Source organism: Rouxiella chamberiensis (genome assembly GCF_026967475.1).
Classification (GTDB): Bacteria; Pseudomonadota; Gammaproteobacteria; order Enterobacterales; family Enterobacteriaceae; genus Rouxiella; species Rouxiella chamberiensis.
This window is the reverse complement of sequence record NZ_CP114058.1, coordinates 2,880,140-2,937,150: the sequence shown is the minus strand read 5'-3', so window position 1 is coordinate 2,937,150 and position 57,011 is coordinate 2,880,140. Positions and strand designations below refer to the sequence as shown.

Sequence of the window (57,011 nt, the reverse complement as noted above, 5' to 3'; positions counted from 1 at the left end):
CCCTGAACTATCGCCAGTATCCGACGTGGTCTGAACAGGTTCGGGAGCTGACGGCGGGCGAGGGCGTGGCGCGCGTAGTGGAAGTCGGCGGGCCGGGCACTCTGACCCAGTCGATGTTGTCCTGCGCTCCGGGCGGCGAGATTGCGATGCTCGGCTTTGTGGCGCAGGGCAGTTCGGCGATTGATTTCATGACCCTGTTCAAAAGTGGCGCGACCGTCAGGCCCTTCAGCGTCGGCAGTCGAGCGGATTTTATCGCCATGAATCGCGCGCTGGCGTTAAGCCGTTTGCAACCGGTGGTAGACAAGGTCTTTCCGTTCGAGCAGGCGATTGAAGCCTGGCGCTATATGGATGAGGGGCGACACGTCGGAAAAGTGGTGATTTCAATTCACTGACGGCAATAAAAAAACGGACGCCGATGCGTCCGTTCTGTTTTTATGGATGACTACACGATAGGCCCTAGTGCGCGCCACCGCCGTCGCCGCCCGCCGTGAACGGTGCACGGGCAAACCATACCAGCACCAGCAGCAGGATAAACACGCCGCCCGCCGCCCAGAACACTTCGTTGGCGGAAAGGATAAGCCCCTGATTGGTAATTTCCCGCGCTATCCAGCCCGAGGCCTGCTGGTGGCTCATTCCCATGCCCTCCAGCTGGGAATAAGTCTGCTGCGTGGCAGGATTGAACGGTGTAATGCTCTCGCTCAGATGCGCGTGATGCAGCGATTCACGGTTACTCCACATGGTGGTGGTAATCGAGGTGCCAATCGAGCCTGCCAGCGTTCGGGTAAAGTTCGACAGGCTGGACGCGGCCGCCATCCTTGAAGGCGGAAGCCCCGAGAGGATGATGGTGATAAGCGGCATAAAGAAGCAGCCAACCGCAAAACCCTGCACAAACTGCGGCCACGCGGAGGCGCCAAAGTTCATTCCCGGCTCAAATGTATAGGCGCGCCAATAGAAGCACACGGCATACATAATGAAGCTGAATGTCACCAGCCAGCGCATGTCCAGACGATGCGCAAAGCGGCCGATAATCGGCGACATCAATACCGGCAGGATCCCGACCGGTGCCGAAGCCAGACCCGCCCAGGTGGCGGTATAGCCGAATACCTCCTGCAACAGCTGCGGCAGGAGCACTATCGAGCCGAAGTAGAGCATGTACGCAAGGCTGATGCACAGCGTACCGATGGTGAAGTTTCGCGATTTAAACAGCGAGAGATCGACAATGGGATTGTCATCCGTCAATTCCCAGACAATCAGGAACGCCAGCGCCACCACCGCGATAATGGTCAGAGTGATGATTTCCGGCGAGTTGAACCAGTCCAGCTCTTTTCCACGGTCGAGCATCACCTGCAAACAGCCAATGCCGAGCACCAGCAGCACCAGTCCCACCGTGTCGATGGGCCGGATTTGCGTCTCGGTTTCCCGTCCTTTCAGTGTTTTCAACGTCAGCAGCACGACCGCAATCCCGATCGGAATGTTGATGAAGAAGATCCAGCCCCAGTGATAGTTGTCGCTGATGTAGCCGCCGAGGATAGGCCCGCAGATAGGTGCGACGATTACGGTCATCGACCACAGCGCCAGCGCGGTACTTCGCTTGGCGGGCGGATAGTTATTCAACAGCAGACTCTGCGACAGCGGAATCAGCGGACCGGCCACCAGACCCTGAATCACGCGGAAGAAGATAAGCATTTCCAGACTGTTGGAGACGCCGCACAGCCACGAGGCGAGGGCAAACAGCCCCGTCGCCCACAGGAAAAGCCGCACTTCGCCGATGCGTTTTGCAAGCCAGCCGGTTATCGGAATCGAAATGGCGTTGGCAACCCCGAACGAGGTAATGACCCAGGTGCCCTGCGAGTTCGAGGCACCCAGATTACCGGCGATGGTCGGAATGGCGACGTTGGCGATAGTCGAGTCCAGCACCTGCATAAAGGTCGCCATTGCCAGCGCCACCGTCATCCAGGCGAGGGGCGCTCCCGTCAGCGGTTTTCTATCAGCCACGATGACCTCCGAAGCACTTAGCCCGCATTGGCGTGAATCACGTCATTGATGATGGCATCGACCGGCGCCAGATTCAGCGTCAGGGCCGACGACTGGTACAGCGGCTCGGAACGCACCTTGTCGGCCAGAATCAGGCCGTCGAGGTTCTGGGTATCGACTTTGACAAGCGTGGACAGGCCGATACGCAGCGGATGCTGTTTCACTTCGTTGCTGTCCAGCTCGATACGCACCGGCAGGCGCTGCACGACCTTGATCCAGTTACCCGTGGCATTCTGCGCAGGCAGTAGCGAGAAAGCGCCGCCGGTGCCCATGTCCATGCCGACCACTTTGCCGTGATAGACAATGTCATCGCCGTAGATATCACTGACTACGGTCGCCGGTTGGCCGATACGCATGTTGGCGAGCTGCGTCTCCTTGAAGTTGGCATCGACCCAGATGCGATCTGCCGGAACCGACGGCCATCAGCGCCACGGCCGGGTTTATCTGCTGACCGACCTGCACGCTGCGGCGCGATACATAGCCATCGATAGGGCTGACGATTTTCGTCCGTTGCAGCGAAAGCCAGGCATCACGAACCTGTGCGGCGGCCTGAAGCACCTGCGGCTGCCGGGCTACCGGCGTATTCAGCACCATGGCCTGATTGGCGTTGAGCTGCTGTACGGCGACGTCGAGCTGGGCCTTGGCGCTGTCGACCGCATCATGCGCGTGTTGCAGATCTTCACGTCCGATGGCATCGACCTTGCCGAGGATCACGCGGCGTTTGAGATCGGCCTGCACCTGATTCAGCTGGGTCTGACGCAGCGCCACGTTGGCCTGATACTGTTTGCTGTTAATCACCATCTGATGTGTTTGACGCACGCTGTTCGCCAGCGCCGTTTTGGCGCGCTCGAACGCCTGTTCGGCATCGGTAGGATCGAGAACCACCAGCGTATCGCCTTTCTTGACGAAATCCGTGCTGTCGAAATTGACGGCGGTCACGCTGCCCGACACCTGCGCCATCACCTGCACCTGATTGCCCGCCACATAGGCGTCATCGGTTTCCTGGAAGTGACGCAGCACCAGAAACCAGTAGATCAGATAGGCAATGCCAATAATGATAAAAATGCCGGTCAGAACCAGCAACGCCACTTTCCGCGAGCGTTTTTTGCTGCTGGCCGGTGGCGGGGTAGGTTGTTGTACTTCCGCGTTTGCGCTCATGATTTTCTCCACGCTGAGTCTTGTTATTATGCTTTGCCGTTCGCCGTCGGGGCTTGATAACCGCCGCCCAACGCCCGAATCAAACCGATTTTTGCCTGCAGAACATTGCTGGCTGCTGTCAGTGCCGCCTGCTGCTGCTGTAACAGCGCCGCCTGGCTTGTGAGCAACTGATCACGTCCGATAGTGCCTGCGGAGTAGCGCGCATTGGCGACGCGATAGACTTCCTGCAAGGATTTTTCGGCAGATTGAGACTGCTGCAACTGCTGGGCAGAGCTTTTCTGGAGCGTAATGGCATCGGCCGTTTGTTGAATCGCATTGAGCAGCGTCTGGTTGTAGGACTCGACGGACTGATCATACAGCGCCGACTCTTCCCCCAGCTTGCTGCGCAACGCGCCCGCGTGGAAAATAGGCAATGAGATGGCGGGGGCAATGTTCCAGGCCTGACTGGCCGCTTCGAGCAGATTCGGGCTGGTATTGCCGTAATTGATGGTGCTCAGACCCGCAAACGCGCTGATCGACAGACTCGGGTAGAACTCTTTTTCGCGGCGGCAATGCGCTGGGAATAGGATTCGACCAGTTCACGCTGCGCCACGATATCCGGACGTTTACCCAGTAAATCTAGCGTCAGTGCGCCTTTGGGCGCCAACAGGTCGTCGCCGGGCAACGCGACCGGATGCAGGCCGTTCATGGCATCGGGACCCTGACCCGCCAACGCGGCAAGCTGATGTTTCTGCTGCTCAATCTGCGCCTGCAATTCGATTATCTGCTGCTTGGCGCTGTCTGCCTGCGCCTGGGTTTGCTGCGGAATATCCACCCCGTACACACCCGCCTGATACTGCGCCTTGCGCAAATCGGCCAAACGCTGGTTGTTGTCGACTTCCTGCTGCAACACTTTCTGCACGGCATAACTGGACTGCAACTGGTAATAGGTTGCGACCACCGAACTGGAAAGCGACAGCGCCGCCTGAGCCTGTTCGGCGCGCGCGGAATCGACCTGCGCATTGGCCGCATTCACCTGATTACGGTATTTACCCCACCAGTCAAACTCGTAGCTGAGGTTCAGGCCAAGATTGTTGGTAGTTTCATAAAGCGGATTCGCAGGATAACCGCCGAGAAACGGCTGGTAGGTATTCTGGGAAAGCTTCTGCCGATTACTCGATGCATTGAGATCAAGATACGGGCCGTTGGCGGCATTGGCTTCACCGGCCACACTTTGAGCCTCACGCACTCGCGCCGCCGCCTGTCGCAAGGAGGGCGAATTTTGCAAGGTACGGGTCATGAGGCTGTCGAGTTGCGGATCCTGCAAGCTGCGCCACCACTGGGGGCTTATCTCGAGCGAGCTGACTTTCTGCGCGGTCATACCAAGCTGCCGGGTGTTCAGCAGCGTGGACTGGGGCGCGATATTGTTGCTGGAGGCGCAACCTGCCAGCAACAACACGACGAACCAGCGGCGTACATCTCCAGCTGACGGGAAGGGACATGGATAATTACCTGAACAAGTACTCGGTTATGAAGTCGAGCCTGCATCCATCTGATCAAGGCGGGTCAACAACTTGCGCGTCAAGGCTTCCAATTGCTGTTGCTCTTCGACGTCAAGGGTAGACCAGAGGAAATGCAAACTTTTGTGTTGAGGTGGCAACAGCTTCTGGATAAAGGCCTCGCCGTCTGCGGTCAAATGCAAATGCAGGCAGCGGCGGTCATTATCGCTCTCACGTCGTTCAATCCATCCGCGCTTTTCCAACTCATCGGCAATGCGGGTCGCGTTGGTACGTGACGACCCGAGCGCAGCACTCAATTCCGAAGGTTGAATGCTGTGCGATTCCCGTGCATCCAGCGTGATCAGCGCCATGAACAGCGTTTCGTTGATCCCCTGCGCTTTCAGCATCTTGTTTCTATTTTCCAGCAACTTGCCGTGCATGTGCATGCACAGGCGAGTCAGCAGGATTTCCTGATAAGGAAAATCTTTCTGCTTTTTAGCGCGAAAATTCAACATGTGTTCAATAGGAGCGAATGAACTTTCCATCGTAAGAAACCTCATTAGTTACGTTTGAGATAGTAACTATTGTAATTAATAATATCAATGTTATAAGCCCGTAAATAGTTAGCTATTCGTGTGGTCTTAAAACGGCTGGGTAGGATGAATTTTATAGCTTTTACAAAGAGGTAATTACCCGCTTTGGATAAAAAGAGAGGCAGGACAATCGATTGCGCTGGAAAGCGGCATCGGGCAGCCCGAGGGTAAGAACAACGCACGTTTCACCGCGCCTGACCCGCAGGCCAACGCATCGGGCAGAACGCCGAACGCGTTCGACCGGCCGTCAGAAACACGCGCTGCAAAGTAGAAAGCAACGGGCGTCGAAGCATTTTCAGGGGCTGTGTCACTGTGCATAGGGAATTTATTGCTAAATAAAATCAAGATGTTTCGTTAGCGTATAATTTATTAAAAAAATAATATCAGACTGTTAGTAGTCTTTATACCCTTTGGTTCAAAAAAATTTCACCATTAACTATACGCAGGCTAATCAGAGGCGTGATGATCACGCCTCTCGCTAAATAACGTTAGCTTATCTTATGCTTATGGCCCAGCGACCAGACCAGCAGGTTGATGACGCAGAACAGCGCGCCCGCGCCGCACACGCCATACCAGCCTGCCAGCTGAAACGCCGAGGCGGAAACCAGCGACCCTACCGCGCCACCGATGAAATAGCTGGTCATGTAACCCGCAGTGAGGCGATTACGCGCTTCGGGCATCGATTTATAAATCACGCTCTGATTGGTGATATGCACGCCCTGCACGCAGAGGTCGAGCACGATAATGCCGACAATCAGCGAAAGAATGGCATGTGCGCCGTAGGCGACCGCAATCCAGGACAGCAGCAGTAAAATCAGTCCCCAGGTCGTGGTCAGCTTGGCTTTGCCTTTATCCGCCAGATGGCCGGCACGGGTTGCCGCCAGCGCACCGGCCGCGCCGACCAGACCAAACAGCCCGATCACGCCCTCGGAATAGCCATAGTTCGGGCCTGCCAGCAGGAAGGCCATGGATGTCCACAGCGCCGAAAAGTTGGCAAAAATAAACATGCCGATCAATGCGCGGGTGCGCAAAACGGGCGTGAAGAAGAACAGGGTAAATATCGATTTCATCAGCTGGAGGTAGTTAAGGTGCGTCTCCTGCTTGTGGCGCGGCAGCTTGCGCCACAGGACCAGCGCCATTATTACCATCAGCACGCTCGCGACCCAGTAAACGGTGCGCCAGCCGCCGAGCGAGGCCAGCAGTCCGGCTACGGTGCGGGCAAGCAGGATCCCAAGCAGCAGCCCCGACATGATCATGCCGACGATTTTCCCGCGTCGTGCCGGTTCGGCGAGCGTGGCGGCCAACGGCACCAGCACCTGCGCGACCACGGAGAACAATCCGGTCAGCGCCGTACCGACCAGCATCAGGGTTATCGAGGTGGCATTGGCGGTGATAAGCAATCCGGCGGCGGCAAGCAGGGTCATCACTACAATCATGGCGCGGCGTTCAAACATATCGCCGAGCGGCACCAGGAACAGTAATCCGAAGGCGTAGCCAAGCTGGGCGGTAGTGACGATAAAACCGGCCTGATTGACGGAAAGATGAAAGGCGCGGGCGATGGTTTCCAGCAGGGGTTGAGCATAATAGTTGCTGGCCGCCGCCAAACCGGTGGCTACGGCCATCAGCAGGATAAGGCCCGGGCTCAATACCGTCTGGTTTTTCGAAGCAGGGGAGTGGAATGAGGTTGTCATAGGATTCATTTTGTTTAATTAAAAGAGTAGGGCGGAGGTTACTGCCCCACAGTATCCTTCAGTTAAAACTAATAAACCAATTGATAATTACCCCGAAAAGCATGGGTCTGGTTATAAGGCGTGGAAAACGGGCAGAAAAAAGGCACGGCGTTTATTCCGTGCCCTGCGTATTTATCTTCTGCCTTGCCGAGTTTATTTCGCGGCGGCGGCGGCCTCTTTGATCCAGCCATCGAAGGTCGCCTGATGTGCCTTGATCCAGCCGTTGGTCTGCGCTTCGATATCCGCTTCGGAACTTTGACCGGCATGCATCGCGGCGTTCTGCGCATTGATGTCCGCCAGCGGCAGTTTCATGATGGCAAACAGCCTGGCCGCGGCCGGATTGGCCTGCGCCCACTTGGCGTTCGCCACAATGTGCATGGTATTCACCGGGAATCCGTAGTTTTTGCCGTTAGGCAGTTTGGTGTCGCCCTTTTCATTGCCCGGCACTACCGAGAATGGCACCTGCAACCACACGGTATCCTTACCCGGCACCAGCACGTTGCTGACCCAGTAAGGCGTCCAGGTGTAATACAGAATCGGTTTGCCTTCTTTATAGCGGGTCATGGTGTCGGCGATCATCGCCGAATAGTTGCCCTGATTGTGCTGCACGGTGTCGGTCAATCCGTATGCCTTGACCTGCGCATTGATCACAGTTTCACATCCCCAGCCCGGCGCACAGCCTGTCAGGTCGGCCTTGCCGTCGCTGTTGGTGTCGAACAGCCTGGCGATTTTGGGATCCTTCAACTGCTCGATATTGGTGATGTGGTACTGCTGGGCGGTTTTCTTGTCGATGAGATAACCCTGTGCCGCACCGGTGACATAGGTGCCCTGACGGTAAAAGGTCTTGCTGCCCCCGGCGGCATTGTACATGTCGTCGTGCAGCGGCGCCCAGTTGGCGGCCATAAAGGTGCCATCGCCTTCGGCAATGGTGGTATAGCCGACGTTGTAATCGACTTCGCGAATCGGCTGAACGGTGTAACCGAGTTTCTCGAGCGCCTTGTCGACGAGGATGGTCTGGAACGCCTCTTCGCTGATGGTGCTCTGAATCGGCGTGACCGTGACGCCTTTACCCGGCAGGTCGGCGGCGTAAACGGAACTCAGGCCAAAGGTAGAAAGGGCAGCGAGTGCCAGAATCGAATGTTTCATCATTATTATCCTTAATTATTATTTTTAGCGGCGGCAGTGGCGGTGGCAATCCAGCCATCGAAGGTCGCCTGATGCGCCTTGATCCAGCCATCGACCTGCGCCTGAATATCTTCTGCCGAAGATTTACCGTTGTGCATGCTCAGGTTCTGGGCATTGACGTCGGCGAGCGGCAATTTCATGATAGCGAACAGCCTGGCGGCGGCTGGATTGGCCGCGGCCCACTGCTTGTTGGCAACGATGTGTTCGTTATTGACCGGGAAGCCGTAGTTTTTGCCGTTTTTCAGCGTGGTATCGAGGCCTTTCTGCGAACCGGCGTTGGCCGAGAAAGGAACCGTCAGCCAGACCACATCTTTACCCGGTTTCATTACATTGCTGACCCAGTAAGGCGTCCAGGTGTAATACAGCACCGGTTTACCCTGCTGATAGCGGGAAAGCGTGTCGGCCATGATCGCCGCATAGTTGCCGGAGTTTTGCTGCACCGTGTTGCTGAGGCCATAGGCGCTGATTTGCGCGTCGATGACCTGCGCGCAGCCCCAACCCGGCTCACAGCCGACCATATCGGCCTTGCCGTCGCCGTTGGCGTCGAACAGTCTGGCGAGCTTGGGATCTTTCAACTGCGACAAGTCATGGATGTGATACTTGTCGGCGGTTTTCTTGTCGATCACATAACCTTGCGCCGCGCCGCTGATAAAGGTGCCCTGACGATAAAACTTGTCGTTACCCCCGGCCGCGTTGAACATGTCGGTCTGCAAGGGATCCCAGTTCACTGCCAGATAGGTTCCATCGCCGCTGGCAATGGTGGTGTACGCGACGTTGTAGTCGACTTCGCTGGTCTGCTGCACGTCGTAGCCGAGCTTTTGCAGGGCGCGGTTGACCAGTTCGGTCTGGAAGGACTCTTCCGCCAGCGTACTTTGCAGCGGTTTGACGACAACGCCTTTGCCCGGAAGGGTGGCCGCTGTAGCCTGTGTGCCCGCCAATGCGCCCAACGACAGCGCAAGCAGGCCAAGGTGACGAAATGTTTTCTGGTGAGTCATCGCGGTTATCCTCAAGCTTTTTTGACAAAAGGTTTGGTTAACAGGCCGATAGGGCCGTGGGCATACCAGCGGTGAACGCCTTTGCTGCGGCGATCGCGGCCCAGCGCCTGCGTCAGGCGGTCGAGGATAATCGCCAGAATCACGATCCCGACCCCGCCGATGGACGCCAGACCCATGTCCAGACGACCAATCCCGCGCAGCACCATCTGACCCAGACCGCCGACGGCTATCATCGAGGCGATAACCACCATCGACAGCGCCAGCATCAGCGTCTGGTTGATCCCGGCCATGATGGTCGGCATCGCGAGCGGCAACTGCACCTTGAACAGCATCTGACGCGGGCTGGAACCAAAGGATTCCGCCGCTTCAATCAAGTCTTCCGGCACCTGATTGATGCCGAGAATGGTCAGACGCACGATAGGCGGCAGGGCAAAGATGATGGTCACCACCACGCCCGGCACGTTACCGATACCAAACAGCATGACGATAGGCACCAGATAGACAAACGCCGGGGTGGTCTGCATGGCATCGAGCAGCGGACGGATTATCTTCGCCGCTCCTTTGCTGCGCGCCAGCCAAATGCCGAGCGGGAGTCCTATCAGCACGCAGAAGAACAGCGACGTCAGCACCAGCGCCAGGGTCACCATCGCCTGGGACCAGGCACCAATCGCGCCGATAATGACCAGCGACACCAGCGTGGTGACGCCCATGCCGACACCGGCCATCTGCCAGGCGAGCAGCGCAAAGATAAGAATGGCGATAGGCGCAGGCAGGGCTTCGAGACCATGCTGAAAACCGCTGAGCACGAAATCTACCGGTACACGAATGCCCTGGAACAGCGGACGGAAATGCGCGACGAGCCAGTCGATCCCGTCCGTCACCCAGCGGTCAAGCGGGATCAGCGTATTATGGAAAGGATCGAGGATGTTGAAATGCTGATGCTGCTCGGGGGCCACGTTGAGCCAGCTGTCGTTGCTGGAAGCGGCCGCATGGTGTGCGGCATCGGGTGTGCTGGTGGCCGCGTCTTGCGTGGTCGCCCCGCTGTTGTCGGCACTCCACGGATCGCTTGCGGCATCCGTCGGCGTAGTCTCTGTCGGTGCCTGGCTGGCATCGGCACTGCCCGCGCCCCACGGATCGCTGGCGGCGTCTGCGGTCTGGGCCGCCTGTGCATGCTGGATAACCGGCGAATGGTTTAAGGTCGTGCTTACGGATTGAGTCATTCTGTTGCCCCCTCTTTATCCAGTGCCTGCAACAGCATGGCCTTGGAAATAATACCGATATAGTTGTTCTCTTCGCAGACGACGGGCACCGCGCAAGGTGCGGCGGCGACCAGAGAAATCAGTTCGCTGAGCGGCATGTCTGCCGGTACCGGTGCCGGTAATTCCAGCAGGGCACTGTCCAGCGGAAGGTTTTCTCGCAGCGCACGTTTCAGGGAATCTGCCGACACCACGCCGATAAATTTCTGACCACGTTCGAGGACATAACCATATTCGCGATCTTCGTCTTCCAGCAGCTTCAGGGCTGCGCGAGGACCAAAACCGGGGGTCTTGCGGATAAGCGTCACCGGACGACGACGGGCAATATCCCTGGCACTGAATACCTGACTGATATCCACGCCACGGAAGAAGGTGCGTACATAGTCGTTGGCCGGATTATTCAGAATCTCTTCCGGCGTGCCGACCTGCACCACTTCGCCGCCCTGCATAATGGCGATGCGATCGCCGATACGCATGGCTTCGTCGAGGTCATGGGAGATAAACACGATGGTACGCTGATGTTTCGACTGCAATTTCACCAGCTCATCCTGCATTTCGGTACGGATAAGCGGGTCGAGTGCGGAGAAGGCTTCGTCCATCAGGAGAATGTCGGGGTTGTTGGCCATCGCGCGGGCAAGACCTACGCGTTGGCGCATACCGCCGGACAGTTCATCGGGATAGGAATGGGCATAGTTTTCAAGACTGACCTGGCGCAGTGCCTCGAGCGCCTTGGCAGTGCGTTCCGCAAGCGGCACACCGGCAAGCTCCATGCCAAACGCCGTGTTGTTCAGTACCGTAAGGTGCGGCATCAGGGCAAAAGACTGGAACACCATGCTGATTTTGCTTCTGCGCACCTGGCGCAGCTTGGCGTCGGAGATCTTGGCGATGTCTTCGCCGTCAATCAGCACTTCGCCACGGGTTGGTTCTATCAGACGATTGAGAAGGCGTACCATGGTGGATTTTCCGGAACCGGAAAGCCCCATGATGACAAAAATCTCGCCTTCTTCAATGGCCAGACTGGCATTCTTCACGCCAAGTGACAGACCCGTTTTCTCGAATATTTCCTCTTTTCCCTTACCTGCATCAATTAGCTTGAAAGCCCGCTGGGGCTGCTCGCCAAAGACTTTATATAAGTTCTTCACTTCGATTTTAATTGCCATGCAATTCTTCGTTTCCCTGGTCGTATTTTACATACTGTTATCTGGATGAATGATATAGAAATTTCCTGTTAACGGAATATCGAACGGCCTATACCCTACCACAGCTGAAATCTGAGACAAGTCTCAAGGATTCAGGCGAAAATTTAGGAGGGGTCCGATTATTAAGTCAAATTTCGGCGCTGAGGCCTTATGTTTTAAGGGATATTTGCGAGAAGGCGGTGTGTTGCCATAAAGATAATATTTCTGCCGCATAATGTGCAGGGTGAGCGAATTTCACAACGAATAAAGAAATAATATTTACAGTTTAATTTGTTGTTTTTAATGTATTTTTATCAAATCCTTCCGGCGAGATTTTTTGACTGTAGATAATCGTGAAATAAGAATATTCGCTAATTTCAATTTTTATGGCTTCTGTCGCGAAATAATTAATATTGAATAAAGGAAAAAGGGCGGAAATAGCACGGGTTTCAGCGCCGGAAATAGGGCGGTGAAACAGGATTTCAGCGGCGGAAATACGCCGCTATTTCGCGTCCGATTCTTCGGAATGAAGTGGGGAAGATGCCTTGCGATACAGGCGTCGAGGATGGCCAATATTTCCATACTGCATCTCCACGCTAATGAAGCCTGTTTCAACGCAGTATTCCAGATAACGACGGCCCGTGGTTTTGCTGATGCCCACCTGTTCGACGACCTGATCGACAGACCAGTTGCGCTCGGGTTCGAGACTGAAAACCTGCCTCACCAGCTCAAGCGTATTCGGCTCGATGCCCTTGGCGAGCGGGGCCTGCGGCTGTTCGCTGCCCGGCAGATTAAACAGCTTGTCGAGACTCTGCTGATCCAGATTTTTCACCTGTCGCAGCGTTTGGGTCAGCTGCAAAAACCGCGTCAGCGAGCTTTGCAGGCGGTGGAAAGACACCGGTTTGATAATGTAGTCAAACGCGCCCGCCCGCATCGCCTGGCTACAGGTCGTCATGTCGCTGGCCGCCGTGATGAAAATCACCGAGCAGTCGAGGCGTTTGAGCAGCGACGAATTGATAAGCTCGATGCCCTGTCCGTCCGGAAGAAAATTGTCGAGCAGCACCAACCGGGGCTGATACAGCTCCAGCAGCTTTTTGGCCTGCGCGAGCGTAGGCGCGATGCCCACCACCCGCAGATTGAAGTTTTGCTCGATAAACTCGCGGTGCAGCACGGCGAGGTGGCTTTCGTCCTCAACGATGAGCACGTCCATTGCGTTGTAATGGTTCATGGCAGAGAGGTCATGATTGGAACACTCATTGTCTGGATGGCGCATCAATGGCCATTTCTTTATAGGGAATAAAAACAGAAAACACGCTGCCGCTGGGGTGATTGTCCGAAATTTCAATCATTCCCTGCGCCTGACGGACATAACTCGCGACCACATAAAGGCCGATACCATGTTCGCTGCCGGTGCGCGTAGAGTGGCGGGCAGGCTTGCTGCTGACACCCTGCTCGAACAGCCGTGGCCGGAGTTCAGCCTCGATGCCCGCACCGCGATCGGCGACCTCAATAATCAGCTGGTCGGCGCTGCGGGTCAAATAGAGTTCAACCGGAGCGTGCGGCGCGTCAACTTTCAGCGTCGCCTCCACGGCGTTGTCCAGCAGATTGCCGACTATCGACATCAGCTCGTTTTCGCCGAGCGCTGCGGGTAACGATGCTAGCTCGCAGGCCGGATCGAAGTGCAGGTCGATGCCTTTTTCCCGCGCGTCGGCGTATTTGCCCAGCAGCAACCCGCATAGCGCAGGTGATTGAAAACGTTGTGAAAGAAAATCGAGTGTGGCCTGTGCCTCCTTTGACTGCGCCTGAATATAGTCCAGCGCTTCGTCATAGCGTTTCATCTGCAAAAGCCCCGCCAGCGTGGCGGTCCAGTTGAGCTGCTCGTGGCGCAGAATCCGCAGGTTGTCGGCATAGCGGGTCACCTGACTCAACTGACTGCTCAGCGTGTTGATGTCGTTCTTGTCGCGAAAACTGAAGATCCAGCCGTGCAGCGCCGGAGGCGGCAGCGCAATGGGCACGCGGTTGACAATGACCTGCCGTCTGTTGAACAGGGCAATCTCGTCGTGCCGCTCGTCCTGTGGCGGATGCGCCGTGAAAAAGTCCGGTTCCGTGGCGATAACCTCGTCGATTGGCCGCCCAATCAGCCGCGCCTCCTGTTGATCCAGCCCCAGCAGTTCGCGGGCCGCGCGGTTGATGGTAAGAATATGCCGACGATCGTCGATGGCGATCACGCCCTCGTAAACCGCTTCCATCAGCGCCTTTTGCTGGCGCACCAACAGGGCGATGTCACGCGGCTCAAGCCAGAACATCTGCTTTTTGAGATGCTTGCTGAACAGCCACGAGAAGGCAAACAGCGCCAGCAGCAGCGCCGCGCCGAACACGATGGCCTGAGCCAGTTGCCGCAGCGTAATATCATCGATATAGGACGTCAGATAGCCGACCGAGACGATGCCGACCACGTGGCCTGCGGCATTCTTGATAGGCGCCTTGCTGCGCAGCGACACGCCGATCCCGCCCTGACGCACTGAAATAATGGCGTTGCCTGCCAGCACCTCGTCATTGTCGCCGCCGACCATCGGCTGATTAAGGCTTTGCGGCTGGCGGGAATGATAGAGATGAATCGCGTGACGATCGCCTATCACGATATAGCTGGCATCGCTTTGCTGGCTCAGCGGGGCGACGAGCCGGGCGACCGCCGCCGTATTCTGCGCCTCCACCGCCTGCGCCAGGCCCGGCATCAAGGCAATTTCGCCGGCCTGCACGCGGGCGCGATTGCCGAGATCGCGATGCATCTGGTTATCGACAATATGAAAGACGAACGTGCCGAGTACGGCCAGCAGCAGGCAGGAAAAAGCCACCAAACAGAGAAACAATTTAATCTGGAAACTGAGTTTGGCTTTCATCGCCTGACCTGACAGTAAGAAGGGTTATCGGCATTTTTACTAAAAAATCGCGAATAATTATACGATTATTAACATTAACGCCATAAAAACCATTACAACCTTTAACACTGCGGGTTTAATTTGAAAGCCGTCACAGCTCGGAAGGGCGACGATTCCTATCCTCGTTACAGTTCAAACGAACAGCTAACAAGAAGAGGAAAGGCTATGAGCACAACCGATGATTCCTACATTGTCGTCAAGGAACAAGATCCCGTTGCAAAAGAGCTGGCCGCTGCCCGTCACACTGCGGCAGCGACCGCGCGCCGTGACCGCTGGTGGCACGTGCTGGATAACTACAAGGTCGGCATTATTCCGCTGCCGTTCTTTGTGTTGGCCGGGATCCTGATTCTGCTGGACTGCCTGAGCGGCAAACTGCCCAGCGACATTGTGGTCATGGTCGCCACACTTGCCTTCTTCGGCTTCGCCTGCGGCGAGTTTGGCAAGAGGTTGCCGCTGCTCGGTAAACTCGGCGCGGCGGCAATCTGCGCCACCTTTATTCCTTCGGCGATGGTGCATTACGGCCTGCTGCCCGATGTTGTGGTCGAGTCCACCACGAAATTCTATAAATCGACCAATATTCTCTACCTTTATATCTGCTGCATTATTGTCGGCAGTATTATGAGCATGAACCGTCAGGCGCTGATTCAGGGTTTTCTGCGTATCTTCGTGCCGATGCTGTGCGGCGAGATTGTCGGCATGCTGGTGGGCATGGCGGTGGGGATGGCGCTCGGTCTGCCGCCGTTCCAGATCTTCTTCTTCCTGATCCTGCCGATCATGGCCGGTGGTGTCGGTGAGGGGGCGATCCCGCTGTCGATGGGGTACGCGGCCTTGCTGCATATGGAACAGGGTGTGGCACTCGGCAAGATCCTGCCGATCGTCATGCTGGGCGGTTTGACCGCCATTGTGCTGGCCGGCATTCTGAACCAGCTGGGCAAGCGCTACCCGCATCTGACCGGTGAAGGCACGTTAATGCCGAGCAGGAAGGGCGCGATCGCCAACGGCAACGATGAATTCGAAGGTACGCCGGGCGTGAATGCATTGGCCTGCGGTGCGCTGCTGGCGATTCTGCTCTATATGGTCGGCATGCTGGGGCAACGCCTGATTGGCCTGCCTGCGCCTGTCGGCATGCTGTTTGCGGCGGTGGCGGTCAAGCTGGCGCACGGCGTGTCACCGACTATTCAGCACGGCTCGATGGCGGTGTACAAATTCTTCCGCACGGCGGTGACCTATCCGATTCTGTTTGCCGTCGGCGTGGCGATTACTCCGTGGCAGGAGCTGGTGGACGCCTTTACTCTGCAAAACCTGCTGGTGATTGTTTCCACCGTCGGCGCGCTGGTCGGCACCGGCTTTGTCGTCGGCAAAAAGATTGGCATGTATCCCATTGATGTTGCCATTGTTTCCTGCTGTCAGAGCGGGCAGGGCGGCACAGGCGATGTGGCGATCCTCACCTCCGGCAATCGCATGACATTGATGCCCTTTGCTCAAATCGCCACCCGCATTGGCGGCGCTATCAATGTTTCCGTCGGCTTGCTGGTGCTGGCGAAATTTTTCTCCTGAGTTTCCTTCCACAATGCAAAAACCCGCCGTGTGGCGGGTTTTTTTATCGCGTCGAAATACGCTCTAGAAATCCCAGTCTTCGTCTTCGGTATTGACCGCTTTACCTATCACGTACGAAGATCCGGACCCCGAGAAGAAGTCGTGGTTTTCGTCGGCGTTTGGCGACAATGCCGACAGGATGGCCGGATTCACTTCTGCCATGCTGGCCGGGAACAGCGGCTCGTAGCCCAGGTTCATCAGCGCCTTGTTGGCGTTGTAGTGCAGGAATTTCTTCACATCTTCGCTCCAGCCGACGCTGTCATACAGCTCTTCGGTGTAGCGAATTTCGTTGTCATACAGATCCTGAATCAGGTCGAACGTTTGATCCTTTATCTGTCGCTGGCGTTCTTCGCTCTCTTTCTTCAACGCCTGCTGGAACTTGTAGCCGATGTAATAGCCGTGTACCGCTTCGTCACGAATGATCAGACGAATCAGGTCGGCGGTGTTGGTCAGCTTGGCGCGGCTCGACCAGTACATCGGCAGATAGAAGCCCGAGTAGAACAGGAAGGATTCGAGGAACACGCTGGCGACTTTCTTCATCAGCGGATCTTCGCCGTTGTAGTAGGAAAGCACGATCGCCGCCTTGTTTTGCAGCGCGACGTTTTCTTCGCTCCAGCGGTAGGCTTCGTCGACATCCGACGTCATGCACAGCGTCGAGAATATCGAGCTGTACGAGCGCGCGTGAACCGCCTCCATGAAGCAGATATTCGAGTACACCGCCTCTTCGTGCGGCGTGACGGCGTCTTTCATCAGCGTAGGCGCACCCACGATATTCTGCACCGTATCGAGCAGCGTCAGGCCGGTAAACACGCGAATGGTCAGCTGTTTTTCCTTGGCGCTGAGCGTGGCCCAGGACGGAATATCATTAGACAACGGCACCTTTTCCGGCAGCCAGAAGTTTGAGGTCAGACGGTTCCACACCTCGAGATCTTTGTCGTCCTGAATCTTGTTCCAGTTGATGGCCTTGCTGATCGGCTGGACCGGCAGCAGCTGTTTAACCGAGCTCATGCGATTTCCTTAAATGTTCAATTACAGCGTGCACGACACACAACCCTGTACTTCGGTGCCTTCCAGCGCCATCTGGCGCAGACGGATGTAATAAATGGTCTTGATACCCTTGCGCCAGGCGTAGATCTGCGCCTTGTTGATATCGCGCGTTGTGGCGGTGTCGCGGAAGAACAGTGTCAGCGACAGGCCCTGATCGACGTGCTGCGTCGCCTCGGCGTAGGTATCGATGATTTTTTCCGGGCCAATCTCGTAGGCATCCTGGTAGTAATCCAGATTGTCATTGGTCATGAAGGCCGCCGGATAATACACACGGCCGATTTTGCCCTCTTTGCGAATTTCCACGCGCGAGACAATCGGGTGAATACTCGAAGTCGAGTTATTGATGTACGAGATGGAACCGGTTGGCGGCACGGCCTGGAGATTCTGATTGTACAGACCATGTGCCATCACCGACTCTTTCAGCGCGGTCCACTCGGCAACGCCCGGAATGGCAATACCGGCATTGGCAAACAGTTCGCGCACGCGTTCGGTCTTCGGATGCCAGATATCCTGGAGATACTTGTCGAAATACCCGCCGCTGGCGTAGGTCGAATCCTCGAAACCCTTAAAGGTTTGACTGCGCTCGATAGCCAGCAGGTTGGAGGCGCGCACCGCGTGATAGGCCACGCTGTAGAAATAGATATTGGTGAAATCCAGCGCTTCTTCGGAGCCGTAATAAATACGTTCACGCGCCAGATAGCCGTGCAGGTTCATCTGACCCAGGCCGATGGCGTGCGAATCGTTGTTGCCTTTTTCCACCGACGGCACAGAGCGGATGTTGCTCATGTCGGAAACCGAGGTCAGCGCACGAATCGCCATTTCCACCGATTGCCCAAAGTTGGGTGAATCCATCGCAGCGGCGATATTCAGTGACCCGAGGTTGCAGGAGATATCTTTGCCAATCTCCTGATAGGAGAGATCTTCGCCATAAACCGTGGCGGAGTTGACCTGCAAAATCTCGGAGCACAGGTTACTCATGTTGATGCGGCCCTTGATAGGGTTGGCGCGGTTAACGGTGTCTTCGAACATCATGTAGGGATAACCGGATTCGAACTGAATCTCGGCCAGCACCTGGAAGAATTCACGCGCGTTGATCTTGGTTTTATGAATGCGCTTGTCATTCACCATCTCGCGGTACTTTTCGGTGATGCTGATTTCGGACATCGGCTTGCCGTAAACTTTCTCGATGTGGTACGGCGAGAACAGATACATGTCTTCGTTGTTTTTCGCAAGCTCGAACGTGATATCCGGAATGACCACGCCCAGCGACAGCGTCTTGATACGGATTTTCTCGTCGGCGTTTTCGCGTTTGGTATCGAGGAAACGCAAAATGTCCGGGTGATGCGCATTCAGATACACCGCGCCTGCGCCCTGACGTGCGCCCAGCTGATTGGCGTAGGAGAAGGCATCTTCCAGCATCTTCATAATCGGGATCACGCCGGAAGACTGGTTTTCGATTCGCTTGATAGGCGCGCCGACTTCACGAATGTTGGTCAGCATAAAGGCCACGCCGCCGCCGCGTTTGGACAGCTGAAGGGCGGAGTTGACCGAACGACCAATCGATTCCATGTTGTCTTCGATACGCAGCAGGAAGCAGGAAACCAGCTCGCCGCGCTGTTTTTTGCCGCAGTTCAGGAAGGTTGGGGTGGCAGGCTGAAAACGGCCGCTGATGATTTCGTCGACCATATGCCCGGCGAGGGTAATATCGCCCTGCGCCAGCGAAAGCGCGACCATGCACACGCGATCTTCATAGCGCTCGAGATAGCGTTTGCCGTCGAAGGTTTTCAGCGTGTAGCTGGTGTAATACTTGAACGCGCCCAAAAAAGTCTGGAAACGGAATTTTTTGGCATAGGCCTGCTTGAAAAGGCGCTTGATGTCTTCGAAGGCGTACTTATCCAGCACGGAGGCATCGTAATACCCTTCTTCTACCAGATAGCGCAGTTTCTCGGCCAGATTGTGGAAGAACACGGTGTTCTGATTAACGTGCTGAAGAAAATACTGACGGGCGGCCAGCTTGTCTTTATCAAACTGAATTTTCCCTTCGGCATCGAACAGATTTAACATCGCGTTTAACGCGTGATAGTCCGGCGTGCCGACACCGGGATCGGTGATTGCTAATTCTGTCGCTGCCAAAATTCAGTTACTCCCTTTTTTACCTTTGCAACGTCTTCCGGTGTGCCGAGCAGTTCAAAGCGATACAGATAAGGTACCTGACACTTTTTCGCGACAATTTCACCGGCTATGCAATACGCTGCGCCGAAATTAGTGTTACCGGCGGCAATGACGCCGCGGATGAGTGATCGATTGTGTTCGTCGTTGAGGAAGTGGATAACCTGTCGCGGGACGGCGCCAACCGTTGTTCCGCCGCCATAGCTTGGAACCACCAGAATGTAGGGCTCCTCCATGCGGAGTTTTTCGCCCTTGGGTGCAATCGGTATTCTGATGGCCGGCAAGCCAAGCTTGCCGACAAAGCGATGGGTGTTTTCCGACTTGCTCGAAAAATACACCAGGCAGCTCATGGCCGGCCTTAGTGGACTTCCTGCATCTGGCGCAGGGCGGTGATTTTATCCGGGCGGAAGCCGGACCAGTGGTCGTCACCGGCAACGATGACGGGAACCTGCTGATAACCCAGCGAACGGACGTGGCCAAGAGCCTGCGCGTCCTGCGTCAGATCGATCACTTGATAGTCAATGCCATGTTTGTCCAGGGCGCGGTAGGTGGCGTTACACTGGACACAGTCTGGTTTGCTGTAAATGATTATGCTCATGATTCGCATTTACCTTTAGGGTAAGATTATCGAGGTGTTTACGGCTTATGTTCTGCCTGTTATGCAGCAGATAAGGCGTAAGAGTTAGGTCGGCGGGTCATGCGCGGCCGACGCTTTAAATACTAGATGTTGTGGTCTGGTATATCAACCCGCCTAGATATAGGCTTTTTATATGATAGGCTCATTCCTGGAAAAAATAGGCCGACAAGCCGCATGGAATCAGGCTTGGCAAATTTCAAGATAAGAAAAGTTTTTTTGTAAAGATGATATTGTGTAAAAAACGGTCAATATCTGTGTCGGGGGTAAAAAAAACGCCCCGATGCGGCGTAGCAGCATCAGAGCGTATTTTCCAAACAACGAGGCGTTATTTGTCGAAAAGTGGCTTGCTCTTTAGTGAAAAAAGCATGAGTCGATTATTTACGACCCAGCAACACGCCGATCACGACACCGACGGCGGCACCCACACCCACACCATGCCACGGATTGTCTTTCACGTAGTTGGTGGCCTGACAGGCGGCGTCACGCGCATGCTGAGTCAGGTTGGTGTTGCCGTTGAAACGGGAGCGAGCATCACGCAGCACGCCTTGTGCCTTGTCACGAATCTTTTCGAACTCATCCTTGGACTTGGAGTTGCCGGATTTCAGCACTTCGTCCAGGGTATCGGCCAGCAATGAAATGTCTTCATCCGCGTTACGTTCGATTTTATCTGTCTTCTTAAACATTGAATTCTCCTTGTTTAACAGTTCTGTTTCGCTTGTCTCGCGACCTGTTAAAAGCATAGCGCATTAATTTACGGCGTGGCTGAAATTACCGGCGATTGACCATTAATTGCACAAATAGGAGAGTAAAATCAGCTATTTCCTGTCACTGACAGTGCAATTTTCTCCAGACGTGGCGCGGCCTTACGACACACGGCTCGGAATTGTCCGCAAAAACGCGGCCTGCGAGACAATTGATGACATTTTTAAACCGTTTTTTCATTTGCAGGGCCGGAAAACCTGTTTATGCTGTGAATTCCTCACACTTATTACCACCATCCAGGCTAGTCATGTCATCCACATCGATTCAAACGACTATGCAGTTGAATAAACGCATACTATCGATCGTTATTTTTACTTTTGTCTGCTATTTGAGCATCGGTCTGCCTCTGGCCGTTCTGCCGGGTTTTGTGCATAACACGCTGGGCTTCAACTCGGTGCTGGCGGGGCTGATTATCAGCGTGCAATATTTTGCCACGCTGGCCAGTCGTCCCCATGCCGGACGCTTTGCCGACAATATCGGCCCCAAAAAAGTGGTGATTTTCGGGCTGTCCTGCTGTGGACTCAGCGGCCTGTTTTATATCTTTGCCTGGTTGAGTACCGGTTCACCCGTGCTCAGTCTGATTCTCCTCTGCATAGGCCGCGTGTTCCTCGGCATTGGTGAAAGCTTTGCCGCGACCGGCACGATTCTCTGGGGAATTGGCGCGACCAATCCTATTCATACCGGGCGCGTCATCTCCTGGAATGGCGTGGCAACCTATGGCGCAATGGCGGCTGGCGCGCCGCTCGGCGTCTTCCTCAACGCGCATTTTGGACTGCCGGGCGTTTCCCTGACTATACTTCTGATTGCTGCACTGGCGATTGCGCTGGCGTCTTCCAAGCAGGCCATCACTGTTGTAACCGGCAAGCGCATCGCGTTTCGCGCGGTGGTCGGCAAAATCTGGATGCACGGACTTGGCCTGGGTTTCGGTACCATCGGCTTTGGCGTGATTGCTACCTTCATTACGCTTTATTACGCCGATAAAGGCTGGGAAGGCGCGGCGTTTACCCTGACGCTTTTCAGTCTCGGTTTTGTCGGCATGCGCCTGATCTTTGGCAGCAACATTGCCCGTTTTGGCGGCCTGCGGGTGTCAATCGTCTCTTTCGTGGTGGAAATTATCGGCCTGCTGTTTATCTGGCAAGGGCACAGCCCCTTCAGCGTCGAGATTGGCGCATTTCTTACCGGCTCGGGCTTCTCGCTTATCTTTCCGGCGTTGGGCGTCGAGGCGGTCAAACAGGTGCCGCAGCAGAATCAGGGCACCGCGCTCGGGACCTATTCCGCGTTTCTGGATTTGGGACTCGGCATCACCGGCCCTGTCGCCGGTATCGTGATTTCGCACTTTGGTACGCCGTCCATTTATCTGGCGGCCTCTTTCATGGTCCTGCTGGCGATGCTTATCACGCTGAAAATGCTGCGCATCGAAAATCGTCAAAAAGAGATTCTGTAGGTAAAGCCTTCCCGACGGGTGGATATCGTGTCGGGAAAAGCTTAGATAAATCCTAAATCGCCCTGATTTTGACGTAAATGCATTGTTTGGCAGATTTATTGCGGTAAGGTCGCTTTGCGGTTTTGAGAGTGAGGACAACCCATGTATTTACGGCCCGACGAAGTGGCAAGAGTTTTGGAAACATCAGGATTTGAACGTGATTTCATTGACGACAAAGCCTACGGCTATCGCCGGGGCGAGCACTACGTTTACGTCAATCGCGAGGCGCGCTTTGGGCGCACGGCGTTAGTGATTCACCCGGCGATGAAAGAGCGCAGCGAGCGCTTTGCCGACCCTACCGCGTCTTTTCGCAGCAGCAATGTCTACACCCAGTTCCCGCTGGATTTAGAAAGTGAAACGGCGGCCTATTATGGCATCTGTCATGGTTTCAGCTCTCGCCAGCTTCTGAGCAATTATCTGGATAACGTATTCAGATAACCGGTTTGCCCTTTTCTTGAACGGAGGAGAAGGGCAGTCTGCCGGCGATTCAGGCGTGCTTTAAACCAGATGCAGCTGATTGAAGGTTTCGTTGTAATTGCGACGGAACTGCGCCAGTTCAAAAGGCTCGATATCCAGCTCGGCAAAATAGAACAGCGCCAGTTCGGCATGTTCGCTGGTGAGCACCGGATCCAGATGCGCACGCACCAGCACATTGCGCCAATGCGCGATATTCTCGTCCGACGCGTCCTTGATAAAGGTCTGATAGATAAAAACGATGTACGCCGCTTTCCGTATTTCTTCCGCATAACCTCCGCTTATCGAGCGAATAAACATCGCACTCTGACGTTTCCCCATCTCCAGCAACATCGAATCAATGTACACCGGTCTGATTTTCAGCAAGCTCGCCAGTGAATCATTCGCCTTACGGGTATCGGCGGTCATAAACCAGTAGCCGACCACAAAAACAGCCACCAGTGCAGCAATCATAATCCATATCATTCTTGACTCTGGCCTCCGGCCTCAATGCGTAATGGCAATGAGTTTATAGGGTTACTGCGCTTAATCAACTGCAAATCCTTGTCGAAACTGCTAGTTTCATGAGGTACGGGTAAACTTGATTTTTTCCTCGGAAAATGGAGTAGGCTATGGCTCGCAATATTGAAATAAAAGCAAGAATTGATGATTTTTCAGCGCTTTACGCCAAGTTAGCCTTGCTGTCCGACCTTCCGCCCGAGCTTGTCGATCATGATGATACCTTTTTTGCCTGTTCACACGGGCGGTTGAAGCTGCGGACCCTGGCCGTTGACCGGGGACAACTGATTTTTTATCGGCGCGAAGACAGGGCCGGGCCTAAAACCAGTTTCTATACTATTTCTGAAACCGCCGATCCCGACAGCCTCCGTGAGACGCTGACCCTAGCCTATGGCAGTGTCGGGCGCGTTATCAAGCAGCGCACGCTGTTTATGGTAGGTCAAACCCGTTTACATCTGGATCGCGTCAAAGATTTAGGGGATTTTCTGGAATTCGAAGTGGTATTGGCGGAACATGAAACTCAGGCCCAAGGCATTCGCGTTGCGGAAGAGCTGCTTGAACGCCTGGATATCCAGCGTCAGGAACTGATTGACTGCGCTTATGTGGATTTACTTCGAGAGCGCCAGTCGCGTGAATCTTCCTGTTAGTGCAAGTGCCCGATATTTCCCATCACTTTCTTGAAAGAGGGCGTTATGTCAGCCAAACGTCGTTTTAAACAGGTGGATGTGTTCACCGCACAGGCGCTCAAGGGCAATCCGCTTGCGGTCATCCTTGATGCCGAAGGGTTGCAGGACGAGCAGATGCAGGCGATAGCCCGCTGGACCAATCTTTCTGAAACCACCTTTGTTCTGCCGCCGCAGGATCCCGCCGCCGATTATCGTGTGCGCATCTTTACCCCCGATTCCGAGCTGCCTTTTGCCGGTCATCCTACCCTGGGCACCGCGCATGCCCTGCTGGAATCGGGCGTTACGCCCAAAACCGCCGGTCAACTGATTCAGGAATGTGGCGTGGGGCTGGTTCCCGTCAGCCTACTCTCTGAAGGCGGTCTGGCCTTCGGCGCGCCGCCGGTCGAGATTCATGCGCTCGAGCCGGCTTTTGTTCCGTTGCTCGAGGCAACGCTCAACACCACGCCTTATGAGGCAGGCAGCGAAGCCTATGTGGTGAACATGGGCATTCGCTGGCTGGTCGTGCGTATGAGCACCGCCGATGAGTGCTTGCAGGTCAATGTAGATACCGCCGCACTCGCCCGCCTGCAAAAACAGGTGGGGGTGAACGGTATCGCGCTTTATGGTCCGCATCTTGCCGGCAAGGAGTATGATTATGAGGTGCGTGCCTTGCTGGTGGAGCAGTCGCAGCTGGTGGAAGATCCGGTAACCGGCAGTGCCAACGCCTGTCTGGCCCGTGTGCTGGCGATGCTGTATTTCCCGGATGGCGGCCAGACGCCGCAGCAGTACCGCGTGCGGCAAGGTACCTGCCGCCAGCGTGATGGACGGGTCTTTGTTCATTATGAAGAGGGGCAACCGTGGATTGGCGGCCAATCCTGTACGCTGATTGACGGCACACTCACGCTGTAGAACCGCTTACGCGCCCGGCCACCACTGCACGAGTGACTGGCTGGGACTAATGTCGTAATGCGATTTTCCCAGCAGGTGATTGACGATTTTCGCCGACCGCCACGCCGTCAGCGTTAACTGGCCTTCGGCGCTGCCGTGGCTGTGGATTCCGGCATTCACTGCGTATATGTGATTGTTTTCCGGGCCATCCCAACGCAGGTTGAAATTGGGCTGTAGCGGCAGATGTTTTTCGCCGTCGTACGGAATTCTCTCCAGCAGCGGTTCGAGGTACGCCGGTAAACCCGGTCGATAACCCGTCGCCAGAATCACGATATCCGCGTCAAAATGTTCGTCGCACTGGCTCAGGCCATGCACGGCGCGCAGCTGGAAGCGATCGTCCGCGGTGCGTGTAATGCCTTGCAGAGAACGGTGGGGCAGCAGCGAGACGTTTCTCGGCTCCTGAAGAACATCGAATCGATGATAAAGATGATGGTAAATCTTCTCGAGCGTATGATAACTGATGCCGTCAGAAGGCAGTTTCTGGGTTTTTATCTCTTCCTGACGAACGTCTTCAGAAAGGGTATAGAAATAGTTGACGTATTCCGGCGTGAAATATTCGTTGGTAAAAATAGACTCGTCCAACGGCTGAAAATTCGGACGGCGCGACAGCCAGCCGAGATGCGCCGGTTTGCCCCAGTGCCCGTCAAGCGTGTTGAGTACGATATCCGCACCGCTTTGCCCACCGCCGACCACCATCACGCTTTTGCCGGTAAAATCGGTCTCGAGCAGCTCTATTTCAGCCGCGTGGAAACAGTTTTTGCCCACGGCAGCCCGTGCCGTTTCCGGGATCCACGGCGCATGACCGGTCCCGAGACAAATATTGCGTGCCTGATAGCCGCCTTTCGAGGTGTGCACCTCAAAGCATTTTTCCCGCTCGTTGAAATCGATTTTTTCCACGGAATGCGCAAAGTGCAGATTGGACATCTTGCCGCAGGCCCAGAGCAGATAATCGGAAAACTCGTCACGACTGATGATCAACTGCTCGGTCGCCAGAAAGCGGTAAATCTTTTTGCGTTCGACCAGATAATTGATAAATGAGAATTCGCTGCGCGGGGCGACGGTGGTGACCAAATCCTGCAGGACATAGGTCTGCATCGTGGCGGTTGGCAGCAACATTCCCGGATGCCAGCCGAACTCGTTATTTCCATCGAAAAAAGCACTTTGAATCTGCCCGCTGTCTTTAGCCATCGCCGCCAGACTAAGATTGAACGGGCCAATCCCTACACCAATAAGATCAAGAGTCATATCCGTTGCTCGCACAATAAGGTCTAGTAATCATAGCCTACGGCGAATTAATTAAAGGGTGAGTCATTCTTATATTAGAAATATTCCTTTCATTATTGTGCAAGGTTTTGATTTTACTCCGGGAGCGATTTGACCATATAAACGCTGAGCGGATCGTGGGTGTAATCGCCAAAACACTCGGTGATGCAGTAGCCGGATTTTTTATAGAAACCGATAGCCGCATGATGATCCACGCCCGTTTCCAGATAAAGGCGAGATAACTTCAAGGCCCGCGCCTGTTCTTCCAACGCCTGCATCAACTTTTCGGCAATTTTTTGACCACGGTAATCGGCATGGACGTACACCCGCTTGATTTCCGCCAGTCCATCGGCACCGATAAACAGGCAGACACAGCCGACGGCAACGCCCTTCACTGTGGCGATAAACGGGTAGTGCTCAAAGTCGGCCATTGCCGAAAGCGGCATGCTGTAATCACTTTCGGCCGGGTAAAGCACGCTCTGATAGGCATCGAGTTGGCGAACCAGTTCGATAAAATGCGGGTTTTGCAGCGTCGTGAGGGTCACTTCAAGCACGTTTTTTCCCTTATTCCTGATTGATAACCAGCAGATAACGGCAATTTGACTCGGCTTTGTTGTCAAACGTAACCGCAAGATCGACGCCGAAGGTCAGTATATCGCCCGCCGCCAGCTGAAATTTATCCTCGCCATAGTGGAGTTCCAGCGCTCCTTCGATTAACCACAGACGCTGTTTATAGGCGCGATTTCCCCAGCTCGGATAGCTCACCCGGGCCCGTGGCGGCAGCGTGACTTCAATCATCTCAAGCCCGCTATGCGGCTCGGGCGGCAATACCTGACGACGTAGGTAGCCGATGTCCGGGTCTTTCCAGAGTGCCTGCTCGGCGAGTGGGCGCAGATTTTCGGCACTTGAACCCTCGTCGGTCAGCAGTTGGGTCACGGAGACGCCGAGTCCGGACGCCAGTTTTCCGAGCAGGGTCGCACTGGGGCTGCTTTCCTGTCTTTCTACCTTCGAAATCATTGCCTTGCTGACGTCCGAAAGCTCGGCGAGTTGTTCGAGGCTCAACCCTTTGCTTTTGCGTAAAACCAGTAATCGACTGGCGATGATTTCATCAATTGACATCGGGTGTTCTCTTGTGTTTACTTTGGTGGAATAAATTCTACTATATTGGAATCAAGGCCAGCAAGAGGAAATCCCAATGAAGATGATCGACTGCACTGAATCTCGTCACGCCGCCGCTATACTGGAAATATTCAATGAAGCGATTCTTAACTCTACCGCGCTTTATGATTATCGGGAGCGCGACCTCGCCTCAATGACAACCTGGTTTGCCGCGAAAGCACAGGGCAACTTTCCGGTGATAGGCCTGGAGGATGACCACGGAAATCTGCTCGGCTTTGCCAGTTATGGCACCTTTCGCGCGTGGCCTGCCTATAAATATTCGGTCGAACATTCTATTTATCTTCATCGGGATCATCGCGGGCAGGGTTTGGGAAAAATTTTGCTGAATGCACTGATAGCCGAAGCTGAAAAGCGCCAGGTGCATACCCTGATTGGCGGTATCGATGCGACCAACAAGGCGAGTATTGCGCTGCATGTTCAGGCTGGATTTTCCGAAGCCGGTATCATCAGGCAGGCGGCATATAAATTCGAACGCTGGCTGGATCTGGCCTTTTATCAACGGATTCTGGCGACACCCGACGCACCGCGGGCTGAATGAAAAAGCAAGCGGCAGAGTGTTATCTCGACCCGTAAGCCTTAGCCTGTCTGTATCGACCCGTTGAGTGAGACAAATCATGAAACAGCAACCACAACAAGCCGAATGGAGTGCCGACGAGGCGCGCTGGCAGGCCGTCGTCAATCGTGACGACACGGCAGATGGCGAGTTTGTCTATGCAGTGAAAACCACCGGTATCTATTGCGCGCCGTCGTGTCCTTCACGCCAGCCCAATAGAGAGAATGTCGTGTTCTTCGAGAATGCCGAACAGGCAGAAGCGCAGGGATACCGGCCATGCAAGCGCTGCCGACAAGGCCGTATGTCGCGACAACATCAACACACGCATCAGGTTGAACTCGCCTGCCGCCTGCTTGAAAACAGCGATAAAACGCCGACGCTTTCGCAACTGGCAACTGAAGTCGGGCTAAGTGCCTATCATTTTCATCGGATATTCAAAAGTTTAACCGGCCTGACGCCTCGCGCTTACGCGGTTGCCAAAAGAAAGCAGCGGGTACGCGATAATCTGGCGCAAACCGTTTCGGTAACGTCGGCGCTGCTAGAGGCGGGTTATGCTTCAAACGGCAATTTTTATGCCTCGTCACCGGCAAGTCTCGGCATGACACCCAGCGCCTATCGCGCCGGAGGCCGAGGCATGGCGGTGTGGTTTGCCGTCGGGCGCTGTTCGCTCGGCGATATTCTGGTCGCGGAAAGCCCGCGAGGCATTTGTGCCATTCTCCTCGGCGATAATCCGCAAGCGCTGGTCGAAAGTTTACAGAACAGTTTCCCTCACGCGCAGTTATTGGGAAACGATGCCGAATTTGAACAGCGCATTGCCGTCGTGGTCGGTTTTGTGGATGGCGAGCAACCGGCATTGGCGCTGCCTCTGGATATTCGCGGCACCGCGTTTCAACAGCGGGTATGGCAGGCATTGCGCGCCATTCCGCAGGGTGAAACACTAAGCTATGCCGCCGTCGCCGAAAAAATTGGCTCCCCGAAGGCTGTGCGTGCCGTGGCGGGTGCCTGCGCCGCAAACCTGCTGGCGGTCGCCATTCCGTGCCATCGCGTGGTGAAAAGCAGCGGCAATATTTCGGGCTACCGCTGGGGCGTGGCGCGCAAAAAACGTCTGCTGGAAAAAGAACGCGCCAATACCGCGTCCGAATCCTGATAACAGACGTTAAACCTGCCGGAAGCTACTCGGTGACGGGCATGAATTCGTCGAGCTTATGCTTTTGCAGACCGCCGGGCGTGAAATTGTCTTCACTCAACCAGCGGCGGAAGGCTGCTTTAATGGGCGGCCATTCACCGTCGAGCATCGAATACCAGCAGGTATCCCTGTTGTGGCCTTTGGTTATCAGCGCCTGGCGGAAGGTGCCTTCATACTGAAAGCCAAAGCGCCTGGCCGCAATATTTGAAGCATCGTTGAGGCTGTTGCATTTCCATTCGCAGCGGCGATATCCGAGGTCATCAAACAGGTGGGCCAGCAGCAGATAAATCGCCTCGGTGCCAAAGCGCGAGCGCTTCATCAAAGGCGACCAGTTAACCCAGCCTATTTCGGCCACGCCGTTTGGCGCATCAATACGCATCAATGACACTCCCCGATAGCGCGTTGGGTCTTGTTGTCCACCACCGCAAAATACAAAGGATCTTTCAGGCTCGACATCTGGGTGATGTAGGTGTCACAGGCTTGCTGGGTTGCAGGTCGGTCGATGGAAAAATAGGTCCAGTCGCGTTCGTCATCGATGCTGTGCCAGGCATTGAACAGGGATTCGCTGTGCTTATCCACATCCAGCGGTTCCAGCTTGCAATAATGGCCTTCCAGCGTGGTGCGCTGTGGCTGCGGACGTGCCTGCCAACCCGGAAGTTCGTCACCGATCGGTTGTCCAAAATGATTGAGGGTCGTCATCTTATTTTCCGTTTTAGCTGAGTCAGTTGTATGAGAGTTCCTGTTTATAACAGCAGAACACCTCATTGAGCACAACCGTTTGCGCAGAAGAAAAAAGAGACGGTTTTTTAACGTTTGAGTGCTTCCTCGATTGCCCCGTATTGATTAAAGTAGAAGCAACTGATTTCTTCCTGAAGATTTTCTGAGGATCCTGATGCAAGCACTCGACTCCATTGTAGATGTCTCTCGCAACCCGATTACCGACGGCCCGTTTCTGGCACAGTGCAAGCAAACGCTGGACGAAAAGGGCGCACTGGTACTGCATCATTTTCTGCGTCCTGAAGCATTGGAAGGGATCAAGCGCGAAGGCGATGAAAATCAGCATTTGGCGTATTACACCCAAAGTAGCCACAACGTCTATTTGCAAAAGCCGGACCCGAGTCTTTCTGATTCTCATCCTCGCAATCGACAGATAGTGTCGTCAAAGGGATGTATTACCGACGACCAGATTCCGGCGGACTCTGCACTGCGCGTACTCTACGATGCCCCCGAATTCAGGGCCTTTCTCTGTGAAGTGCTGGGTGAGCAACAGCTTTATCCTTATGCGGATGCGCTTTCCTCCATCAATCTGCATTACGCCGGTGAAGGGCAGGAACTTGGCTGGCATTTCGATAACTCCTCGTTTGCCATCACGCTGCTTATTCAGAAACCCGAAGCGGGCGGCGTTTTCGAATATGTCGAAAATCTGCGTGATGCCGACAGCGGCGACATGAATTATTCCGGGGTGGAAAAGCTGCTCGACAAAACGCTGGAGCCGAAGAAATTAGGTATTGAGGCGGGCGATCTCGTGCTGTTCCGCGGACGCAATGCAATTCATCGCGTTACGCCAACGCAAGGAGACACGACGCGGATGCTGGTGGTGCTGGCCTACAATTCCCAGCCAGACATTGCCCTGTCGGAAACGGCCAGAATGACCTTTTACGGTCGAGTTTGATAAAGATGGCCCATCCCTGGCGGATGGGCTTCATGATTAGAGTGCCGCGAGGGCGCGAAAAGCACGGCTGAAAATTTGCTGGGTGCGCAAGTGAACCAGCTGCTGCCAGTCTGTATCCTGCGGATTGAAACCTTCGAACAATTCCCCTTTGACCTTCCTGCCCTGAGCGCTTTCAGGGTCGCCGTAAAGATGCAGCCAGTGGTCATCGCGTACCAGATGATGCATGGTTTCGCCGTCGTAGGTTCCGCATTCGATAACCAATTGAATCAACTGGGTATCGGGCAGATTATCTAGCATAAATTGCGAAAGATAACCGGTCGCCGTTGCCGTTACGCCGGTATTGCTGCCGATATTCTTGCCCGTAATCAACACATAAAGCCACGGGCCAAAAATATCTCGAGCCTGTTGCAGGGCAGGATAAGCCTGGTTCGGCAATGGCCATTAGCATCGGATGGCCATAGGCACCGGCACCGGTGTGCAGGTCAAAGCTGATGATGGATTTGGCATGCGCCAGATGCGTTTCGATAATGGCAAGCAGGGTGCGATTAGACCAGCTCGGATGCTGACCCCCGAAGAAAATGCCGTCGGCGTGGGCATATTGACCCGCCTCGACAATCTTCTTCACCTCGCTCCACCCTGATTGTTCAGAGTATTGATCTATCAGATCGTCCGCGGCGGCACGCTCAGGGCCATTCAGATCTTTACTCAGATAAATATCATGTAAATTCTCATACTGAGCGTTGTCGGGAAGCGCTTTGTCAAAGTCCACGAAGTTGCGGTTGAGATCCATATTGTCTTCATTGACCCGACGCAGGTGAGCGGTGCCCCACGGATTGATCAAATGGATCATTACGACGGCGGTATCGGCGGGCAGCGCATGGGCATGATTTGCTTTCAGCCAGTCAATTTGACACTGTGAACCATAATAGCCTTCAACGCCGTGGGTGCCGGAAACGACAACCATCAGACGTGGCGCGAGCGGATCGCCCAGGATCGCCACGTCGGTGGCAAGATCTTCCCCGTGCGGACCTTTCAGGGGATGAGGATACTCAGTCACTTGCGCTCCCGCCTCCTGAGCCGTCGCCAGAAAACGTTGTCGTTGTTGGCTAAAATTCGGTAGCTCGGCGTAACCTTGCAGCATCCTTATCTCCTTGTTTAGGCAGTTTTTTACTGAGGCTTCTTGTTGTAGACTTCGAAGCTGAAGTATTTTTTCTCGATTTTTTCGAAAGTGCCGTTCTGGTGAATGGCCGCCAGCGCCTTGTTGATCATGTCCTGATGCTCTTTATCACCCTTGCGCAGACCAATTGCTGTGCCCGCACCCAGATATTTCGGATCCGTCAGCATTTCGCCGCTAAAGGCAAAATCCTTGCCGGCCGCCGTATCCAGGAAGCCGGACTGCGCGGCGGCGGCATTGGTCAGCGTTGCATCCACGCGACCAGACTCCAGATCCTGATTCACCAAATCCTGATTCTGATAGGAAACAACATTCACACCCTTGCTCTGCCACAGCGCCTGCGCATAAGCTTCCTGAATCGTGCCTTGTGCGACACCAATGGTTTTACCCTGTAAAGATTCCGGCGTTGGCAGGATATTGCTGCCTTTTTTGGCTACCAGCACGCTCGGAATGTGATAAAGCATATCTGAGAAATCGACCTGCGCCTGACGCTTTGGCGTAACAGACATTGCAGACAGTACGGCATCGAACTTCTTGGCATCCAGCGCTGGAATGATGCTGTCAAAGGCCGTTTCGACCCACTGGCACTTAACTTTCAACTCCTGACAGATGGCATTACCCAGATCCACGTCGAAACCCACCAGACTGCCGTCCGGCGCCTTGGTTTCAAAAGGGGCGAAAGTGGGGTCGACACCGAAGCGCAAAACTGATTCGGCGTGCTCGCCAGAGAACTAAACGAGGCCAGAGCCAGCAGAGTGATCAACGCGCTTTTTTCATCAGATATTCCTCAGGGTAAAGTTATGGCTAATCAGAGCAAGATACGTACCATCTTTATGAATTATTCATGAGAATACCTGACTGCCAGAGGGAACAGAACCTGCACAATTAAAACAGTGTAATGCTTCAGCCAGAATGATAGAACAGGAACAATATAGGGCTTACAGCGAAATGTAGCGCGGCTTTCTCTAGGATTATCAAGGAGAGAAAATGAAGACCAGAATTGCAACGCAACAAGATGCAGAAGGGTTGTGGCAATTGCGTAATCAGGCGCTGAGGCACGGATGCGCAAAGGTGTATGATGCGCCGACATTACACGCCTTTACGCCCGATATCATGCCGGAGGGCATGCGTAAAACCATCACGGAACATCAGGTTTACGTCATTGATGCGCCCGATGCTGGATTTCCGTGCGCGTGCGGTTATCTTGATCTGGTTACAGGCAATGTCGAGGCTATTTTTACCCATCCGGATTATCAGGGCAGGGGGCTTGCGAGCGCGATTATCTCCTCCATCAAGCAACAGGCAACTGCGCTCGGTATGTCTCAGCTTACCCTGTCTTCGACCCCCAATGCCGTTGGTTTTTATCAGACGCAGGGTTTTAGCATTGTTTCACAAGGCAAATATTATTCGCAGTCTGTGGGGGCTTACCTCGATTGTGTAGAGATGATTTGGGTCGACGAATAAGTTTAAAAAAAGCCGGGGTGTGACCCACGGCTTTTTAGTGGAAATCAGCGGTCGGTTGTAGATTGTGACACCACGGACCCCGCCAGTTTTTTAATCCTCTCACTCGACGCCGGGTCTTTCAGCGCCGCCGAGGCCAGCGTCTGTAAATCCGCGCCCGTTTGATTATCTGTTCCATATTGTGAAAGTACCGAACCCGCCAGACTTTTCTCTAGATCCGACGCGTAGGGATCTTTCAACACTCTCGCCGCGAGCATCGTCATATTCCTGGAAGACTGCTTATTATTCTTCGTCATATTGATTGAACCTATATAGGAGGAAGGAAATATATAATCTATCTATGTTATTGATATAGATGATTAAATAAGCTGTTACGCTAACGGGGATGACGCGGTGAAACAATCCTAGAGTCGATATTTTGCTCAGTAATTTGAAGGCGCGCAGGTTTGTTAGGCGTGCAAGATCAATAAGTTAAAACCGACCAAACGAACAAGCCTGTTATTTTGGGCGAAGCGGGATTTTTCTACGATAAAGGCATATTCGGTAAATAGCGGGGATTTTTTTGGCCGAGCGTATCGAGTCAGGTTTTGACTTATTCGTTTTATAATTTACGAAATTTGTTTGATGCTGAAACTTGTTAAAAGATTAGTTCAAATTCACTGGGCACTGGACAAGTGGTCACGCACTCAAAAAGTGTTGTGCCTATGCTCTTATAGCCTTGTCCCTGCGTGGTGATTATTGATGTTTGGGCGGATAATCAATACCTCTATTCGGACGCTAACACCTTAATATCCTTGAAAGCCCAAGCCGCCAGCCTGTAATAAAGCCAAAATGCTTGAGACAGATAAGCGTATATTTTGAACAGGAGGGGGTATGTCTGAAACGGCGCACTTTCTCTGTCGCCATTTTGCCGCCACTTCCACGAAAAGGGGCTACGATTTTACACCTGATGTAATGTCATTAGGAATTCATAAGTTCTTGTTTCCCAAAGTTCAGGCAAAAAATCAAACCCGTATCGTTTTTGCACTATTAGGGACACAAAAAAGCCCGCAACCTTTGGGGATGCGGGCTTCTTCTGCGTTTAAGGCCTTATCTGGTAATAGCCGAAAACTTATTTGGTGGAGCTGGGGGAGTCTGGTTTAGCTATGTAACTTATTATATTTTATAGTTTTTATCTAATTGTGGTTTTGCAGGTATACCTAAGCGTATACCAATCTTAGAAAACGTTAGCAAAACGACTTTTGAATTTGCCTCAATGCTCCATTAAAGAAATCGCTGTTTTGATGTAATCCTGTTGGGGTTTAAACCTCGACATGTGCCGAATGCAGATTACCGGGATGCTACGATCTTTGAACTTAGCCAGAAAGGCGAACGTAGTGTAATAGCCTTTTGGATGCGAATATTTCAGTGTGTTTTTATCCCCGAAATGTTTAAACAAAAGGCTTGCTGCGGAAAGTGAAGATAGCCCATTACTGTAAGCGATAATCATATCTGGATTGCATAGAGGGAGTGTTACGTTCTCAAAGAAGCCCATCGAATTTTTTACCAGATCTTCGAGTGTTTGATTGAGTTTGAACGCTTCATTTTTCAATGATGCAGCGTTTACAGAGCACATCATTAAGGCATTCGTATAAACGACATCTTGCCAGTTATAATCAAGCTGAGCCGGAATCTGCTGCAATCGTTTAGCCAGATGAGTTATTCCCCATGCGCCTTCGGTTCCACTCTGGACATTTGAAACATAAGGGAACTCATAATCATTGATGACGGATAGGTAATTAGTCATATGGGCGTCTACTGATGAACCATTCAGTCCCATCATGATGAGGCGCTTTCGAGCAGGTGGTGAGGCCAATAGTTCAAACGCACTATCGTAAGGTCTACCTGGTAAGTCGCTCAGGCCAAAGTTTGCAAGTCCGTGCAGAATGAAATTTTTGGTGGCGTCCACTGATAATCCGAATGTGAAATTGATACCCCATATTACAGAAAAAAACTTTTTTGAATTTATCCATCACACTGTTCACTTTTTATTTTTTATTAATTATAGACAAAGAATTAAGCGATGATGGGTAAATGTAGGATGAAGGATACCATTCACCATCGATGAAGTATAGGCGTAAAAAACCGGCTTTCGCCGGTTCAGATAGTCAATTTAAGGTGGGATCATTGTACTTTGGCAGCCAACTCTAAGTTTGAAATTGGCTTGCTCTCATCTTCATCTTTTAAATACATCTCAGACTGCCGTATAGAAAATGTTACTGAAGCGATAATTTATAAATTTGCTAATGGCAATAAATTTAATCATTTAACATGAGTTATCATTTTCATGCTTTCAATTAGTTTCTTAACATCTAAGCATGGATTATGCTGATGCAAAACCCTATGGCAATTAGGACAAAGTAGAACTAAATCAGAAAGCCGCGTTTCTTTCTTTCCATTCTCAGCTAATGGGTTAACGTGATGGCACTCAATAGATGATCTTTTAAGGGCTGTTCCATAAACATCTTCAAATGAGAAGTTACAGATTTCACAAAATAGCTTGCCATGCCTTTTGATAAATTCTTCTTTCTTACTTTCAACTATTTTTCTATTGCGCTCTATTTTTTTATGAATTTTATATGATGCTCCACCTTCAATGGCGTAGTTTAAATCATTCACTATATGAATTTTTGCACTGACTGAGGATGCTTCTACTTGAGTTAAAGCAATGTCACCTTTCAAATGGAATGATAATAAAGCTGATTCAATTAAAGGTTCACCTACTTCCTCAATAGTGAATAGCACATTTTCTTGTGTTTCTTTTATTTGGAAGTTAAATCTATGTGGATATATGTCATCTGGCCATATCGTTTCATTACTGTAGCTATAATTATTAGTAACTTTAGCCATTATGATTTCATTAACCACCCCTTCAAATTTTTTAAAATTATTAAGGTTTACTCTTGGGAATCCAGGGATTTTGTCTGGAAAAATATTTTTGGGGCGTGTAATGTTATGTATAAAAATAACATTATCACCAACCTTTATATTCATAAATAAAGAGTTTTTAACTAGCTTTTTTATTCCCCATGTTTCGTATTGCTTACCAATGTCGTAATTTTTTTTAGAAATTCCAGCTACATAAATGACCCAAGTATTCACTTAAAATCCTTAATTTTATGAATTTTAATATTAAATTAATAAGATTATTCTTAAGTGTCAATTGTTGCTTAGCGTTACTATTAATAAAACCGGCCTTCGCCGGTTCTGATAGTCATGCTGCTGCCGGACCGTCGCACTTCGGCAGCCAGTCGGTGCTGCTTTCTTCCCTTAAATCAAGGTTGGTCTGCACCCCCAGCTTTGTCCGTCGTTTCATGTAGTGCTGTCCGTACTCACGCATGATGCTTTCCAGCGACAGGCCAAACATCTTCATGCTCAGCGGATTCTTGTAGCCATTGGCCTCCATATAAGCCAGATAGGCGTGATAAAGATAACGCCTGGGCTGAAGCGGTCTGATGCTGGCGTTTCCCATGTAAAGCGCGTTTGGCTCCGGCGTCGTGAACAGATAGCCGCAGAAGTCCACCATCGGATCCGCGTCGCGCTTGATGCGCATCGCCTCGTCGGAGTTCTGCTGCGACTGAAGCAGCGACCGGGCCTGCTGTGGCTGGCTGAACTGCTGCATCAGTTGGCGCACAATAACGGCCAGCTCACCGCTGATTTTTTCCTTCAGCTGCGGATCGCGCTCGCCTGCCGGGATGATTTCCGGGAAGTGCAGGATCACCCGGCGGCGCGACACGCCTCCGCTGCGATCGGTGAAGCGCATCGGGTTGTTGTTCACCGCCAGAATCACCGCCGGTATGTGGGTTGAATAGGCGTCACGGTACTTCGGGTCCACGGAAACCGCATCTCCACCGGTAATCGCCTTGATGCCCGCGCCGTCGCCGCTCCATTTTTCCTGGTCGGGCAGGATAATCAGCGAATTCAGCTGCGCCTGCTGTGCGGCCGGTGGTTGCTCGTGGCACTCCTGAAGCAGGGTCATGTCGCTGATAAAGCGCCCGGCGTTACGCAGATGCTCAAGGCGTAACAGGTCGGCGTGGGAAATGGTGGCGTGAGTCATGCGCGCACCTCCCGGACCGGCAGGCGACAAGGGACAGTACGTAATCGCGGGCCAGCGGCAATCGGGCGGTGCGTTCGTCAGCGGCAACGGTGCGGAGCATGTGGATACGCTGCTGGCGTTCATTACGGCGCACGGCGGCAAAGACGAAAACAAACTGAGGGCATGGGGAATTAAGGACGGTAGCCATGATGGCAGTCTCCCTGAAGTAGCGGTTATCGCCACCACCGGAGTTCCTACGCTCACTGGTGGTGACCCGAACGGGGGTAGGAATACCGGCCTTCAAGGAAACCGGCCAGCCCGAAGGCTGCCCCGCCCGGGCCACCATTACACAGACGGCACAACGGATACAGAACCGTTGCCCGAGTAAGGGCATCACGGATGAGCGCATTGATACGCTGATTGATGACTTCTTTATCATTCATGGCGCGGAGCTGAGCAGCCTGCTCAGGATGAAGTACAGCCAGTTTGAACGGAATGGCTCAACGCATGCACCGGGCGTTATCGAAGGCGCGAACGATGCCGACACGCTGTACCGCAGATATGTTATGAGCCTTATCAGGCAATGGACGGGTGTAAACCAGCCGCTGATGTTCCGTGATGACGTGCTGAGCGTCAGCGGTGCGCATCCTTTCCGGGGAGCCAGAACCGACCGCCGCAAGCGCAAACTTTTCTGAGCCACAGACACAGAAATTCACCGAAGCCCGGCCCGTGCCGGGCTTTTTTACGTCCGTTGCGTAAGTACACGTCTATGCTGCATGAAAACGCATGAGTTTCCGGCACCCCGGAACGGCAGATAAGGCCAGCAGCGGCGCGGCTAAGAGCTAATCATGCAGATGCATGAAAACCGCTCCATAAAGCGGGCAGGCGTGGCGGGGCTACGAGAGCGCGCTGAGGGGATCACTTACCCTCAATCACTTTTTCAATAGTAGTCTTTAGATCAGAAATTGAAGGGCGATTCGTTGGTGTATAACTTGTACAAGCTGAGATTATTTCGTCCAATAACTCAATATTCACAATCTTACAGTAAGTTGATATTAAGGCTTCGGGGCGGTCTAAGCGGAGCTCTCCAGCTATGGGGAATCTATTTCCACTTAATAGAGCCCATAATGACTTTGCATAGCTATATACATCTGCATGTGAACCAGAGTTTTCAGGGGAGTTGCTTAGCATTTCCGGCGCATAGTAATGCAATGATCCCATCTTAGTCCCTTCCTTCGTTACTTTTTGTTTATCAGGGAATGTTGCAATACCAAAATCACCTAAAGCCCATTTGTTTTGATAAATAAGAATATTGTCCGGCTTAATGTCACGGTGAAATATTTTGTTTGCGTGAAGTCTTTCGATTGTTTTACAAATGTCAACCATGCCTTTTAGAATGCTCAGGGGAGTTGATGAGTGTTTCTCTAAATAATTATCTAATGGAATAGCTTCAGGCATGGTAAACCAAGCTAATCCATCATCATCCAAGTTTGAATAGTTGCTTGTTATGGGTATTGTATGAATGTTATTGTCATTGATGGCGGCTATTTTTTTTAATGTGGCGATCTCATCATTGAATCTAGATAAAGATATGCCTTTGGCACGTCTCGCGATTTTCATTATGTGAAATTTGTTGTTTTGATTCCTGGTTTTCCATACCACTGCATTTCCTCCCTTTCCAATCTGACGAAGTAACAAATGTCCTGCTACTGATGTTCCCTGTTTGATGCCTTGATTATGGATGTCATTAGGAAGACGTTCAAAAAAACTAATCATTGAATTCAATGATGAGGCTGAGATTTGTATTGATTTGCAAAGTTTGCTTTTTGATCCCAGTGATGATATTGCAAATTCAACCTCGGCAAGTGCTCGAGTTCGACCAACTATCACCCCCCAGTTTTGTATTTGAACATTTCTAGCCATTCCAGAAACCATACCTCCGGGCCTGTAATGAGAATTAATTTCCTCTAAAGCCTGTAAGAATCCCCAATCTCTATCTAACCGAAAGTAACTATTCATTATTAATCCTTAAGATGCACGTATATTACGCAGTGCGACTTCATCGTTAAGCTGTTCTTTTAAATATGCAATCCAATCATTTGTGTAAAGGTAGTTATTGAAGCCCAATACAAATCCAGAATAAGGTCCTTTGAAGTCAACGTTAACCTCTATCGGTCTGGCTTCGAAAAATTTCCAGCACTTGGTGTGTAGTGCCATATTAAAAAATGGGTGTGTGTCTTTTATCTTCAATACGATGTCAGATGGTTTATGTATAAACGGGGTCCTTACTTCCTTGATAAAGGTTATTCCTTGTTCATATTGTTCTTTTTCTTCAGCGCTAAGCTTCCTGAAATTCACAAACTCTATTGATAAATCTGATGTGGAGGCATGGTTTCCTATTTTAGGAATTAAAAAGGCTTTGATGCGATATTCTTGACTCTCCAGTGTTTCTTGGTTTAGCTCATGATGTTGGGCATTCATAAACTCCCTCACTATGGAATAGTTTTGTGATTGGAATTGTTTTAATGCTTCAACCTTAGCTTCGGTAGATGCCCGGCTAAGTTGCATGGATACAGCTAGGTTTACCAGCAAAGCATGTTCATCACCAAACTCTTTAGTAATAATATTTTCAAAATTAGTTAACGCCGCTTGACATTCTCCACTACACATCAAGTCAATCACAGGTAAGAAACGATGTTCAATTTTATTTCTAAGACCAATCAAAAAATGAAGATTAGACTTAATTGGGGAGGTTGTTCCTAACCAGTATTTCTCTGTGCACTCCTTTAATTCCCATGCTTTTTCTTCTCCATCAATGAATACAGTATCCCCAATTCCATTCTTATAAAAATAATCAATTCCATTTTTTTCAAATATGGCATGAAATAAAGATGTGAAAGCTATATTCATGTTTACTATAAAGCCATAAGTTTTGAATTTTATAGTTGGGTTGTTATATGTTGAAACAGCTAGAACTGCAAATTCTTTGGCTTTGTTAAGAAGGATTCCCTTTCTGGAATAATTATTTGAGAGTGTCGCTATTTGACTTAGTGTTGCTCTGAAGTCATTTTTACTCAAAAAAAGAATGCCATTGGTTATATAATCATCACCTTCTCTTTGAAAATAGGCGTTAAGCTTTTTTGATATATGCGTTGAGCAAGTTTTTGGTGACCATGTGCTTGCCGCTGACAGCTCAGTCATTTTGAAGGTGGCCCCTGCTTTTTCCTTCTCAATTAAAAAATCATATGCTAAATCAATTTTTTGGTATTTACTCATTTCGCCTCCTTTTTAAAGAAATCAATTGAATAAATCGCGTCGCCCCACCAACTCATCAACTCAGTTCGTTGCGTTAAATATGTAGTTCGATTATAGGCTTTTCTGACCTCATTCTTATCACTATGAGCAAGTGCAGCCTCGATAACATCAGAGTTAAAACCCTTTTCATTCATAGCAGTACTAGCTATAGATCTCAAGCCATGAGCTACCAACTTTCCACCATATCCAATACGCTTCAAGGCGGCATTCGCTGTTTGACTGTTCATCGGTTTTTTTGGGTCATTGCGGCTAGGAAAAACGTACTGACGATTACTACTAATAGGACGCATAATCTCCAGCAACTCTAAAGCTTGATCTGACAAGGGGACGATATGGTCACGCTTTGCCTTCATCCGTTCAGCCGGAATACACCAATGCTTATTGTCTATATCGATCTCTGACCAGGCTGTTGCCGATGCTTTTGCTGGTCGTATGAGGGTCAGCAGTTGCCACTCAAGCAGGCAACGGGTTGGTATCGACAAGTTGCTCATAGAAATAGTGCGCATTAGCTTGGGCAGTTCTTCAGGGCGTATCGTTGGCATGTGCTGCTTCTTAGGGCGCTTAAAGGCATTACCGATACCTGAAGCTGGATTTGCCTCAATTAGTCCAACATTCACCGCATAAATCATAATTTCATTGATGCGCTGCACTAACCTTCTGACCGTCTCCAATGCTCCCCGCGCTTTGATTGGTTCTAACACCTGGATCAAGGCGCGTGCTTTCAGCTCCTGAACAGGAACATTTTCAATACTGGGCAGGATGTCTTTCTCAATAGAACGCCAGATATCTTTAGCATGGTCAGCGCTGACGTGACTTTGTTTCAGCTCGAACCATTTACGTGCAACATTAACGAAAATGCTTTCCTGAGCGATCTGGAGCTTCTCAGCTTCTTCGCCAGCTCTTGCTTGTGGGTCTATTCCTTTGACTAACATCGCAAGCTTCTCTGCATGCACTTCTCTGGCATCAGCCAGTGAAAGAGCAAGATAAGCGCCGAGGCTAATCATGGTGCGTTTTGAAGTGCTAGGCACCTGGTAGCGAAAACGCCAAATTTTCTTGCCGGTTGTTTTGACCAGGAGAAAGAGCCCGTCACCATCATGCAATGTGAGGTCCTTGTCTGTGGCTTTAGCTTTTTGTACTTCGGTGTGGGTGATGGGGCGTGTAGTCCGCGCCATGCAATGATCTTCCATAATTGGTATACGTTTATTGGTATATATCTTAGCGTATACCAATAGACGCCGGTTTCAGGCGGATCTTCTCGGACTTCTACAGACACAAAAAAGCCCGCAACCTTTGGGGATGCGGGCTTCTTCTGCGTTTAAGGCCTTATCTGGTAATAGCCGAAAACTTATTTGGTGGAGCTGGGGGGATTTGAACCCCCGTCCGAAATTACTACGCCGTTGGCACTACATGCTTAGTCCAGTCATCACATTCACCGGTTAGCTGCGGACGGACACGCCACTAACAAACTAGCCTGATTGGTTTTAACGCTTTCACCCCAGGCAGGATGTCCACGCGAGCTCTTTTGGGTTTGACCTCTCTTGATCCCGGTCCTAAGAGCGGAGGCTAGGGAGAGAGGGAACCTTCAGTGTATTAGACTGATTAAGCTGCTAAAGCAGCAGATTCGAATTGCGAGTCGTTTGCAATTATTTTTTTTGCGGTTTTTTACGAGGCCTCCGCACCTCGGCATGCACCTTGGGTTTCGCAAATCCCGTCGAATCCAGAATCAGCCCCAAAGAACTGTAAACAGTATATCAGAACTTTATACCGATAAGCCAGAGACTTAACGTTTGGCGTTTTTCATAATGCGAGCTTTATCGACAGCCCACTCACGATTTTTAGCGGTATCACGTTTGTCGTGATCCTGCTTACCTTTGGCCAGACCAATTTTTACTTTGGTCCAGGCGGTTCTTCCAGTACATAGAGAGAGCAACTACCGTGTAGCCATCGCGGTTTACCTTGCCAAACAGCTTATCGAGCTCACGTCTGTTCATGAGGAGTTTACGGGTACGCATTGGCTCGCAGACAACATGGCTTGAAGCAACGGTCAGCGGTGTGATGGTCGCACCAAACAGGAAAGCTTCCCCGTCTCTGAAGGTTACATAGCTATCGGCAATGTTGGCTTTGCCAGCACGCAGTGATTTTACTTCCCAACCTTGCAAAGAAATACCCGCTTCAATTTCATCTTCGATGAAATATTCATGGCGAGCGCGTTTGTTCATTGCAATCGTTGCGGAACCGGGTTTATGTGCTTTTTTCTTTGTCATAGTGATACTTATTATACTGTAAGCATTGCCGAATGAAATCCCCTGAGGGTTTAGCGGTGCTGTTTTTCACAGCTTGTGCGGTATCGGCCCTGACTTTTTTGCCCGTGGCCCGATAAATGGTATGATCTGTATGTTTTATGACACCTGGAAAATGATATGCCTCATATTAGCCGCTCTGCGCTCGTACCCTTCAGCGTGGAACAAATGTATACGCTGGTAAACGATGTGGATGCCTATCCGCAATTTCTTCCTGGCTGCACCGGCAGTCGCGTACTGGATAAAACTGATAATACGATGACGGCGGCCGTAGACGTTGCCAAAGCCGGGATCAGCAAAACCTTTACGACAAAGAATACGTTAACCAGCAATCAAAGCATCGATATGCAACTGGTCGATGGCCCTTTCCGCAAGCTGATGGGCGGATGGCAGTTTACTCCGTTGAGCCCGGATGCCTGCAAAGTTGAACTGAGCCTTGATTTTGAATTCACCAATATGCTGATTGAACTGGCTTTTGGTAAAATTTTCAAAGAGTTGGCTGGAAGCATGGTGCAGGCTTTTACCAAACGCGCCAAAGAGGTTTACAGTGTCTGATGTCTCCGTTGAGGTGGTGTACGCCTTGCCTGAACGTCAATATCTGAAAACCGTGCGTCTTGAAGAAGGCAGCAGTGTGGAACAGGCAATTCGGGCTTCTGGATTGCTTGAGATGCGTCGTGAGATTGATTTGAAGGTCAACAAAGTCGGGATTTATAGCCGACCGGTAAAGCTGAGTGATGTGGTTGCCGAGGGCGACAGGGTAGAGATTTATCGGCCACTGATTGCCGATCCGAAAGAGCTACGAAGAATCCGAGCTGAACAGTCTAAAAAATAAGGCGCCATGAGCGCCTTATTTTTTTACCCTGAAAGTAGTGTGCTGACGAATTACATAAGGTCAGCACCAAATTATCGGGCTTTTAGTCGTTCAGCTTTGGCTTGTTGTTGATATTGGTCAACACGCCTGCTTCGTCGAAGTTTAGGGTCAATGTCTGCTGAGTAACATCTTCATGACTTGGCTGCTGACGGAATACGTAGAACCAGGTGTTGTTGCCAAATGGGTCATCCATCATTGGCGTGCCCAGGATATAAGCAACCTGCTGCTTGGTCATCCCGGTATGAATCTTTTGTACGTCAGCCGCGGCCAGATAGTTCCCCTGATTGATATCAGGACGGTAAACGATCTTTTCCACGGTGGAACAACCGGCAGTCAGCATCAAAAGTGCTCCAGCGACGGCAGTTAGCGTTTTACAGCGCATAGTCTTTACATTCCTTTAGGGCATAAGATGCCGATGATAATAGACCTTTCATCAGTTTGAAACCTTTGCAGGGCACCAGTATGACCGCTGGAATGTAAAAAAGTTGAGGTTTTTACGCTGCTAACAACTCTTTTGCATTGGCAAGGGTATTCCGTGTAACTTCACTTCCACCCAACAGACGCGCCAACTCCTGCAAACGTGCTTTTTTATCCAACCGACTCATCTGGGTTTCAGTCACTTCGCCGTCAGTTTCTTTACTGACAAAGTAGTGCTGATGACCACAACCCGCAACCTGCGGTAAGTGAGTTACACACATAACCTGCGTGGATTCACCTAACTGACGCAGTAGTTTACCGACAATGGCAGCCGTTGGGCCACTGATACCGACATCCACTTCATCGAAAATAAGTGCAGGCGTTTCCATTTTCTGTGCAGTAATCACCTGAATTGCAAGAGCAATACGGGAAAGCTCGCCGCCGGATGCCACTTTAGCCAGTGCCTGTAGCGGCTGACCGGGGTTGGTGGTGACCTGGAATTCAATGCGGTCTGCCCCTTCGGCACTCAGATGATCAGGGGAAAACTGTACCTGAATTTTGAATTTCCCGTGAGGCATTGAGAGGGTTTGCATGCTTTGGGTAATCAAATCGGTAAGCTCGTCGGCAAAATGCTGACGCTGCTGATGCAGGGCGCCGGCAATCTCGAGCGCCTGCTGATGATGCAGCGTAACCGCTTCACTCAGTTCTGCCTGATTGGTTTCCTGCTGGTCCAGCGCATTCTGCTCTTCGAGCAGTTGACGATGAAGTTCAGGCAACTCTTCTGCGCTAACATGATGCTTGCGGGCAAGCGCCATCTGACGTGACAAACGCTGCTCGAGCTCAAACAGACGGTTAGGGTCCATCTCGAGTCTTTCGCTGTAATGGCGCAGTTCGTCACTGGCTTCGCTGATCTGAATCGAGGCGTCATCGAGCATGACAATAAGGTCATTCATTTTACCGTCGAGTTCAGCCAGTTCCGTCAGTTTGTTTTTGGCGGTGTACAGCAGACTGCTGATGTTTTGATCGTCGCCGTCACTCAACAAGTAGAGCGCGCTTTGGCTCAGAGACAGGAGCTGACCGCTGTTGGCGAGCAATTTATACTCTTCGTCGATTTGTTCGTACTCACCCTGCTGCGGCGCAAACTCATTGAGTTCTTTCAGTTGATACTGCAATAACTGGCGGCGGGATTCGCGTTCGGTGACCTGCTGCTGGAATTGCGCCAGCATGCGGCAGCTGTGGTGCCAGTTCTGATAGGCACTCCGCATTTGTGAAAGCAGGAAAGACTGCGCTGCATAGGCATCAAGCAGGTGTTTCTGGTGTTCGGGTTTGACGAGCATCTGATGGGCGTGCTGGCCATGAATCTGAATTAGATGGTGACCAAGCTCGCGAAGCTGCGACAGTGGCACCGGCGTGCCGTTGATGAAGCCGCGTGAACGGCCATCGGTGCTGATGGTACGGCGCAGGATGCAGTCCTGGCCTTCATCAAGCTGATTGTCGATAAGCCATTGTTTGGCGGAAGGTGTGTCTGAAAGCGTGAAACGTGCACAGACATCGGCGCGGTTGGTGCCGAGACGAACAGCGTTGCCATCGGCTCTGCTGCCTAAACAGAGACCCAGAGCATCAATGGCGATGGATTTACCTGCACCGGTTTCGCCGGTTATTGCCGTCATACCCGCATGGAAATCAATTTCTAACTCGCGAACAATAGCAAAGTTATTAATGGTTAATTGCGCTAGCATGATCACCTTCCTGTACATAACAACAGACCTGTAATTTCATACAGTATAAACTGGTTTTATATACAGTAAACCCCCTGACTCCCTGATTTCAGGAAAAAATCAGAATAATTTTTTGGACCAGCCAAGTTTTGTGCTTAACGTGTTGAAATAGCTGTAGTCTTTGGGGTGTATCAGGTTCAGGTAATACTCGCTGCGTCTGATAATCACTTCTTCACCCTGCTGAATAGGCAGCGCAATCTGGCTATCGCAGCTTATTTCGAGGTCGGTACTGACATGAGAAAAACGCAGGCAAATGGTGCTGCTGCTGTTAATCACGAGCGGTCGCGCCGACAGTGTATGCGGGAACATCGGCACCAGCGCAATTGCGTCCAGAGTCGGGGTCAGAATGGGGCCGCCGCCTGAAAGAGAATAGGCCGTTGACCCCGTCGGCGTCGAAATTATCAGTCCGTCGGAGCGCTGCGAAAACGCGAAACGTTCATCGATATAGACTTCAAATTCAATCATGTGGGCCACTTTGCCCGGATGCAGCACCACTTCGTTGATGGCCGTGCTCACCCGACACTGCTTTTCACCGCTGCGCACCAGTGCTTCCAGTAAAAACCGCTGTTCGCTGATATATTCGCCGTTTAACACGTCATCCAGTTGCTGCAATGCATTGTCGGGATCCAAATCGGTCAGGAATCCCAAATTACCGCGGTTAATGCCAATCACTTTAATGTCGTAACGCGCCAGTACCCGCGCTGCGCCCAACATATTGCCGTCACCGCCCACGACAACGGCAAGGTCGGCAAGCTTGCCGATTTCGGCCAGTGAACCGGTCTGTGCGCCCTCAAGTCCCAGCTCTTCGGCGACCTGAGTATCGACAATGACCTGATGACCTTTGGAAATCAGCCAGTGATAAAGCATTTCATGGGTAGCCAGAGCGGAAGGATGGCGGGGATGCCCAACAATCCCGATACACTCAAAATTTTTATTCATTGCTTTGGTTATCCTCGAAACCGCATGTATGACACCTGGAGTATGACCTGTAAATGAGATAACAGGCCTTGAATCCCCAGTTTTGATCCCCATAATAAGCCAACTAGCAAGATTAAAGCTAAAACGCGGAGATATTCATGAGTAGTAAAGAACATAAGACGCCTAACGAGCAAGCCTCGGATGAATTGAATCAGGAACAAGAGCTGCATGTGGAAGCGGAAACCGAGACGGCTGACGCCATCGATCCGCGCGATGCACGTATTGCCGAACTGGAATCCCAGCTGAAAGACGCTCAGCAGCGTGAGCGTGATAGCCTGCTGCGTGCCAAGGCAGAAGTCGAGAACATTCGCCGCCGCACCGAGCTGGACATCGAGAAAGCGCACAAATTTGCCCTCGAGAAATTCGCAGGTGAACTGCTGCCGGTGATCGACAACCTGGAGCGCGCGCTGGATCTGGCCGACAAATCCAATGCCGAACTGACCTCGATTATCGAAGGGGTGGATTTGACACTGAAGTCACTGCTGAGCGCGGTTAACAAGTTTGGTCTGGAAGTCGTGGGCGATGTTCACGTGCCTTTCAACCCTGAACTGCACCAGGCGATGACCCTGATGGAATCCGAAGAGCTGGCGCCCAACCATGTCATCATGGTGATGCAGAAAGGTTATACCCTGAATGGTCGCCTGCTGCGCCCTGCCATGGTGGCCGTTTCAAAAGCCAAAGCATGATTCTTTCCCTCACGGGAACACAAAAGGCACCTATAGGGTGCCTTTTTGCTTTCTGAATGCCGCGAGGCTTTTCATCATAAAGCTTACTCGGGCAGTCTTGGCATCCAGTCGATAGGCGTCAGGCCTTGCTCTTCGAGCAGTTGATTGGCCGTCGAGAAATGCTGGCAGCCCAGAAAACCGCGATGTGCAGACAGCGGAGAAGGGTGTGGCGCTTTCAGAATACGATGCCGTTTCGGGTCGATAATGCTGCCCTTTTTCTGTGCGTGAGAGCCCCAGAGCATGAACACGACGCCTTCGCGATGGGTATTCAAGGTTTCAATCACTTTGTCGGTAAAGGTTTCCCAGCCTAACTTGGCATGCGAGTGCGCCTTGCCGGCTTCTACCGTCAACACGGTGTTGAGCAGCAACACGCCCTGATCGGCCCAGCTTTGCAGATATCCGTGAGTCGGGCGCACGAAACCGGGAATATCGGTCGCCAGCTCTTTATAGATGTTGACCAGCGAAGGCGGTGCAGGCACGCCCGGCTTCACGGAAAAAGACAACCCGTGCGCCTGATTGGGGCCGTGATAGGGATCCTGCCCGAGAATCACCACTTTAACCTGCGAAAACTCTGTCGACCTGAAGGCGTTGAACACGTCCTCCTGGGGCGGATAAATGATTTTTCCTTCCGCGCGCTCGCCGGCGACGAATTTCAAGGTATCGACAAAATAACTCTGCTGTTTTTCCTGGCCAATGACATCGTGCCAGGTGAGCGGGGCTGCCATAAGCGCTCTCCATATATGCGGTAGTAGTACGGCGTAACATTACTGAGCGTAGCTTACCTTTTCAGGCGTGGCAGAGATACGGCAACACGGTCTTAAATGAATCCGCTCGACAGACATTATCGCGATTTCCAGGCAGACAAGTTCTGATGCTCAGGTTTTACTCAGAGAAATATCAGAAATTACTCACAGGCTTATCATAGCGTTAACTCAATGACTTAATTATCTTTGCTGAGTATGTCGCCAACGTAGAGAGATTCCATTGGTGTTAGCGCTTATGTTGCGCGTCCCGATCATTGTCAGATGATTGGGATTTTTTTACCTGTCACCTTTGGGCAGGGCGGTACGGGCAGGGGGCTGAAAATAAAAAACCCCGCCGAAGAGGCAGGGTTTCGATAACACCGTGACCAAAGATAAATCAGTTGGTTTCAGTGTTCGGCTTGCGGCGTTTACCGACGTTTTTGCTGTCGCGATGGCGAACTTTCACCTTCACTTTAGACTTGGCGCTCTCTTCTTTCTGCTTCTCTTTACGCTTGGCCAGCACTTTCTTCGACGGCTTGCCCGTAGACTTCGCGCTCGGTGCCTTGGTCTTTGGACGCAGCTCATCAATTACGCGGGATTTAAGCGGTTGATCCAGATAGCGTTCGATTTTACCCAGCAGCAGGTGGTCATGCGCTTCAACCAGCGAGATGGCCGTACCCTTGCGTCCTGCACGGCCGGTACGACCAATGCGGTGCAGATAGGTATCGGCAGTCAGCGGAATGTCGAAGTTGAACACGTGGCTGATGTCGTTGATATCCAGACCACGCGCGGCGATATCGGTGGCAACCAGCACATTGACGCGGTCTTCGACCATACGCTTGACGGCTTCGGTACGTTTGACCTGAACCATCTCGCCTTCAAGGTAGCAGGAGTTGATACCGGCTTCGCGCAACAGACCGACAAGCTCGTGCACACGCTCGCGCTTGCGAACAAAGATAACGGATTTAGTCACGTCTTCCTGTTTCAGCAAGTGGCAGAGCAAGGCGGTTTTATGTTTCAGGTCGTCGGCACGGTAGTACCATTGCTGGATCTTCTTACGCTCACGACGTGAGGGATCGGCTTCAATTTCAACGGGTTCGGTCAGAATGCGTTCGGCAAACTCGCGAATCGCTTCGCCTTCGAGGGTCGCGGAGAACCAGCAACGTCTGCTTGCGCCAGCGCGCTTCGGCGGAAATGGTTTCGATATCCTGCGCGAAACCCATGTCCAGCATGCGGTCGGCTTCGTCAAGAATCAGCGTTTCGATGGCGCGACAGTCGAAGTTTTCTTCTTTTATATACTGAAGCAAACGTCCGGTGGTGGCGACCACGATATCCTGATTCTCGCTGAAGACTTCAGCGTGGTTCATGTAGGCAACACCGCCGGTGATGGTGGCGATGTCTAAATCGGTGTGTGCAGCCAGTTCACGAGCCTGGTCTGCAACCTGCATCGCCAGCTCACGGGTTGGCGTCAGGATCAAGACACGCGGTGGACCAGACTTTTTACGCGGAAAGTCCAGCAGGTGTTGCAGCGCTGGCAACAGAAATGCTGCGGTCTTGCCGGTGCCGGTAGGCGCCGAACCCAACACATCGCGTCCGTCCATCGCGGGCGGAATGGCCTCTGCCTGGATAGCAGTGGGGCGGCTATAGCCTTTATCGGTCAATGCTTCGATTAGGCGTTCATCGAGTTCGAGTTCGGAAAAATTCGTTACAGTCATGGTCTACCTCTACTTGGGGCGCCGATTATAGACGTGTTGGCCGCGATCTTCACCTATTTAAGCGCAAAGGGTCGCTTTTACTCCGAATGGCTTTGTCTTATGCTTAACCCATTATGCCATTAACACCGTTAATCTCGGGTGAATATAACAGGAAAGCGTAGTGACAGAAGCGGGTGCCAACAAGCCTTTACGTCGTAACGGGTTTACTTTTAAACAATTTTTCGTGGCTCATGACCGCTGCGCCATGAAGGTCGGCACAGACGGCGTGCTGCTCGGCGCATGGTCGCCTATCAATGCGCAGGTCACGCATATTCTGGATATCGGTACCGGAACCGGGCTGGTGGCGCTGATGCTGGCACAGCGCTCCGCCGAATCGGTACGGGTTGATGCCGTCGAGCTGGAAAGTTCGGCCGCAGAACAGGCACAGGAAAATTTCGCCGAGTCGCCGTGGTCGTCGAGGCTGAGTGTTTTTTCCGAAGACATTAACCAGTTTGCCGAGCGCTCGACTCGGCGCTATGACCTTATTGTCAGCAATCCTCCGTATTTTGAATCGGCCGTGGCCTGTCGCGACGAAGCCCGCAATGCGGCGCGCTATACCGAAACACTCACGCATCAGGCATTGCTCGAGTGCGCGGCAAGATTACTGAGCACAAACGGGATTTTCTGCGTCGTGCTGCCTTATGAAATCGGATTGACGTTTGAACAGACGGCACAGCAACAGGGCTGGCACACGCATTCACGGCTGGATATTCGCGATCGCCCTGAAAAGCCGCTAAACCGCATGTTACTGGCGCTCGGAAGTCAACCCGGTGAGGCCGTTCGGCAAACTCTGGATCTCCGCGAGAAACTGAATGTTTACAGCGCGGAGTTCAAGGGATTAATTGCTGATTTTTATCTGAACTACTGATTTTTCCTGAAATCAGGGTTGCAGTATCGTCGGTTGCGGCGCTGCCTGGTCGAGCAGGTCAGGATAGTCGAGGGTAAAGTGCAACCCACGGCTCTCCTTTCTTGCCATGGCGCTACGGACAATCAGTTCGGCGACCTGAACCAGATTCCTGAGTTCCAGCAGGTTGTTCGAAATGCGGAAATGGGCGTAATACTCGTCGATTTCCATCTGTAACGTATTGATACGACGCAGCGCACGTTCGAGCCGCTTGGTGGTGCGCACAATGCCGACGTAGTCCCACATAAACAGGCGCAGTTCGTGCCAGTTATGCTGAATCACCACTTTTTCATCAGAATCGTCAACTTTGCTCTCGTCCCAGGCGGGCAGGGCCTTGGGCATTTTGGTAAGCGGCAGGCGGGTAAGGATATCTTCTGCGGCCGACCAGCCATAAACCAGACACTCCAGCAGCGAGTTGGAAGCCAGACGATTCGCGCCGTGCAGGCCGGTATAGCTGACTTCTCCGATAGCATACAACCCGTCGAGATCGGTTCTGCCGTGTTGATCCACCATCACGCCCCCGCAGGTGTAGTGCGCCGCCGGAACAATCGGAATAGGTTCGCGCGTCAGATCGATGCCCAAAGACCGCAGTTTTTCATCAATCATCGGGAAGTGTTGTCTGATAAATTCTGGCGGACGATGGCTGATATCGAGATACATGCAGTCTGCGCCCAGGCGTTTCATTTCATGGTCGATAGCGCGGGCAACCACGTCGCGCGGGGCCAGCTCGCCTCGCGGGTCGAAATCGGGCATAAAGCGCGTGCCGTCGGGGCGTTTGAGGTAGGCACCTTCTCCGCGCAGGGCTTCTGTCAGCAGGAAATTGCGCGCCTGCGGATGAAACAGGCAGGTCGGATGAAACTGGTTGAACTCGAGGTTGGCCACGCGGCACCCCGCACGCCAGGCCATGGCGATGCCGTCGCCCGATGCCACATCGGGATTGGTAGTGTACTGATACACCTTGGCGGCCCCGCCGGTCGCGAGAACCACGGCCTTGGCGCGCAGCGTTTCAACCTGTTCGATATCGCGGTTCCAGACATACGCGCCGACAACCCTCTGTGTGCCCGGCAAGCCGAGTTTGCTGGAGGTTATCAAATCGACCGCATTAAAACGTTCTTTTACGCTAATATTGGGGTGGGACCTTGCTTTCCCTACCAGCGTGGTTTCTACTTCTTTACCTGTTGCATCAGCAGTATGGAGAATGCGCCGATGACTGTGGCCGCCTTCTCGCGTTAAATGATAGCGTTCTTCAGCGCTGTCGCCGGTTTCGGTATCAAAGAGCACGCCCTGATCGATGAGCCACTGCACGCAGTGTCTGGCGTTGCCGGCAATAAATTCGACGGCCTCTCTGTCACACAGACCGGCACCGGCTATCAGGGTGTCGTCAACGTGCGAATCAATACTGTCCGTCTCGTCAAAAACGGCAGCAATGCCGCCCTGGGCGTAGAACGTCGAGCCTTCGTTTAAAGGTCCTTTGCTTAGAACGGTGACTTTACAGTGGTCTGCAAGGCGTAAAGCTAATGAAAGGCCTGCGGCACCACTTCCAATAATCAATACATCACTAACAAAGTCTGATGAAGGTTGCATAACGTATGATGTTTGCAGAAGAAGAGGGAAATTCATGTTAGCCTAACTGGACGTGCAAAAGCCACGAGCACTACAATCAGATGCACGACAATAGATTAAAAACTTTGTGTTTTATGGAACTTAACATTCTGTTTAAACTCCAAGCAGTACTTGCTCAGGAAAATAATGATGAAAGCTGGCAGTACTACTTTTAGCGCGGAGATGGCTTTGGGGAGAGATTACCTCGAATGAGCGAGCAGTTAGCAGATCAGGTTCTGGTCGAGCGGGTCCAGAAAGGTGATCAAAAGTCGTTCAATTTACTGGTTGTTCGTTACCAGCATAAAGTGGCGAGCCTTGTATCCCGCTACGTTCCTCAGGGCGATGTCCCTGATGTGGTTCAGGAATCCTTTATCAAGGCCTATCGGGCACTGGAATCTTTCCGTGGTGATAGTGCTTTTTATACCTGGCTGTATCGTATTGCCGTCAATACCGCCAAGAACTACCTCGTTGCGCAGGGCCGTCGCCCTCCGTCCAGCGATGTCGACGCCAACGAAGCCGAAAACTTCGAAAATGGCGGTGCACTGAAAGAAATTTCGAACCCTGAGAACTTAATGTTGTCAGAGGAGTTACGGCAGATTGTTTTTCGGACTATTGAAGCGCTTCCCGAGGACTTGCGGATGGCAATTACTCTCAGGGAGCTGGATGGTTTGAGCTATGAAGAGATAGCCGCCATCATGGATTGCCCGGTGGGCACGGTCAGGTCGCGTATCTTCCGTGCTCGAGAAGCTATTGATAATAAAGTTCAACCGCTGATCCAGCGTTAGCGATGGCGGACACTTAAAGGGTACTTAGGCATGCAGAAAGAAAAGCTTTCGGCTCTGATGGATGGTGAAGCCCTTGATTCCGAACTCTTGAGTTCGCTTTCAAGTGACAAGAAGCTTCAGGAAAGTTGGCAGAGTTATCACTTGATCCGTGATGCCATTCGCGGAGACATGGGGACTGTTGTACATCTGGATATTGCAGACAGAGTCGCGGCTGCCTTGGCAAATGAACCTGCCAAACTGGTTCCAGGCGCGGCTAAAGAGTCCCAACCTTTACCTCAAACCTGGGAAAAAATGCCTTTCTGGCACAAAGTCCGCCCATGGGCGAGCCAGATTACCCAGGTTGGCGTAGCAGCCTGTGTTTCACTCGCGGTCATCGTGGGTGTGCAGCATTACGGCCAGTCCGATGCGCCGGGAGCTTCTCCCGAAACGCCAACGTTCAATACGCTGCCTATGATGGGCAAGGCAAGTCCTGTCAGTTTCGGCGTACCCAACGAAGGCAGCACGGCGAGCGGCACGCAGAATATGCAGGAACAGCGCAAGCGCGTGAATGCTATCTTGCAGGATTACGAGTTGCAGCGCAGATTGCATTCCGATCAGCTTCAACTTGATTCCTCCACTCCGCAGCAGGCCGCTATTCAGGTCCCGGGTAACCAGTCTTTAGGAACGCAAACGCAGTAATGAAGCAAATTTGGTACGCTGTTTCCCTACTGACATGCAGTTTGCTCGCCACTCATACCGCCTCGGCCGAGACTTCACCCGCTCCCGAGGCGTTATTGCAACAGATGAGCGCTGCCAGTCAATCATTGAACTATGAACTGTCCTTTATCAGCATTACGAAGCAGGGCATAGATTCCTATCGATACCGGCATGCGAAGAAGCAGGCGTCACAATTCGGCGATTTGTTGCTGATGGACGGTCCGCGCCGTGAAGTTGTCCAGCGCGGGAACGACATCAGCTACTTTGAAACCGGCCTGCAACCCTTTACGTTATCGGGCGATCATATCGTTGATTCGCTGCCCGAACTGGCGTTTAGCGACATCACCCATCTGGCGAAATACTACGACTTTATCTCCGTAGGACGCGCCCGTGCCGTGGATCGCAGCTGTGAAGTCATCCGCGTGGTTTCGCGTGATGGCTCGCGTTTCAGCTATATCATCTGGATTGACGATCAGGACAAACTGCCGCTGCGGGTTGACTTGCTCGACAGAGACGGCGAAACCCTTGAGCAATTCCGCGTGATTTCTCTGACGGTCGATCCTGCGGTTGAAGAAGCCTTCAACGGCATCGAAAAAGCCAACCTGCCGCCGTTGCTGAGTATTCCCGAATCCAGCAAGACGCAATTTACCTGGGATCCAAAATGGTTGCCCGACGGCGTGAAGGAAGTGTCACGCAGTAAACGTCAGCTTCCCAATCTGCCGGTAAATATCGAGTCTCGGCTTTACAGCGATGGGCTGTTCAGTTTTTCGATTAATGTGAATACCAGCAGCACGGCCAATGCCGCCGCCGATCAAATCATTAGGCAGGGGAGAAGAACCGTGCAGACAGAAGTGCGCAATGGCAACGAGATTACTGTTGTGGGCGAGTTACCGCCTTCCACTGCCAAGCGAATTTCTGATAGTATTGTCTTCTCTGGACAATAAATAGTCTGTGTTCTGGTTTACGGGGTAGGTGACTTCGATGATGAAAGAATGGGCCACGGTCATTTCGTGGCAAAACGGTGTTGCAGAACTGCGTTGTGAAACGCAGGCGGGTTGCAGCAGCTGTCATTCGCGTTCAGGTTGCGGTTCTCGCGTGCTTAACGAACTTGGCCCCCAGACCGAGCATAACTTGCAGGTGAACAGCGCCGAGCAGCTGGAGCCGGGTCAGAAGGTTGAACTCGGCATCATGGAAGGTAGCCTGCTGCGTTCTGCGCTGCTGGTTTACATGATTCCGCTGTTTGGCGTGATAGCCGGCGGCGGCGTGTTGCAGTGGCTGCTGAAAGCCGACGTCTATGCGCTGATTGGCGCGGTGTCGGGCGGTTTGCTCGGCTTCCTGATTGCCCGCTACTTTGCGGCGCAGGTTGCCGATAAAGAAGCCTATCAGCCGGTTATCCTGCAAGTTGGCCTTCCGCCCAACGCTTTCCGTTTCCAGGCCGAAGAAGCGAAATAGTTTCTCCCTTCCTGCCTAAACGCTTCTCAAAAAAAGCGCCCGATGATTTTCATCCCGGGCGCTTTTTTTATTCTCGAAGGAACCGCAGAGGGGTTTAGCCACGTACCGGAATGCGGTTGTGGATCATGTGCTCGATAAGCGCGATAAACAGATCGGCGCTAAAGAGTGACGTGTAGGGCACGGAAAACAGCGCCCTGCCGTGCATATCCAGAAGCTTGATCATCTGGCTGTTGCTGCCGCCGCTGATAAATTGCACTTCTTCAATAGAAATATGGTGTCCGTCGTCGGAATCTAATGAACGCGCCGAAAGCCGCAGTTTTCGTTCATTCATCATCAGGAAGTTGCCCCGCAGGAAGCGGCGAATCCGACTTTTACTTTCCGTCAGATAGCTGAATCCGACGGTACCGTCCTGCGCAAGCGTGTTGAGGGCCTGCGGACCTCGAATCAGCAGCTGCTCGTTTTTGATGACTTCAATCAGACGATCGGCATGCGCAATGTTCGGGGTTATTTTGTACCACGGGCGCTTCGGCACTCTCACGAAACGCCATGGTGTTAAGGATCTTGCGGGTATATTTCCCGGAACGATAACGGTAGATGTCATTGATGGTTTCAAACGGAATGAATTTATTCTTGTTGTCGGGTTTGGAAATCACCAGCACGCCGTTTTCGTAAAGCTGGAATATTTGCCGCGGTTTGATGAACTGGCGCAGGATAATAAGGACAATGCCCAGCGAGATGCTGAAGATAGTCGACATCAGGATAACGTGCTGGCCAAAGTAGGCGGATTTTCCGAGTGTCAGTAGAAACACAAGCTGCACGGCGCCCGCTACCATCAACAGAGTAGCCAGCACCATAGTGATCCACGAGTTTGCTTTAGCAAAGCCATGCCGGCTAAGCAGCCGACCTTCATTGATCATGACATTAACCTTGTGACCGATTGGAGTTTTAAATTATTGAAAGTTAAATCTGTTGATAGTTAAAAATATCTAACGAATATCAAAAGGTGTGGTGACACAAATTTATTTTTATAACAGTCAGTTAACGACATTATCTCCGCTCGGTAAATGAGCATTTTCCTAAACTGCCTTAAGCAATTTGGCCCGACAGGGGAGTTATTTAGCTAAGCCAATAATTCAAATTGATATTCTTTTTTAGGGTCACATCGCCGCCTAAAGTTATCGCATCCTTTCGTGTAACCCGCATACAGTGTAAGATGCGCCCATATTTGTATGGGTCGTTTTGGTGTGTAACCCAACGCTGCGTCCATTAGAAAGCTACAAGCGCTATCAATTAGAGAAAATCA

54 protein-coding genes, 1 other RNA gene and 7 pseudogenes (1 of these 62 cut by a window edge) are annotated in these 57,011 nt (G+C 52.2%); 20 read left to right on the top strand and 42 right to left on the bottom strand.

Going from position 1 to position 57,011, the window contains the following annotated elements:
* On the top strand, nt 1-392 hold the 3' portion of the coding sequence (locus tag O1V66_RS13670; RefSeq protein ID WP_269127722.1) for a zinc-dependent alcohol dehydrogenase family protein. Its footprint begins 262 nt before the window's first position; the window shows 392 of its 654 coding nt (coding positions 263-654); its start codon lies beyond the left edge, outside the window; the stop codon is at nt 390-392.
* Nucleotides 393-456: 64 nt separating this feature from the next.
* Here the strand turns inward: O1V66_RS13670 and emrB are convergent, their stop codons facing one another.
* From emrB to O1V66_RS13615, 11 genes and pseudogenes are all read right to left on the bottom strand, one after another.
* Nucleotides 457-1,995, bottom strand: a complete 1,539-nt coding sequence (emrB, locus tag O1V66_RS13665; RefSeq protein WP_072045025.1) for a multidrug efflux MFS transporter permease subunit EmrB — start codon at nt 1,993-1,995, stop codon at nt 457-459.
* 17 nt (nt 1,996-2,012) lie between these two features.
* Nucleotides 2,013-3,192 (bottom strand): annotated as a pseudogene (gene emrA / locus O1V66_RS13660) (multidrug efflux MFS transporter periplasmic adaptor subunit EmrA).
* A gap of 26 nt (nt 3,193-3,218) precedes the next feature.
* A pseudogene (locus tag O1V66_RS13655) lies at nt 3,219-4,673 on the bottom strand (efflux transporter outer membrane subunit).
* Between the two features lie 26 nt (nt 4,674-4,699).
* A complete protein-coding gene (gene mprA, locus O1V66_RS13650; RefSeq protein ID WP_045045931.1) occupies nt 4,700-5,215 on the bottom strand; it encodes a transcriptional repressor MprA in 516 nt (171 codons plus the stop codon).
* Nucleotides 5,216-5,751: 536 nt separating this feature from the next.
* Nucleotides 5,752-6,954: an MFS transporter gene (locus O1V66_RS13645; protein WP_152623550.1), complete on the bottom strand. Its 1,203-nt coding sequence runs from the start codon at nt 6,952-6,954 to the stop codon at nt 5,752-5,754.
* A gap of 192 nt (nt 6,955-7,146) precedes the next feature.
* Complete coding sequence (gene proX, locus O1V66_RS13640) at nt 7,147-8,142, bottom strand: glycine betaine/L-proline ABC transporter substrate-binding protein ProX (protein ID WP_045045933.1); 996 nt, start codon at nt 8,140-8,142, stop codon at nt 7,147-7,149.
* An 8-nt stretch (nt 8,143-8,150) separates the two neighbouring features.
* A complete protein-coding gene (gene proX / locus O1V66_RS13635; protein WP_045045934.1) occupies nt 8,151-9,173 on the bottom strand; it encodes a glycine betaine/L-proline ABC transporter substrate-binding protein ProX in 1,023 nt (340 codons plus the stop codon).
* Nucleotides 9,174-9,184: 11 nt separating this feature from the next.
* Nucleotides 9,185-10,393, bottom strand: coding sequence for a glycine betaine/L-proline ABC transporter permease ProW (proW, locus tag O1V66_RS13630; protein ID WP_045045935.1), 1,209 nt, complete (start codon nt 10,391-10,393; stop codon nt 9,185-9,187).
* Nucleotides 10,390-11,589: a glycine betaine/L-proline ABC transporter ATP-binding protein ProV gene (proV, locus tag O1V66_RS13625; RefSeq protein ID WP_045045936.1), complete on the bottom strand. Its 1,200-nt coding sequence runs from the start codon at nt 11,587-11,589 to the stop codon at nt 10,390-10,392. Before proV ends, proW begins: the two co-directional genes overlap by 4 nt.
* A 520-nt stretch (nt 11,590-12,109) precedes the next feature.
* On the bottom strand, nt 12,110-12,835 hold the full coding sequence (locus tag O1V66_RS13620; RefSeq protein ID WP_045046834.1) for a response regulator: 726 nt from the start codon (nt 12,833-12,835) through the stop codon (nt 12,110-12,112).
* A 25-nt stretch (nt 12,836-12,860) separates the two neighbouring features.
* Nucleotides 12,861-14,507 (bottom strand): ATP-binding protein, encoded by a 1,647-nt coding sequence (locus O1V66_RS13615; RefSeq protein ID WP_045045937.1) that lies wholly within the window; start codon nt 14,505-14,507, stop codon nt 12,861-12,863.
* A 204-nt stretch (nt 14,508-14,711) separates the two neighbouring features.
* On the opposite strand from O1V66_RS13615, the gene O1V66_RS13610 reads away from it, so the two are divergent.
* Nucleotides 14,712-16,103: a 2-hydroxycarboxylate transporter family protein gene (locus tag O1V66_RS13610; protein WP_045045938.1), complete on the top strand. Its 1,392-nt coding sequence runs from the start codon at nt 14,712-14,714 to the stop codon at nt 16,101-16,103.
* Between the two features lie 63 nt (nt 16,104-16,166).
* On the opposite strand, the gene nrdF is transcribed toward O1V66_RS13610, so the two are convergent.
* From nrdF to O1V66_RS13585, 5 genes are all read right to left on the bottom strand, one after another.
* The gene (nrdF, locus tag O1V66_RS13605; RefSeq protein ID WP_045045939.1) at nt 16,167-17,150 is read right to left on the bottom strand and encodes a class 1b ribonucleoside-diphosphate reductase subunit beta; all 984 of its coding nucleotides are present in this window, start codon (nt 17,148-17,150) and stop codon (nt 16,167-16,169) included.
* Nucleotides 17,151-17,171: 21 nt separating this feature from the next.
* Nucleotides 17,172-19,322, bottom strand: a complete 2,151-nt coding sequence (gene nrdE, locus O1V66_RS13600; RefSeq protein WP_045045940.1) for a class 1b ribonucleoside-diphosphate reductase subunit alpha — start codon at nt 19,320-19,322, stop codon at nt 17,172-17,174.
* On the bottom strand, nt 19,304-19,708 hold the full coding sequence (gene nrdI / locus O1V66_RS13595; protein ID WP_045045941.1) for a class Ib ribonucleoside-diphosphate reductase assembly flavoprotein NrdI: 405 nt from the start codon (nt 19,706-19,708) through the stop codon (nt 19,304-19,306). The genes nrdE and nrdI overlap by 19 nt, the downstream gene beginning before the upstream one ends.
* Nucleotides 19,709-19,716: 8 nt before the next feature.
* On the bottom strand, nt 19,717-19,956 hold the full coding sequence (gene nrdH / locus O1V66_RS13590) for a glutaredoxin-like protein NrdH (RefSeq protein ID WP_045045942.1): 240 nt from the start codon (nt 19,954-19,956) through the stop codon (nt 19,717-19,719).
* 413 nt (nt 19,957-20,369) lie between these two features.
* Entirely contained in the window at nt 20,370-20,678 is a 309-nt protein-coding gene (locus tag O1V66_RS13585; protein WP_045045944.1) for a DUF883 family protein, read from the bottom strand.
* 326 nt (nt 20,679-21,004) lie between these two features.
* Between O1V66_RS13585 and O1V66_RS13580 the strand changes: the two genes are divergently transcribed.
* Nucleotides 21,005-22,201, top strand: coding sequence for an MFS transporter (locus O1V66_RS13580; RefSeq protein ID WP_045045945.1), 1,197 nt, complete (start codon nt 21,005-21,007; stop codon nt 22,199-22,201).
* 141 nt (nt 22,202-22,342) lie between these two features.
* Nucleotides 22,343-22,678, top strand: a complete 336-nt coding sequence (locus O1V66_RS13575; RefSeq protein ID WP_045045946.1) for a DUF2002 family protein — start codon at nt 22,343-22,345, stop codon at nt 22,676-22,678.
* A gap of 60 nt (nt 22,679-22,738) precedes the next feature.
* On the opposite strand, the gene O1V66_RS13570 is transcribed toward O1V66_RS13575, so the two are convergent.
* Nucleotides 22,739-23,179 (bottom strand): DUF1198 domain-containing protein, encoded by a 441-nt coding sequence (locus O1V66_RS13570; protein WP_045045947.1) that lies wholly within the window; start codon nt 23,177-23,179, stop codon nt 22,739-22,741.
* A 146-nt stretch (nt 23,180-23,325) separates the two neighbouring features.
* Between O1V66_RS13570 and O1V66_RS13565 the strand changes: the two genes are divergently transcribed.
* Entirely contained in the window at nt 23,326-23,859 is a 534-nt protein-coding gene (locus tag O1V66_RS13565) for a class IV adenylate cyclase (RefSeq protein ID WP_045045948.1), read from the top strand.
* 45 nt (nt 23,860-23,904) lie between these two features.
* A complete protein-coding gene (locus tag O1V66_RS13560; RefSeq protein ID WP_045045949.1) occupies nt 23,905-24,786 on the top strand; it encodes a PhzF family phenazine biosynthesis protein in 882 nt (293 codons plus the stop codon).
* 6 nt (nt 24,787-24,792) lie between these two features.
* Here O1V66_RS13560 and O1V66_RS13555 read toward each other — a convergent pair whose 3' ends face one another.
* The 3 genes from O1V66_RS13555 to O1V66_RS13545 form a co-directional block, all read right to left on the bottom strand.
* The gene (locus O1V66_RS13555; RefSeq protein ID WP_045045950.1) at nt 24,793-26,070 is read right to left on the bottom strand and encodes a lysine N(6)-hydroxylase/L-ornithine N(5)-oxygenase family protein; all 1,278 of its coding nucleotides are present in this window, start codon (nt 26,068-26,070) and stop codon (nt 24,793-24,795) included.
* A 113-nt stretch (nt 26,071-26,183) separates the two neighbouring features.
* The gene (locus O1V66_RS13550; RefSeq protein ID WP_045045951.1) at nt 26,184-26,642 is read right to left on the bottom strand and encodes a GNAT family N-acetyltransferase; all 459 of its coding nucleotides are present in this window, start codon (nt 26,640-26,642) and stop codon (nt 26,184-26,186) included.
* A 10-nt stretch (nt 26,643-26,652) separates the two neighbouring features.
* Entirely contained in the window at nt 26,653-27,207 is a 555-nt protein-coding gene (locus O1V66_RS13545; RefSeq protein WP_045045952.1) for a helix-turn-helix domain-containing protein, read from the bottom strand.
* A gap of 76 nt (nt 27,208-27,283) precedes the next feature.
* On the opposite strand from O1V66_RS13545, the gene O1V66_RS13540 reads away from it, so the two are divergent.
* Both O1V66_RS13540 and ada read left to right on the top strand, forming a co-directional pair.
* Entirely contained in the window at nt 27,284-27,805 is a 522-nt protein-coding gene (locus O1V66_RS13540; RefSeq protein WP_045045953.1) for a GNAT family N-acetyltransferase, read from the top strand.
* A 76-nt stretch (nt 27,806-27,881) separates the two neighbouring features.
* Nucleotides 27,882-28,967: a bifunctional DNA-binding transcriptional regulator/O6-methylguanine-DNA methyltransferase Ada gene (gene ada, locus O1V66_RS13535; protein WP_045045954.1), complete on the top strand. Its 1,086-nt coding sequence runs from the start codon at nt 27,882-27,884 to the stop codon at nt 28,965-28,967.
* Nucleotides 28,968-28,992: 25 nt separating this feature from the next.
* Here ada and O1V66_RS13530 read toward each other — a convergent pair.
* Nucleotides 28,993-29,705 (bottom strand): annotated as a pseudogene (locus tag O1V66_RS13530) (GNAT family N-acetyltransferase).
* A 193-nt stretch (nt 29,706-29,898) separates the two neighbouring features.
* On the opposite strand from O1V66_RS13530, the gene O1V66_RS13525 reads away from it, so the two are divergent.
* Nucleotides 29,899-30,678 (top strand): HalD/BesD family halogenase, encoded by a 780-nt coding sequence (locus O1V66_RS13525; protein WP_045045956.1) that lies wholly within the window; start codon nt 29,899-29,901, stop codon nt 30,676-30,678.
* A gap of 36 nt (nt 30,679-30,714) precedes the next feature.
* On the opposite strand, the pseudogene O1V66_RS13520 reads toward O1V66_RS13525, so the two are convergent.
* A pseudogene (locus tag O1V66_RS13520) lies at nt 30,715-31,819 on the bottom strand (DUF2817 domain-containing protein).
* A gap of 26 nt (nt 31,820-31,845) precedes the next feature.
* Nucleotides 31,846-32,556, bottom strand: coding sequence for an ABC transporter substrate-binding protein (locus O1V66_RS13515; RefSeq protein WP_269127706.1), 711 nt, complete (start codon nt 32,554-32,556; stop codon nt 31,846-31,848).
* Between the two features lie 283 nt (nt 32,557-32,839).
* Here O1V66_RS13515 and O1V66_RS13510 point away from each other — a divergent pair, with 283 nt between their 5' ends.
* The gene (locus O1V66_RS13510) at nt 32,840-33,316 is read left to right on the top strand and encodes a GNAT family N-acetyltransferase (RefSeq protein WP_045045959.1); all 477 of its coding nucleotides are present in this window, start codon (nt 32,840-32,842) and stop codon (nt 33,314-33,316) included.
* Between the two features lie 44 nt (nt 33,317-33,360).
* Here the strand turns inward: O1V66_RS13510 and O1V66_RS13505 are convergent, their stop codons facing one another.
* Together O1V66_RS13505 and yidD are read right to left on the bottom strand one after the other, a co-directional pair.
* Nucleotides 33,361-33,570: a hypothetical protein gene (locus O1V66_RS13505; protein ID WP_414058389.1), complete on the bottom strand. Its 210-nt coding sequence runs from the start codon at nt 33,568-33,570 to the stop codon at nt 33,361-33,363.
* Nucleotides 33,571-34,090: 520 nt separating this feature from the next.
* Nucleotides 34,091-34,219: a membrane protein insertion efficiency factor YidD gene (gene yidD / locus O1V66_RS21920; protein ID WP_072045026.1), complete on the bottom strand. Its 129-nt coding sequence runs from the start codon at nt 34,217-34,219 to the stop codon at nt 34,091-34,093.
* Between yidD and O1V66_RS13500 the strand changes: the two genes are divergently transcribed.
* Nucleotides 34,187-34,456, top strand: a complete 270-nt coding sequence (locus O1V66_RS13500; protein WP_187329787.1) for a hypothetical protein — start codon at nt 34,187-34,189, stop codon at nt 34,454-34,456. The two genes, yidD and O1V66_RS13500, sit on opposite strands and share 33 nt — an antisense overlap.
* Nucleotides 34,457-34,565: 109 nt before the next feature.
* On the opposite strand, the gene O1V66_RS13495 is transcribed toward O1V66_RS13500, so the two are convergent.
* The 4 genes and pseudogenes from O1V66_RS13495 to O1V66_RS13480 form a co-directional block, all read right to left on the bottom strand.
* On the bottom strand, nt 34,566-35,261 hold the full coding sequence (locus O1V66_RS13495) for a hypothetical protein (protein ID WP_045045961.1): 696 nt from the start codon (nt 35,259-35,261) through the stop codon (nt 34,566-34,568).
* 353 nt (nt 35,262-35,614) lie between these two features.
* Nucleotides 35,615-36,454, bottom strand: coding sequence for an HNH endonuclease (locus tag O1V66_RS13490; RefSeq protein ID WP_052673363.1), 840 nt, complete (start codon nt 36,452-36,454; stop codon nt 35,615-35,617).
* A 112-nt stretch (nt 36,455-36,566) separates the two neighbouring features.
* A pseudogene (locus tag O1V66_RS13485) lies at nt 36,567-37,271 on the bottom strand (primase-like DNA-binding domain-containing protein); the annotation flags it as partial.
* A gap of 94 nt (nt 37,272-37,365) precedes the next feature.
* A complete protein-coding gene (locus O1V66_RS13480; protein WP_241481358.1) occupies nt 37,366-37,734 on the bottom strand; it encodes a host cell division inhibitor Icd-like protein in 369 nt (122 codons plus the stop codon).
* Here O1V66_RS13480 and O1V66_RS13475 point away from each other — a divergent pair.
* Nucleotides 37,655-38,083 (top strand): hypothetical protein, encoded by a 429-nt coding sequence (locus O1V66_RS13475; protein WP_269128370.1) that lies wholly within the window; start codon nt 37,655-37,657, stop codon nt 38,081-38,083. The two genes, O1V66_RS13480 and O1V66_RS13475, sit on opposite strands and share 80 nt — an antisense overlap.
* A 223-nt stretch (nt 38,084-38,306) precedes the next feature.
* On the opposite strand, the gene O1V66_RS13470 is transcribed toward O1V66_RS13475, so the two are convergent.
* From O1V66_RS13470 to smpB, 5 genes and pseudogenes are all read right to left on the bottom strand, one after another.
* Nucleotides 38,307-39,407: a protein kinase domain-containing protein gene (locus O1V66_RS13470; protein WP_045045962.1), complete on the bottom strand. Its 1,101-nt coding sequence runs from the start codon at nt 39,405-39,407 to the stop codon at nt 38,307-38,309.
* 9 nt (nt 39,408-39,416) lie between these two features.
* Nucleotides 39,417-40,664 (bottom strand): DUF3644 domain-containing protein, encoded by a 1,248-nt coding sequence (locus O1V66_RS13465; protein WP_045045963.1) that lies wholly within the window; start codon nt 40,662-40,664, stop codon nt 39,417-39,419.
* On the bottom strand, nt 40,661-41,875 hold the full coding sequence (locus tag O1V66_RS13460) for an integrase domain-containing protein (protein ID WP_045045964.1): 1,215 nt from the start codon (nt 41,873-41,875) through the stop codon (nt 40,661-40,663). The genes O1V66_RS13465 and O1V66_RS13460 overlap by 4 nt, the downstream gene beginning before the upstream one ends.
* A gap of 178 nt (nt 41,876-42,053) precedes the next feature.
* Nucleotides 42,054-42,434: a transfer-messenger RNA gene (ssrA, locus tag O1V66_RS13455) on the bottom strand.
* A gap of 49 nt (nt 42,435-42,483) precedes the next feature.
* A pseudogene (smpB, locus tag O1V66_RS13450) lies at nt 42,484-42,967 on the bottom strand (SsrA-binding protein SmpB).
* A 156-nt stretch (nt 42,968-43,123) separates the two neighbouring features.
* On the opposite strand from smpB, the gene O1V66_RS13445 reads away from it, so the two are divergent.
* Nucleotides 43,124-43,558, top strand: a complete 435-nt coding sequence (locus tag O1V66_RS13445) for a type II toxin-antitoxin system RatA family toxin (RefSeq protein WP_045045966.1) — start codon at nt 43,124-43,126, stop codon at nt 43,556-43,558.
* Nucleotides 43,551-43,835: an RnfH family protein gene (locus O1V66_RS13440; protein WP_045045967.1), complete on the top strand. Its 285-nt coding sequence runs from the start codon at nt 43,551-43,553 to the stop codon at nt 43,833-43,835. The genes O1V66_RS13445 and O1V66_RS13440 overlap by 8 nt, the downstream gene beginning before the upstream one ends.
* A gap of 82 nt (nt 43,836-43,917) precedes the next feature.
* On the opposite strand, the gene bamE is transcribed toward O1V66_RS13440, so the two are convergent.
* From bamE to nadK, 3 genes are all read right to left on the bottom strand, one after another.
* Nucleotides 43,918-44,256, bottom strand: a complete 339-nt coding sequence (gene bamE / locus O1V66_RS13435) for an outer membrane protein assembly factor BamE (protein WP_045045968.1) — start codon at nt 44,254-44,256, stop codon at nt 43,918-43,920.
* A 112-nt stretch (nt 44,257-44,368) separates the two neighbouring features.
* Complete coding sequence (recN, locus tag O1V66_RS13430; protein WP_045045969.1) at nt 44,369-46,030, bottom strand: DNA repair protein RecN; 1,662 nt, start codon at nt 46,028-46,030, stop codon at nt 44,369-44,371.
* Between the two features lie 99 nt (nt 46,031-46,129).
* Nucleotides 46,130-47,008, bottom strand: coding sequence for an NAD(+) kinase (gene nadK, locus O1V66_RS13425; RefSeq protein ID WP_045045970.1), 879 nt, complete (start codon nt 47,006-47,008; stop codon nt 46,130-46,132).
* Between the two features lie 137 nt (nt 47,009-47,145).
* On the opposite strand from nadK, the gene grpE reads away from it, so the two are divergent.
* A complete protein-coding gene (gene grpE / locus O1V66_RS13420) occupies nt 47,146-47,733 on the top strand; it encodes a nucleotide exchange factor GrpE (RefSeq protein ID WP_045045971.1) in 588 nt (195 codons plus the stop codon).
* A gap of 83 nt (nt 47,734-47,816) precedes the next feature.
* Here the strand turns inward: grpE and ung are convergent, their stop codons facing one another.
* Nucleotides 47,817-48,497 (bottom strand): uracil-DNA glycosylase, encoded by a 681-nt coding sequence (ung, locus tag O1V66_RS13415; protein ID WP_045045972.1) that lies wholly within the window; start codon nt 48,495-48,497, stop codon nt 47,817-47,819.
* A 415-nt stretch (nt 48,498-48,912) separates the two neighbouring features.
* Nucleotides 48,913-50,230: pseudogene (gene srmB, locus O1V66_RS13410) on the bottom strand (ATP-dependent RNA helicase SrmB).
* Between the two features lie 160 nt (nt 50,231-50,390).
* Between srmB and trmN the strand changes: the two are divergent.
* Entirely contained in the window at nt 50,391-51,137 is a 747-nt protein-coding gene (gene trmN / locus O1V66_RS13405; RefSeq protein ID WP_045045974.1) for a tRNA(1)(Val) (adenine(37)-N(6))-methyltransferase TrmN, read from the top strand.
* A 12-nt stretch (nt 51,138-51,149) separates the two neighbouring features.
* Here the strand turns inward: trmN and nadB are convergent, their stop codons facing one another.
* Complete coding sequence (gene nadB / locus O1V66_RS13400) at nt 51,150-52,757, bottom strand: L-aspartate oxidase (RefSeq protein ID WP_187329764.1); 1,608 nt, start codon at nt 52,755-52,757, stop codon at nt 51,150-51,152.
* A 227-nt stretch (nt 52,758-52,984) separates the two neighbouring features.
* Here nadB and rpoE point away from each other — a divergent pair, with 227 nt between their 5' ends.
* Genes rpoE through rseC form a run of 4 tightly spaced genes read left to right on the top strand, consistent with a single transcriptional unit; the run spans nt 52,985 to nt 55,708 of the window.
* A complete protein-coding gene (gene rpoE / locus O1V66_RS13395; RefSeq protein ID WP_045045976.1) occupies nt 52,985-53,560 on the top strand; it encodes an RNA polymerase sigma factor RpoE in 576 nt (191 codons plus the stop codon).
* A 30-nt stretch (nt 53,561-53,590) separates the two neighbouring features.
* Nucleotides 53,591-54,238: an anti-sigma-E factor RseA gene (gene rseA, locus O1V66_RS13390; protein ID WP_045045977.1), complete on the top strand. Its 648-nt coding sequence runs from the start codon at nt 53,591-53,593 to the stop codon at nt 54,236-54,238.
* Nucleotides 54,238-55,200 carry a sigma-E factor regulatory protein RseB gene (gene rseB, locus O1V66_RS13385; RefSeq protein ID WP_045045978.1) on the top strand — a complete coding sequence of 321 codons (963 nt, stop codon included), beginning with the start codon at nt 54,238-54,240 and terminating at the stop codon, nt 55,198-55,200. The genes rseA and rseB overlap by 1 nt, the downstream gene beginning before the upstream one ends.
* A 37-nt stretch (nt 55,201-55,237) precedes the next feature.
* Nucleotides 55,238-55,708 carry a SoxR-reducing system protein RseC gene (gene rseC, locus O1V66_RS13380; RefSeq protein ID WP_045045979.1) on the top strand — a complete coding sequence of 157 codons (471 nt, stop codon included), beginning with the start codon at nt 55,238-55,240 and terminating at the stop codon, nt 55,706-55,708.
* Nucleotides 55,709-55,802: 94 nt separating this feature from the next.
* Here the strand turns inward: rseC and O1V66_RS13375 are convergent, their stop codons facing one another.
* Together O1V66_RS13375 and O1V66_RS13370 are read right to left on the bottom strand one after the other, a co-directional pair.
* Nucleotides 55,803-56,240, bottom strand: coding sequence for a hypothetical protein (locus O1V66_RS13375; protein WP_269127691.1), 438 nt, complete (start codon nt 56,238-56,240; stop codon nt 55,803-55,805).
* Entirely contained in the window at nt 56,179-56,562 is a 384-nt protein-coding gene (locus O1V66_RS13370) for a hypothetical protein (protein ID WP_269127689.1), read from the bottom strand. Before O1V66_RS13370 ends, O1V66_RS13375 begins: the two co-directional genes overlap by 62 nt.
* Nucleotides 56,563-57,011 lie beyond the last annotated feature (449 nt).

Bases quoted from the DNA above. Each gene is read 5' to 3' on its own strand.
- O1V66_RS13510 (WP_045045959.1), top strand. From the start codon at position 32,840: ATGAAGACCAGAATTGCAACGCAACAAGATGCAGAAGGGTTGTGGCAA.
- nadK (WP_045045970.1), bottom strand. From the start codon at position 47,008: ATGAATAAAAATTTTGAGTGTATCGGGATTGTTGGGCATCCCCGCCAT.
- O1V66_RS13540 (WP_045045953.1), top strand. From the start codon at position 27,284: ATGAAGATGATCGACTGCACTGAATCTCGTCACGCCGCCGCTATACTG.
- proV (WP_045045936.1), bottom strand. From the start codon at position 11,589: ATGGCAATTAAAATCGAAGTGAAGAACTTATATAAAGTCTTTGGCGAG.
- rseB (WP_045045978.1), top strand. From the start codon at position 54,238: ATGAAGCAAATTTGGTACGCTGTTTCCCTACTGACATGCAGTTTGCTC.
- O1V66_RS13470 (WP_045045962.1), bottom strand. From the start codon at position 39,407: ATGAATAGTTACTTTCGGTTAGATAGAGATTGGGGATTCTTACAGGCT.
- nrdH (WP_045045942.1), bottom strand. From the start codon at position 19,956: ATGAGCATAATCATTTACAGCAAACCAGACTGTGTCCAGTGTAACGCC.
- recN (WP_045045969.1), bottom strand. From the start codon at position 46,030: ATGCTAGCGCAATTAACCATTAATAACTTTGCTATTGTTCGCGAGTTA.
- nadB (WP_187329764.1), bottom strand. From the start codon at position 52,757: ATGCAACCTTCATCAGACTTTGTTAGTGATGTATTGATTATTGGAAGT.
- O1V66_RS13575 (WP_045045946.1), top strand. From the start codon at position 22,343: ATGTATTTACGGCCCGACGAAGTGGCAAGAGTTTTGGAAACATCAGGA.
- nrdI (WP_045045941.1), bottom strand. From the start codon at position 19,708: ATGAGCTGCCTGGTGTATTTTTCGAGCAAGTCGGAAAACACCCATCGC.
- rseC (WP_045045979.1), top strand. From the start codon at position 55,238: ATGATGAAAGAATGGGCCACGGTCATTTCGTGGCAAAACGGTGTTGCA.
- O1V66_RS13560 (WP_045045949.1), top strand. From the start codon at position 23,905: ATGTCAGCCAAACGTCGTTTTAAACAGGTGGATGTGTTCACCGCACAG.
- O1V66_RS13370 (WP_269127689.1), bottom strand. From the start codon at position 56,562: ATGGTGCTGGCTACTCTGTTGATGGTAGCGGGCGCCGTGCAGCTTGTG.
- O1V66_RS13620 (WP_045046834.1), bottom strand. From the start codon at position 12,835: ATGAACCATTACAACGCAATGGACGTGCTCATCGTTGAGGACGAAAGC.
- O1V66_RS13610 (WP_045045938.1), top strand. From the start codon at position 14,712: ATGAGCACAACCGATGATTCCTACATTGTCGTCAAGGAACAAGATCCC.
- O1V66_RS13460 (WP_045045964.1), bottom strand. From the start codon at position 41,875: ATGGCGCGGACTACACGCCCCATCACCCACACCGAAGTACAAAAAGCT.
- O1V66_RS13525 (WP_045045956.1), top strand. From the start codon at position 29,899: ATGCAAGCACTCGACTCCATTGTAGATGTCTCTCGCAACCCGATTACC.
- O1V66_RS13565 (WP_045045948.1), top strand. From the start codon at position 23,326: ATGGCTCGCAATATTGAAATAAAAGCAAGAATTGATGATTTTTCAGCG.
- O1V66_RS13580 (WP_045045945.1), top strand. From the start codon at position 21,005: ATGTCATCCACATCGATTCAAACGACTATGCAGTTGAATAAACGCATA.
- O1V66_RS13555 (WP_045045950.1), bottom strand. From the start codon at position 26,070: ATGACTCTTGATCTTATTGGTGTAGGGATTGGCCCGTTCAATCTTAGT.
- proX (WP_045045934.1), bottom strand. From the start codon at position 9,173: ATGACTCACCAGAAAACATTTCGTCACCTTGGCCTGCTTGCGCTGTCG.
- O1V66_RS13505 (WP_414058389.1), bottom strand. From the start codon at position 33,570: ATGCTCGCGGCGAGAGTGTTGAAAGATCCCTACGCGTCGGATCTAGAG.
- O1V66_RS13645 (WP_152623550.1), bottom strand. From the start codon at position 6,954: ATGACAACCTCATTCCACTCCCCTGCTTCGAAAAACCAGACGGTATTG.
- rseA (WP_045045977.1), top strand. From the start codon at position 53,591: ATGCAGAAAGAAAAGCTTTCGGCTCTGATGGATGGTGAAGCCCTTGAT.
- bamE (WP_045045968.1), bottom strand. From the start codon at position 44,256: ATGCGCTGTAAAACGCTAACTGCCGTCGCTGGAGCACTTTTGATGCTG.
- O1V66_RS13545 (WP_045045952.1), bottom strand. From the start codon at position 27,207: ATGTCAATTGATGAAATCATCGCCAGTCGATTACTGGTTTTACGCAAA.
- O1V66_RS13480 (WP_241481358.1), bottom strand. From the start codon at position 37,734: ATGGTGGCCCGGGCGGGGCAGCCTTCGGGCTGGCCGGTTTCCTTGAAG.
- O1V66_RS13465 (WP_045045963.1), bottom strand. From the start codon at position 40,664: ATGAGTAAATACCAAAAAATTGATTTAGCATATGATTTTTTAATTGAG.
- grpE (WP_045045971.1), top strand. From the start codon at position 47,146: ATGAGTAGTAAAGAACATAAGACGCCTAACGAGCAAGCCTCGGATGAA.
- rpoE (WP_045045976.1), top strand. From the start codon at position 52,985: ATGAGCGAGCAGTTAGCAGATCAGGTTCTGGTCGAGCGGGTCCAGAAA.
- proX (WP_045045933.1), bottom strand. From the start codon at position 8,142: ATGATGAAACATTCGATTCTGGCACTCGCTGCCCTTTCTACCTTTGGC.
- O1V66_RS13570 (WP_045045947.1), bottom strand. From the start codon at position 23,179: ATGATATGGATTATGATTGCTGCACTGGTGGCTGTTTTTGTGGTCGGC.
- ung (WP_045045972.1), bottom strand. From the start codon at position 48,497: ATGGCAGCCCCGCTCACCTGGCACGATGTCATTGGCCAGGAAAAACAG.
- mprA (WP_045045931.1), bottom strand. From the start codon at position 5,215: ATGGAAAGTTCATTCGCTCCTATTGAACACATGTTGAATTTTCGCGCT.
- yidD (WP_072045026.1), bottom strand. From the start codon at position 34,219: ATGGCGACAGAGAAAGTGCGCCGTTTCAGACATACCCCCTCCTGTTCA.
- nrdF (WP_045045939.1), bottom strand. From the start codon at position 17,150: ATGAGCTCGGTTAAACAGCTGCTGCCGGTCCAGCCGATCAGCAAGGCC.
- O1V66_RS13615 (WP_045045937.1), bottom strand. From the start codon at position 14,507: ATGAAAGCCAAACTCAGTTTCCAGATTAAATTGTTTCTCTGTTTGGTG.
- O1V66_RS13500 (WP_187329787.1), top strand. From the start codon at position 34,187: ATGTCTGAAACGGCGCACTTTCTCTGTCGCCATTTTGCCGCCACTTCC.
- ada (WP_045045954.1), top strand. From the start codon at position 27,882: ATGAAACAGCAACCACAACAAGCCGAATGGAGTGCCGACGAGGCGCGC.
- O1V66_RS13445 (WP_045045966.1), top strand. From the start codon at position 43,124: ATGCCTCATATTAGCCGCTCTGCGCTCGTACCCTTCAGCGTGGAACAA.
- O1V66_RS13585 (WP_045045944.1), bottom strand. From the start codon at position 20,678: ATGTTTAAGAAGACAGATAAAATCGAACGTAACGCGGATGAAGACATT.
- proW (WP_045045935.1), bottom strand. From the start codon at position 10,393: ATGACTCAATCCGTAAGCACGACCTTAAACCATTCGCCGGTTATCCAG.